General features: G+C 72.7%; 53 protein-coding genes (2 of these 53 only partly in view). 30 read left to right on the forward strand and 23 right to left on the reverse strand.

Going from position 1 to position 55,347, the window contains the following annotated elements; genetic code table 11:
- From ACH4K4_RS03225 to pssA, 4 genes are all read left to right on the forward strand, one after another.
- Positions 1–43: the 3' end of a MaoC family dehydratase gene (locus ACH4K4_RS03225; RefSeq protein WP_398164526.1), read on the forward strand. The gene continues 479 nt to the left of window position 1, outside the view; only the last 43 of its 522 coding nucleotides appear in the window; the start codon falls outside the window, past its left edge; it ends in the stop codon at positions 41–43.
- Position 44: 1 nt separating this feature from the next.
- Entirely contained in the window at positions 45–1,253 is a 1,209-nt protein-coding gene (locus ACH4K4_RS03230; protein ID WP_398164393.1) for an acyl-CoA dehydrogenase family protein, read from the forward strand.
- A gap of 169 nt (positions 1,254–1,422) precedes the next feature.
- On the forward strand, positions 1,423–2,070 hold the full coding sequence (locus ACH4K4_RS03235) for a phosphatidylserine decarboxylase (protein ID WP_385243451.1): 648 nt from the start codon (positions 1,423–1,425) through the stop codon (positions 2,068–2,070).
- Positions 2,057–2,911 (forward strand): CDP-diacylglycerol--serine O-phosphatidyltransferase, encoded by an 855-nt coding sequence (pssA, locus tag ACH4K4_RS03240; protein ID WP_398164394.1) that lies wholly within the window; start codon positions 2,057–2,059, stop codon positions 2,909–2,911. The genes ACH4K4_RS03235 and pssA overlap by 14 nt, the downstream gene beginning before the upstream one ends.
- Positions 2,912–3,036: 125 nt before the next feature.
- Here pssA and ACH4K4_RS03245 read toward each other — a convergent pair whose 3' ends face one another.
- Positions 3,037–4,212: a glycerate kinase gene (locus tag ACH4K4_RS03245; RefSeq protein ID WP_398164396.1), complete on the reverse strand. Its 1,176-nt coding sequence runs from the start codon at positions 4,210–4,212 to the stop codon at positions 3,037–3,039.
- Between the two features lie 136 nt (positions 4,213–4,348).
- Between ACH4K4_RS03245 and ACH4K4_RS03250 the strand changes: the two genes are divergently transcribed.
- From ACH4K4_RS03250 to ACH4K4_RS03260, 3 genes are read left to right on the forward strand one after another with little or no spacing between them, the layout of a single operon-like run.
- Positions 4,349–6,052, forward strand: a complete 1,704-nt coding sequence (locus ACH4K4_RS03250; protein WP_398164397.1) for a BCCT family transporter — start codon at positions 4,349–4,351, stop codon at positions 6,050–6,052.
- A gap of 33 nt (positions 6,053–6,085) precedes the next feature.
- The gene (locus ACH4K4_RS03255) at positions 6,086–7,021 is read left to right on the forward strand and encodes an LLM class flavin-dependent oxidoreductase (protein ID WP_398164398.1); all 936 of its coding nucleotides are present in this window, start codon (positions 6,086–6,088) and stop codon (positions 7,019–7,021) included.
- Between the two features lie 46 nt (positions 7,022–7,067).
- Entirely contained in the window at positions 7,068–7,940 is an 873-nt protein-coding gene (locus tag ACH4K4_RS03260) for a nucleotidyltransferase domain-containing protein (protein ID WP_398164400.1), read from the forward strand.
- 36 nt (positions 7,941–7,976) lie between these two features.
- On the opposite strand, the gene ACH4K4_RS03265 is transcribed toward ACH4K4_RS03260, so the two are convergent.
- Together ACH4K4_RS03265 and ACH4K4_RS03270 are read right to left on the reverse strand one after the other, a co-directional pair.
- Positions 7,977–8,555 (reverse strand): methylated-DNA--[protein]-cysteine S-methyltransferase, encoded by a 579-nt coding sequence (locus ACH4K4_RS03265; protein ID WP_398164401.1) that lies wholly within the window; start codon positions 8,553–8,555, stop codon positions 7,977–7,979.
- A gap of 8 nt (positions 8,556–8,563) precedes the next feature.
- On the reverse strand, positions 8,564–10,036 hold the full coding sequence (locus tag ACH4K4_RS03270) for an AlkA N-terminal domain-containing protein (RefSeq protein ID WP_398164402.1): 1,473 nt from the start codon (positions 10,034–10,036) through the stop codon (positions 8,564–8,566).
- Positions 10,037–10,335: 299 nt separating this feature from the next.
- Here ACH4K4_RS03270 and ACH4K4_RS03275 point away from each other — a divergent pair, with 299 nt between their 5' ends.
- On the forward strand, positions 10,336–11,097 hold the full coding sequence (locus ACH4K4_RS03275; protein WP_398164403.1) for a GNAT family N-acetyltransferase: 762 nt from the start codon (positions 10,336–10,338) through the stop codon (positions 11,095–11,097).
- Between the two features lie 34 nt (positions 11,098–11,131).
- On the opposite strand, the gene ACH4K4_RS03280 is transcribed toward ACH4K4_RS03275, so the two are convergent.
- Entirely contained in the window at positions 11,132–11,653 is a 522-nt protein-coding gene (locus ACH4K4_RS03280) for an O-acetyl-ADP-ribose deacetylase (RefSeq protein ID WP_398164404.1), read from the reverse strand.
- 40 nt (positions 11,654–11,693) lie between these two features.
- Positions 11,694–12,317: a TetR/AcrR family transcriptional regulator gene (locus ACH4K4_RS03285; protein ID WP_398164406.1), complete on the reverse strand. Its 624-nt coding sequence runs from the start codon at positions 12,315–12,317 to the stop codon at positions 11,694–11,696.
- 98 nt (positions 12,318–12,415) lie between these two features.
- Here ACH4K4_RS03285 and ACH4K4_RS03290 point away from each other — a divergent pair, with 98 nt between their 5' ends.
- Positions 12,416–13,045: an MSMEG_1061 family FMN-dependent PPOX-type flavoprotein gene (locus tag ACH4K4_RS03290; protein ID WP_398164407.1), complete on the forward strand. Its 630-nt coding sequence runs from the start codon at positions 12,416–12,418 to the stop codon at positions 13,043–13,045.
- A gap of 23 nt (positions 13,046–13,068) precedes the next feature.
- The gene (locus ACH4K4_RS03295) at positions 13,069–13,977 is read left to right on the forward strand and encodes a PDR/VanB family oxidoreductase (RefSeq protein ID WP_398164409.1); all 909 of its coding nucleotides are present in this window, start codon (positions 13,069–13,071) and stop codon (positions 13,975–13,977) included.
- A 9-nt stretch (positions 13,978–13,986) separates the two neighbouring features.
- Here ACH4K4_RS03295 and ACH4K4_RS03300 read toward each other — a convergent pair whose 3' ends face one another.
- The 4 genes from ACH4K4_RS03300 to ACH4K4_RS03315 all read right to left on the reverse strand — a co-directional run bounded on the left by ACH4K4_RS03300 (position 13,987) and on the right by ACH4K4_RS03315 (position 18,983).
- A complete protein-coding gene (locus ACH4K4_RS03300) occupies positions 13,987–14,622 on the reverse strand; it encodes a TOPRIM nucleotidyl transferase/hydrolase domain-containing protein (RefSeq protein ID WP_398164410.1) in 636 nt (211 codons plus the stop codon).
- Between the two features lie 56 nt (positions 14,623–14,678).
- Positions 14,679–16,088 (reverse strand): phytoene desaturase family protein, encoded by a 1,410-nt coding sequence (locus ACH4K4_RS03305; protein WP_398164412.1) that lies wholly within the window; start codon positions 16,086–16,088, stop codon positions 14,679–14,681.
- A 49-nt stretch (positions 16,089–16,137) separates the two neighbouring features.
- Positions 16,138–17,028, reverse strand: a complete 891-nt coding sequence (locus ACH4K4_RS03310) for an inositol monophosphatase family protein (RefSeq protein WP_398164413.1) — start codon at positions 17,026–17,028, stop codon at positions 16,138–16,140.
- A 107-nt stretch (positions 17,029–17,135) separates the two neighbouring features.
- On the reverse strand, positions 17,136–18,983 hold the full coding sequence (locus ACH4K4_RS03315) for a gamma-glutamyltransferase family protein (protein ID WP_398164414.1): 1,848 nt from the start codon (positions 18,981–18,983) through the stop codon (positions 17,136–17,138).
- A 153-nt stretch (positions 18,984–19,136) separates the two neighbouring features.
- Here ACH4K4_RS03315 and ACH4K4_RS03320 point away from each other — a divergent pair, with 153 nt between their 5' ends.
- The gene (locus ACH4K4_RS03320; RefSeq protein ID WP_398164415.1) at positions 19,137–19,922 is read left to right on the forward strand and encodes an SIR2 family NAD-dependent protein deacylase; all 786 of its coding nucleotides are present in this window, start codon (positions 19,137–19,139) and stop codon (positions 19,920–19,922) included.
- A 100-nt stretch (positions 19,923–20,022) separates the two neighbouring features.
- Positions 20,023–21,090 carry a biotin/lipoate A/B protein ligase family protein gene (locus ACH4K4_RS03325; RefSeq protein ID WP_398164416.1) on the forward strand — a complete coding sequence of 356 codons (1,068 nt, stop codon included), beginning with the start codon at positions 20,023–20,025 and terminating at the stop codon, positions 21,088–21,090.
- 97 nt (positions 21,091–21,187) lie between these two features.
- On the opposite strand, the gene ACH4K4_RS03330 is transcribed toward ACH4K4_RS03325, so the two are convergent.
- Entirely contained in the window at positions 21,188–22,516 is a 1,329-nt protein-coding gene (locus ACH4K4_RS03330; protein WP_398164418.1) for a Rieske 2Fe-2S domain-containing protein, read from the reverse strand.
- A gap of 611 nt (positions 22,517–23,127) precedes the next feature.
- Here ACH4K4_RS03330 and ACH4K4_RS03335 point away from each other — a divergent pair.
- The 12 genes from ACH4K4_RS03335 to ACH4K4_RS03390 all read left to right on the forward strand — a co-directional run bounded on the left by ACH4K4_RS03335 (position 23,128) and on the right by ACH4K4_RS03390 (position 35,265).
- On the forward strand, positions 23,128–23,985 hold the full coding sequence (locus tag ACH4K4_RS03335) for an XRE family transcriptional regulator (RefSeq protein ID WP_398164419.1): 858 nt from the start codon (positions 23,128–23,130) through the stop codon (positions 23,983–23,985).
- Positions 23,986–24,204: 219 nt separating this feature from the next.
- Positions 24,205–25,431 carry an ATP-grasp domain-containing protein gene (locus ACH4K4_RS03340; RefSeq protein WP_398164420.1) on the forward strand — a complete coding sequence of 409 codons (1,227 nt, stop codon included), beginning with the start codon at positions 24,205–24,207 and terminating at the stop codon, positions 25,429–25,431.
- Between the two features lie 90 nt (positions 25,432–25,521).
- Positions 25,522–26,784 (forward strand): ATP-grasp domain-containing protein, encoded by a 1,263-nt coding sequence (locus ACH4K4_RS03345; protein WP_398164421.1) that lies wholly within the window; start codon positions 25,522–25,524, stop codon positions 26,782–26,784.
- Positions 26,785–26,827: 43 nt separating this feature from the next.
- Positions 26,828–27,508, forward strand: coding sequence for a 7-cyano-7-deazaguanine synthase (locus tag ACH4K4_RS03350; protein ID WP_398164422.1), 681 nt, complete (start codon positions 26,828–26,830; stop codon positions 27,506–27,508).
- Complete coding sequence (locus ACH4K4_RS03355) at positions 27,505–27,870, forward strand: 6-pyruvoyl trahydropterin synthase family protein (RefSeq protein WP_398164423.1); 366 nt, start codon at positions 27,505–27,507, stop codon at positions 27,868–27,870. Before ACH4K4_RS03350 ends, ACH4K4_RS03355 begins: the two co-directional genes overlap by 4 nt.
- A 157-nt stretch (positions 27,871–28,027) precedes the next feature.
- The gene (locus ACH4K4_RS03360) at positions 28,028–28,657 is read left to right on the forward strand and encodes a 7-carboxy-7-deazaguanine synthase QueE (protein WP_398164424.1); all 630 of its coding nucleotides are present in this window, start codon (positions 28,028–28,030) and stop codon (positions 28,655–28,657) included.
- A gap of 3 nt (positions 28,658–28,660) precedes the next feature.
- Positions 28,661–29,260, forward strand: a complete 600-nt coding sequence (gene folE / locus ACH4K4_RS03365) for a GTP cyclohydrolase I (protein WP_398164426.1) — start codon at positions 28,661–28,663, stop codon at positions 29,258–29,260.
- Positions 29,261–29,329: 69 nt separating this feature from the next.
- Entirely contained in the window at positions 29,330–30,346 is a 1,017-nt protein-coding gene (locus ACH4K4_RS03370) for an isopenicillin N synthase family dioxygenase (RefSeq protein ID WP_398164427.1), read from the forward strand.
- 52 nt (positions 30,347–30,398) lie between these two features.
- On the forward strand, positions 30,399–31,652 hold the full coding sequence (locus ACH4K4_RS03375) for an ATP-grasp domain-containing protein (protein ID WP_398164429.1): 1,254 nt from the start codon (positions 30,399–30,401) through the stop codon (positions 31,650–31,652).
- A gap of 89 nt (positions 31,653–31,741) precedes the next feature.
- The gene (locus ACH4K4_RS03380; RefSeq protein ID WP_398164430.1) at positions 31,742–32,515 is read left to right on the forward strand and encodes an ArpA protein; all 774 of its coding nucleotides are present in this window, start codon (positions 31,742–31,744) and stop codon (positions 32,513–32,515) included.
- Positions 32,516–32,654: 139 nt separating this feature from the next.
- Positions 32,655–33,968 (forward strand): cation:proton antiporter, encoded by a 1,314-nt coding sequence (locus ACH4K4_RS03385; RefSeq protein WP_398164432.1) that lies wholly within the window; start codon positions 32,655–32,657, stop codon positions 33,966–33,968.
- 64 nt (positions 33,969–34,032) lie between these two features.
- A complete protein-coding gene (locus tag ACH4K4_RS03390) occupies positions 34,033–35,265 on the forward strand; it encodes an MFS transporter (RefSeq protein ID WP_398164433.1) in 1,233 nt (410 codons plus the stop codon).
- Between the two features lie 7 nt (positions 35,266–35,272).
- Here ACH4K4_RS03390 and ACH4K4_RS03395 read toward each other — a convergent pair whose 3' ends face one another.
- The 4 genes from ACH4K4_RS03395 to hydA form a co-directional block, all read right to left on the reverse strand.
- On the reverse strand, positions 35,273–35,977 hold the full coding sequence (locus ACH4K4_RS03395) for a hypothetical protein (RefSeq protein ID WP_398164435.1): 705 nt from the start codon (positions 35,975–35,977) through the stop codon (positions 35,273–35,275).
- Between the two features lie 157 nt (positions 35,978–36,134).
- Positions 36,135–37,241 carry an NAD(P)/FAD-dependent oxidoreductase gene (locus ACH4K4_RS03400; protein WP_398164437.1) on the reverse strand — a complete coding sequence of 369 codons (1,107 nt, stop codon included), beginning with the start codon at positions 37,239–37,241 and terminating at the stop codon, positions 36,135–36,137.
- Positions 37,242–37,267: 26 nt separating this feature from the next.
- Positions 37,268–38,269 carry a TIGR03842 family LLM class F420-dependent oxidoreductase gene (locus ACH4K4_RS03405; RefSeq protein ID WP_398164438.1) on the reverse strand — a complete coding sequence of 334 codons (1,002 nt, stop codon included), beginning with the start codon at positions 38,267–38,269 and terminating at the stop codon, positions 37,268–37,270.
- 10 nt (positions 38,270–38,279) lie between these two features.
- On the reverse strand, positions 38,280–39,686 hold the full coding sequence (gene hydA / locus ACH4K4_RS03410) for a dihydropyrimidinase (RefSeq protein ID WP_398164440.1): 1,407 nt from the start codon (positions 39,684–39,686) through the stop codon (positions 38,280–38,282).
- Positions 39,687–40,048: 362 nt separating this feature from the next.
- On the opposite strand from hydA, the gene ACH4K4_RS03415 reads away from it, so the two are divergent.
- Positions 40,049–40,627, forward strand: a complete 579-nt coding sequence (locus ACH4K4_RS03415; RefSeq protein WP_398164441.1) for a TerD family protein — start codon at positions 40,049–40,051, stop codon at positions 40,625–40,627.
- 44 nt (positions 40,628–40,671) lie between these two features.
- Here ACH4K4_RS03415 and ACH4K4_RS03420 read toward each other — a convergent pair whose 3' ends face one another.
- Complete coding sequence (locus tag ACH4K4_RS03420; protein ID WP_398164443.1) at positions 40,672–41,253, reverse strand: TerD family protein; 582 nt, start codon at positions 41,251–41,253, stop codon at positions 40,672–40,674.
- 282 nt (positions 41,254–41,535) lie between these two features.
- Complete coding sequence (locus ACH4K4_RS03425; RefSeq protein ID WP_398164444.1) at positions 41,536–42,420, reverse strand: helix-turn-helix domain-containing protein; 885 nt, start codon at positions 42,418–42,420, stop codon at positions 41,536–41,538.
- Between the two features lie 158 nt (positions 42,421–42,578).
- Between ACH4K4_RS03425 and ACH4K4_RS03430 the strand changes: the two genes are divergently transcribed.
- Together ACH4K4_RS03430 and ACH4K4_RS03435 are read left to right on the forward strand one after the other, a co-directional pair.
- Positions 42,579–43,634, forward strand: a complete 1,056-nt coding sequence (locus ACH4K4_RS03430; protein WP_398164445.1) for an NAD(P)-dependent alcohol dehydrogenase — start codon at positions 42,579–42,581, stop codon at positions 43,632–43,634.
- Positions 43,635–43,910: 276 nt separating this feature from the next.
- Positions 43,911–44,114 carry a cold-shock protein gene (locus ACH4K4_RS03435; protein ID WP_073763653.1) on the forward strand — a complete coding sequence of 68 codons (204 nt, stop codon included), beginning with the start codon at positions 43,911–43,913 and terminating at the stop codon, positions 44,112–44,114.
- A 116-nt stretch (positions 44,115–44,230) separates the two neighbouring features.
- On the opposite strand, the gene ACH4K4_RS03440 is transcribed toward ACH4K4_RS03435, so the two are convergent.
- The 3 genes from ACH4K4_RS03440 to ACH4K4_RS03450 all read right to left on the reverse strand — a co-directional run bounded on the left by ACH4K4_RS03440 (position 44,231) and on the right by ACH4K4_RS03450 (position 47,676).
- The gene (locus ACH4K4_RS03440) at positions 44,231–45,496 is read right to left on the reverse strand and encodes an aspartate aminotransferase family protein (protein ID WP_398164527.1); all 1,266 of its coding nucleotides are present in this window, start codon (positions 45,494–45,496) and stop codon (positions 44,231–44,233) included.
- A 74-nt stretch (positions 45,497–45,570) separates the two neighbouring features.
- Positions 45,571–46,425: a nitrilase-related carbon-nitrogen hydrolase gene (locus tag ACH4K4_RS03445; RefSeq protein WP_360124076.1), complete on the reverse strand. Its 855-nt coding sequence runs from the start codon at positions 46,423–46,425 to the stop codon at positions 45,571–45,573.
- Positions 46,426–46,539: 114 nt separating this feature from the next.
- Positions 46,540–47,676, reverse strand: coding sequence for a hypothetical protein (locus tag ACH4K4_RS03450; RefSeq protein ID WP_398164446.1), 1,137 nt, complete (start codon positions 47,674–47,676; stop codon positions 46,540–46,542).
- 207 nt (positions 47,677–47,883) lie between these two features.
- Here ACH4K4_RS03450 and ACH4K4_RS03455 point away from each other — a divergent pair, with 207 nt between their 5' ends.
- Together ACH4K4_RS03455 and ACH4K4_RS03460 are read left to right on the forward strand one after the other, a co-directional pair.
- Complete coding sequence (locus ACH4K4_RS03455) at positions 47,884–49,419, forward strand: FAD-dependent oxidoreductase (RefSeq protein ID WP_398164447.1); 1,536 nt, start codon at positions 47,884–47,886, stop codon at positions 49,417–49,419.
- Between the two features lie 270 nt (positions 49,420–49,689).
- A complete protein-coding gene (locus tag ACH4K4_RS03460) occupies positions 49,690–50,622 on the forward strand; it encodes an MBL fold metallo-hydrolase (protein WP_398164449.1) in 933 nt (310 codons plus the stop codon).
- On the opposite strand, the gene ACH4K4_RS03465 is transcribed toward ACH4K4_RS03460, so the two are convergent.
- On the reverse strand, positions 50,604–51,404 hold the full coding sequence (locus ACH4K4_RS03465; RefSeq protein ID WP_398164450.1) for a helix-turn-helix domain-containing protein: 801 nt from the start codon (positions 51,402–51,404) through the stop codon (positions 50,604–50,606). The genes ACH4K4_RS03460 and ACH4K4_RS03465 overlap by 19 nt on opposite strands.
- A 273-nt stretch (positions 51,405–51,677) precedes the next feature.
- Between ACH4K4_RS03465 and fabG the strand changes: the two genes are divergently transcribed.
- Positions 51,678–52,382 (forward strand): 3-oxoacyl-ACP reductase FabG, encoded by a 705-nt coding sequence (fabG, locus tag ACH4K4_RS03470; protein WP_398164451.1) that lies wholly within the window; start codon positions 51,678–51,680, stop codon positions 52,380–52,382.
- 210 nt (positions 52,383–52,592) lie between these two features.
- On the opposite strand, the gene ACH4K4_RS03475 is transcribed toward fabG, so the two are convergent.
- The 3 genes from ACH4K4_RS03475 to ggt form a co-directional block, all read right to left on the reverse strand.
- Positions 52,593–53,234 (reverse strand): TetR/AcrR family transcriptional regulator, encoded by a 642-nt coding sequence (locus tag ACH4K4_RS03475; protein ID WP_398164453.1) that lies wholly within the window; start codon positions 53,232–53,234, stop codon positions 52,593–52,595.
- Entirely contained in the window at positions 53,231–54,772 is a 1,542-nt protein-coding gene (locus ACH4K4_RS03480; RefSeq protein WP_398164454.1) for an amidase, read from the reverse strand. The genes ACH4K4_RS03475 and ACH4K4_RS03480 overlap by 4 nt, the downstream gene beginning before the upstream one ends.
- A gap of 79 nt (positions 54,773–54,851) precedes the next feature.
- On the reverse strand, positions 54,852–55,347 hold the 3' portion of the coding sequence (gene ggt, locus ACH4K4_RS03485; protein ID WP_398164455.1) for a gamma-glutamyltransferase. It continues 1,343 nt past the right edge of the window; the window shows 496 of its 1,839 coding nt (coding positions 1,344–1,839); the start codon falls outside the window, past its right edge; the stop codon is at positions 54,852–54,854.

Below are 55,347 nucleotides of genomic sequence, written 5' to 3' on the forward strand. Positions count from 1 at the left end.
GGGCCGCCCCGAGCTGCGGGAACCGGCCCGGAAGGAGAAGTGACATGAGCGGACGCCTCGCACAGACCGAGGGCCTGACGGACATCCAGCGGGAAATCCTCTCGACGGTCCGCGACTTCGTCGACAAAGAGATTCTGCCGGTCGCGACCGAGCTGGAGCACCGCGACGAGTACCCGACGCAGATAGTCGAGGGCCTCAAGGAACTCGGCGTCTTCGGCCTGATGATTCCCGAGGAGTACGGCGGCCTCGGCGAGTCGCTGCTGACGTACGCGCTGACGGTGGAGGAGATCGCCCGCGGCTGGATGAGCGTGTCGGGCATCATCAACACCCACTTCATCGTGGCGTACATGCTCAAGCAGCACGGCACGCAGGAGCAGAAGGAGTATTTCCTGCCGAAGATGGCGGCCGGCGAGATCCGCGGCGCCTTCTCGATGTCGGAGCCGGCGCTCGGCTCGGACGTCTCGGCCATCACGTCGAAGGGCGTTCGGGACGGCGCAGGTTATGTACTGACCGGTCAGAAGATGTGGCTGACCAACGGCGGTTCGTCAACTCTCATCGCGGTGCTGTGCCGTACGGACGAGGGCCACCCGGAGGGCACCGCGCCGCACAAGTCGATGACCACCTTCCTCGTGGAGAAGGAGGCGGGCTTCGGCGAGGTCCGGCCGGGGCTGACCATCCCCGGCAAGATCGACAAAATGGGCTACAAGGGCGTCGACACCACCGAACTGATCATGGACGGGCTGCGCGTCCCCGCCGACCGGGTCCTCGGCGGCGAGACCGGACGTGGCTTCTATCACATGATGGACGGTGTCGAGGTCGGCCGGGTGAACGTGGCCGCGCGGGGCTGCGGCGTCGCGCAGCGCGCCTTCGAACTGGGCGTTTCGTACGCGCAGCAGCGGCACACCTTCGGCAAGCCGATCGCCCAGCACCAGGCGATCCAGTTCAAACTTGCCGAAATGGCGACAAAGGTGGAAGCGGCCCATGCGATGATGGTCAACGCCGCACGCAAAAAGGACTCGGGGCAGCGAAACGACCTTGAGGCCGGCATGGCCAAGTACCTGGCCTCCGAGTACTGCAAGGAGGTGGTGGAGGACGCGTTCCGCATCCACGGTGGCTACGGCTTCTCCAAGGAGTACGAGATCGAGCGCCTCTACCGGGAGGCACCGATGCTCCTCATCGGTGAAGGCACCGCCGAGATCCAGAAAATGATCATCGGCCGACGGCTACTGGAGGAGTACCGAATCCAGGGGTGAACGCCCGATTTGGGGTGTTTTATTCAGGACGAAGATCACACCCCGTCATCGTTGTTCGGCCACGGATTGGCTCTGGCTCTTGGCCAGTTGCCGCTCGCAACCGATACCATCCCGGGAAAGCCGCCGTCCCCCATTGCATATGCGGCATCCTCCGCTACGAAGGTCATCCATGCCCCACAGCCAATCCTCTGCACAACGCGGTCGTGTCCGCCTCGCGCGCGGAGCGTCGCCGTGGCTTCTGCCGACCGTCGCGACGGCAGCGGTCAGCCTGGCCCGTTCCCGTCGCTCGGGACGCTGGGCCGCCGCCGCCGTGCCCGCCACCGCACTGGCGGCGGGCATGCTGTGGTTCTTCCGCGACCCCGAGCGCGAGATCGCTCAGGGCCGCGTCATCTCCCCGGCCGACGGCGTGGTGCAGAGCATCATGCCGTGGAAGGACGGGCGCACCCGCGTCGCGATCTTCATGAGCCCGCTGAACGTCCACGTCAACCGCGCGCCGCTGGCCGGCACGGTGACGTCCGTGGAGCACATCCCCGGCGGGTTCGTCCCGGCGTTCAACAAGGAGAGCGAGAACAACGAGCGGGTGGTCTGGCACTTCGACACCGAACTCGGTGACATCGAGATGGTGCAGATCGCCGGCGCGGTGGCCCGCCGCATCGTCCCCTACGTGCCCCAGGGCTCGAAGGTGGAGCAGGGCGAGCGCATCGGCCTGATCCGTTTCGGGTCGCGTGTCGACGTCTACCTCCCGGCGGGTGTCGAGGCCGCGGTCGAGGTCGGCCAGGCCACCACCGCGGGGGTGACTCGTCTTGACCGTGATTGATCCCGACACACAGCCCGGCTGGGTAGCGGAGGTCGACGAGGAGGACGCGGCCGGCGACATGCCGCTGTCGACGCGGTTGTCGATAGCGGACACGCTCACTCTCGGCAACGCGATCTGCGGCTTCATGGCCGTGTACTTCACCACCACCGGCGTCCTGATCCCGCACCTGGCGGGCAACGAGGACGGCGGGATGGCGCGGCACAGCGCCGCCATGGCGGTGATCCTGATGCTGCTGGCCTCCATCTTCGACCTGTTCGACGGGCTCGTCGCACGCAAGCTGCGGGCCTCGGCGATGGGGGCCGAGCTCGACAACCTCTCCGACCTGATCAGCTTCGGGCTGGCGCCGGCGTACTTCGTCGTCACCTGGGGCATGGTCGCCCCGGACTCGCACCAGCGGGTCTCGGTGGTCGCGGCGGTGGTGGTGCTGCTGGCGGTGATCCTGCGCCTGGCCCGGTTCTCCTGCGTGACGCTGCGTGACGGCATCTTCCAGGGGATGCCGAGCCCGTTCGGCGCGCTGACCGTCGTCGCGATCGTCCTGCTGGAGCTGCCGTTCGTGCCGACGCTGCTCGCGATCATCGGGGTGGCCTGGCTGATGGTGAGCCGGGTCGAGTACCCCAAGCCGCGGGGGCGGCTCGCGGTGGCGATGCTCAGCTGGATCGTGCTGAGCATGGGCATGCTGGCGGCCTGGGCGCTGGACGCCCCCGGCGGCCAGACCCTGCTGCAGACCGGCTGCTCCCTCCAGATCGTCCTGGGCGCGATGATCCCCGTCTTCGCGACGGCCCGCCGGGTCAACGCCTTCCGCGACAACCGCCGTGAGGCGCGCAGCGCGCAGATCCAGTAGCGGATCCAGGTCCTCGGACCACGAAGGCCCCCGCCGAGCGCATCAGCGCGGCGGGGGCCTTTTGCCGTATCCGGGAGTGCGCGGGCCGGGGTCCGTGCGCCCCCGGGCCCGCGCTCCTCAGCGCCTCACAGCAGGAAGTCCCGGGCCAGGGCTTCCGCGGCGCGCTCCAGGAGGGGGCCCGCCTCGGCCATGCAGCGGTCCGGGTCCGGCTCCAGCTCGGTCAGGGCGTAGGCGCGGCGGATGCCGGCCCGCCCCAGGGCCTCCGGCGGCAGGGCCAGGCGGCCGCAGACCGCCGCGACGTCCAGACCCGCCGCCCTGGCCGCGGCCGCGACGCCGGCCGGCGCCTTGCCGTGCAGGGTCTGCTCGTCCAGCGAGCCCTCGCCGGTGACGACGAAGGTGGCACGGGCGAGGGCCGGGGCGAAGCCCAGCACCTCCAGCATGACGTCGATGCCCGGCCGGAAGACTGCGCCCAGGCCGACGAGGGCGCCGTAGCCGATGCCGCCCGCCGCGCCCGCGCCGGGCGCGAGGGCGTGCTCGGCGGCGCGCGGCCCCACGGCGCCCTCCAGGACCTTGGCGTAGTGGGCGAGCGCCGCGTCCAGGGCCGCCACGTCCTGCTCGCTCGCGCCCTTCTGCGGCCCGTAGACGGCGGGGGCGCCCTTGGGCCCGGTGAGCGGGTTGTCCACGTCGCTGGCGAGGACGACCTCCGTACGGGCGAGCCGCGGGTCCAGGCCCGAGAGGTCGGCGGTGGCCAGGTCGCGCAGCGGCCCGCCGCCCGGTTCCGGCGGCGCGCCCGCGGCGTCCAGGAAGCGGGCGCCGAGGGCGGTGAGCATGCCCGCACCGCCGTCGGTCGTGGCGCTGCCGCCGACGCCGAAGACGATCCGGGCGGCGCCCGCGTCCAAGGCCGCGCGCAGCAGTTCACCGGTGCCGTACGTGGTGGCCGTGAGCGGCGCGAAGCGGCCTTCCGGAAGGTGCTGGAGGCCGGACGCCTCGGCCATCTCCACCACGGCCGTGCCGTCCTCGTGGAGGGCGAAGGTGGCCGTCACCGGGTCGCCGACCGGGCCGGTGACCCGGGCCTCGTGCCGGGCGAAGCCCGCCGCCAGTGCGGCCGCGACCGTGCCGTCGCCGCCGTCCGCGACCGGGACGGACTCCACGGCCAGGCCGGGGACGGCCCGGCGCAGCCCGGCCGTGACGTGCCCGGCGACCTCGACGGCCGTCAGCGAGCCCTTGAATTTGTCCGCGGCGATCAGTACCCGGGGGGCCCGGTCCTGGTCCGCCGCCGGTGTCCTTGCTGCGTCCGCCACTGTTTCCCCTTGCTTTCGAACTGGCAGTCGCGCCGCTGCGACCTTATCCGGCGCGGGGCGCGGCGAACAGGGACCGGGGACGCCGCACGGCGCGCCCATCCGGCATAGCGCCCCTTTCAGGTCATAGTGGGACGCCATGAGCGCGCAGACGTCCGAGGAACCGACGCCGGAACCCGTGCCGGGAGGCGCGGCGCACGACCCGCCGCCCGACCTCGTCCTGGTCGGTGTCGGCGCCGCCGCGGTCGTCGCGGTGGTGGCCTGGGCGGCCCTGGGCAAGAAGAATTTCGAATCGGTCAGCGGTACCGCGCTGAACTGGGTGCTGGGGAATTTCGGCTGGCTTTTCGTGGTGGCCGCCGACGCCTTTCTCGTCATGTGCGTTCTCATCGCATTCAGCCGTTTCGGCAGAATCCGGCTCGGCAAGGACGACGCGGAGCCGGAATTCGGAAATCTCGCGTGGATCGCGATGATGTTCAGCGCCGGCATGGGAATCGGCTTGATGTTCTACGGCGTGGGCGAACCCCTCCAGCACTACGTCTCCCCGCCACCCGCGAGCGGTGTCGCCCCGCAGAGCGGCGCCGCGGCCCGTACCGCGCTGGGGTACTCGTTCTTCCACTGGACGCTGACGCCGTGGGCCATCTACGGCATCGCGGGCCTCGCACTGGCCTACGCGGGTTTCCGCAAGGGACGCAGCAACCGGCTCAGTTCCGCGTTCGTACCGCTGATCGGCGAGCGGCGGGCCGGCGGGCGGCTGGGTCACCTGATCGACCTGCTGGCCGTCTTCGCGACGGTCTTCGGCACGGCCACCAGCCTGGGCCTCGGCGCCCTCCAGGTCGCCAAGGGCCTCAACATCACCACCGGCGCGGCGGACGGCACGGCCGTGCAGCTGGTCATCATCGCCGCGCTGTCCGCCGCGTTCGTGGCGTCGGCCTTCTCCGGGCTGCACAAGGGCGTCAAGTGGCTGTCCACCCTCAACATCGTGCTGGCCGCGCTGCTGATGCTGTTCGTCTTCGTGCTCGGCCCGACGGTGTACGTCCTGGACAGCATCCCGGCGAGCGTCGGCGGCTACCTCGACGACCTGCTGCCGATGGCCTCGCGGACGGGCGCGTTCACCGACGCGGGCTGGCTCGGCGCCTGGACGATCTTCTACTGGGCGTGGTGGCTGTCCTGGGCCCCGTTCGTCGGCACGTTCATCGCCCGCATCTCCCACGGCCGCACCATCCGCGAGTTCCTGTTCGGCGTACTGCTGGTGCCCAGCGCCGCGACGATGGTCTGGTTCTGCGTCATGGGCGGCAGCGCGATCCGGCTGGACGCCAGTGGCCGCGCCGACCTGGCCGGGAACGCCAAGGACGCGGAGGCGTCGCTGTTCGGGATGCTGGACGCGCTGCCGGCCGGCACCGTCACCTCCTGGGTGGCGATGATCCTGGTGATGACGTACTTCATCACCAGCGCCGACTCCGCCTCCCTGGTCATGGGGTCGCTGACCAGCCGGGGCGCGCTGCACCCGCGGACCTGGCTGGTGGTCACCTGGGGCATCCTGATGGCCGCGGTCGCCGCGGTGCTGCTGGTGGCCGGCGGGCTGGACTCGCTCCAGACGGCGACGATCCTGGTCGCGCTGCCGTTCGTGTTCGTGATGCTGGCGCTGTGCTGGGCGCTGCTGAAGGAGCTGCGCGAGGACCCCGGCGCCGGGCCCGCGCGCCACCAGGCGCTGCACGGGCTGCGGGACGCGGTGCGCACCATCGTCGGCGAGACGATCACCGAGCAGGGGCGGGGCCGGCACCCGCGGCTGCGGCGGGCCGCGGACGCCAAGCGGGCGGGGGACGACACGGGAACGTCCCCTTGACCTCAAGTCCCCTTGAAGTTGCATCGTCGTCGTATGACGTTTCTCCCGGACTCCGCGGTCCCGCCGGGCCGCCTGGCGGTGGGCGTGGTGCTGCCGTCGCCCGCCGTGCAACGCGCGCAGAAGCTCGGCCTCGCGGACGCGGCCCGGCACGCGGAACAGGCCGGGCTCGACCTCGTCTCGCACGGGGACCGTCCGGCGGGCGGCGCGGCGTCGCCGGACGCCGCGGTGGCGCTGGCGACGGCGGCCGGCGCGACCGGGCGCGTCACCGTCGTCGGCGGGGTGGGCGTACCGGCGCTGCGGCCGCTGGCCCTGGCCGCCCGGCGGATCGCGAGCCTCCAGCACGTCGCGGACGGGCGGCTGGTGCTGGGCGTGGAGCCGGGCGGCGGGCGCGAGCAGTGGGCGGCGGCCGGCGTGCCGTACGAGGAACGGGGCCGCCGGACGGACTCGGCGCTGCGGCTGCTGCCCCGGCTGCTCGCGGGCGAGCCGGTGCCGCTGCCGTACGAGGCCTCAGGCGCGGAGGCCGGTCCGGTGCCCGCCGTGCCGGTGCCGCCGGTCTGGATCGGGGGCAACTCCCCCACCGCGATACGGCGCGCCGCGCGGCTGGGCGACGGCTGGTTCCCTTCCCTGGCGCCGTCCGCCGAGGTGGCCGAGGGCGCGGTGCGGCTGGCCGAACTCGCCGTCGTACACGGCCGTAAGCTCCCGGTTGTCGCCGTCGGCACCACCGGCGTACTCGGTACGGAACCGGGCCTGCCCGGCCGGGCGGACATCGCGGCACGCCTCGCCGCCGCCCACGGCTCCCCGGCCGGACGCTTCGTGGACGTACCCGTGACCGGCGGGCTCCAGGAGGCCGCGGAACGCCTGCACAGCTATTGCGGCGCGGGCGTCAGCCGCATCCTGATGAGGTTCGCGGGCGGTGACTGGCGCCACCAGGTGGACCTGCTGGCGGACGTGCGCACCCTGCTGCGCTGAGAAACGGCCGTGCGGCGGTGGGTGGCGGCGTCCTAGGCTGGCCGGCATGAAGGAGAGCACGGACCGCTCCGGGCGGGCGCACGAGTCGCGTGAGGACTACTGGGCGGAGAGCGGGGCGGCCGCCCTGGCGAAGGTGCCCGGCGTCATCGGTGTGACGCTGGGAGGGAGCCGGGCCAGGGGCACCCACCGCCCGGACTCCGACTGGGACTTGGGCGTCTACTACCGCGGCGAACCCGACTTGCCGGCCCTCGCGGACCTGGCGGCGGAGGTCACCGGCTCCCCCGTGGAGATACACGCGCCGGGCGCGTGGGGGGACTGGGTCAACGGCGGCGCCTGGCTGGTGATGCCGGACGGCAGCCGTGTCGACTGGCTTCTGCGGGATGCCGACCGGGTGTCACGGGTGTGGCAGGAGTGCCGGGCGGGCCGGTTCGAGATCGGTGCCCAGGTGGGCCATCCGCTGGGGTTCTGGTCCCCGGCGTACGCGGGCGAACTGGCCCTGGCACGCCTGCTGGCCGACCCCACCGGCGAACTGGGCCGGCTGCGAGAGGAGACGCGCGAGTACCCGGAGCCACTGCGGGCCGCGCTGACGGGCACGGCGGTCTGGGACGCCGGGTTCTCCGTGGCCATCGCGGGCAAGTCGGCCGCGTCCGCGGACACCTTGCACGCCGCGCTGTGCCTGGCCCGGGCGGTGGGCGACCTGACACAGGCGCTGCACGCCCACCACCGGACCTGGTGCGTCAACGAGAAGGGCGCGCTCGCGGCAGCGGCGTCCCTGCCCGGCACGCCGCCCGGCTTCGCGGAGCGGGCGGGCGCGCTGCTGGGCGGACTCGGCCGTACCGGGGCCGAGTTGACGCGTTCACTGGAAGCCGCCGAGCAACTGGTGGCGGAGGTACGTGCGGTGGTGGACGGCTCCGAGTGACCGGCTCGGGCCGGTGGCCCGGGGCGACCGTACTCCTCACTCCTCCCCGATCACCAGCTGCCGCCCGCCGGGGCCTGACCCGCCCGGCGCCCCCTGCGCTCCGCCCCGTTCGAAGTCCAGCAACAGGCGCTTGCGGTCGAGTCCGCCGCCGTAGCCGGTGAGGCTTCCGCTCGCGCCGATGACGCGGTGGCAGGGGATGATGATGCCGATCGGGTTCTTGCCGTTGGCGAGGCCGACCGCGCGAGCCGCCGAGGGCTTGCCGATGCGCTCGGCGAGCTGCCCGTACGAGAGCGTCGCGCCGTACGGGATCTCGCGCAGGGCGTCCCAGACGACCCGCTGGAAGGGCGTTCCGCGCGGGGCGAGCGGCAGGTCGAAGCCGGTCAGGGTGCCGTCGAAGTAGGCGCGGAGCTGCCGGACGGTCTCGGCGAAGGGCGGGGCCAGTGGGTCCTCCGGCGGGCCGAAGGACTCCTGGGGCGGGCGGTGGCGCTGATCGGTCATGTAGAGGCCGACGAGGGTGTCCCCCTCGGCCACGAGGGTCAGCGGGCCGTACGGGGTGTCGGGCAGGACGGCGTGGCAGCGCTCGCCGCCGGTGGCTTCGGGAACGGGAACGGACATGGTGCGCCTCAGTCGGTGGGGAGGTGGTTGATGGGGTGGTCGTCGGTGGCCCAGAGGTACTGGACGGCGTACGCGCGCCACGGGCGCCAGCGCGCCGAGTGCCGGACGAGCGCCGCCGGGGTGGCGGGCAGCCCGAGGTGGGCGGCGGCACGGCGCAGGCCGAGGTCGGTCGGCGTGAAGGCGTCCGGGTCGCCGAGGGCCCGCATGGCGATGCACTCGACGGTCCACGGGCCCACGCCGGGCAGCGCGGCGAGCTGGGCGCGGGCCCGCTCGCGGTCGGTGCCGACGCCGAGCTGGACGTCGCCGCCGGCCAGGGCGCCGATCAGCCCGGTGAGCGTGGCGCGCCGGGTGCGCGGCATGGCCAGCGCTTCGGGGTCGAGGCCGGCGAGGGCCGCGGCCGGCGGGAAGAGGCGGGTGAGGCCGCCCGCCGGATCGTCGATCCGCTCCCCGTGCGCGGCGACCAGCCGGCCGGCGTGCGTACGGGCGGCGGCGGTGGACACCTGCTGGCCCAGTACGGCACGGACCGCGAACTCGTCCGCGTCCACCGTGCGCGGCACCCGCCGCCCCGGCGCCTTGCCGACGAGCGGGGCCAGCACGGGGTCCTCGCCCAGCAGCCCGTCGACCGCCTCCGGGTCGGCGTCCAGGTCGAGCAACCGGCGGCAGCGCGCGATGGCTCCGGCGAGGTCGCGCAGGTCGGTGAGGGAGAGCCGGCAGTCGATGTGGCCGGGGCGCGGGCTGAGGGCGACGATGCCGTGCCCGTACGGAAGGCCGAGCGTGCGCCGGTACGCGCCGTCCCGCCACTCCTCCACGCCCGGTACGGCGGTCGCGGCCAGGTGCCCGAAGAGGTTGTCGGGGCACAGCGGCTGCCGGAAGGGCAGCCGCAGGGCGAGCATGCCGGGCAGGGCGGCGCCGGCACCGGGCCTGGCGCGCCGCCGCAGCTCGCTCGGCGCGAGCGCGAACACCTCCCGCACGGTCTCGTTGAAGGTGCGGATGCTGGCGAACCCGGCGGCGAACGCCACGTCCGCCATGGGGAGTTCGCTGGTCTCGATGAGCAGCCGGGCGGTCTGGGCGCGCTGCGCGCGGGCCAGCGCGAGCGGGCCTGCGCCGAGCTCGGCCAGCAGCTGCCGCTCGACCTGGCGGGTGCTGTAGCCGAGCCGGGCGGCGAGCCCGGGGACGCCCTCGCGGTCCACGATGCCGTCGGCGATCAGCCGCATGGCCCGCGCCACGAGGTCGGCGCGCTCGTCCCACTGCGGCGAACCGGGGCTGGCGTCCGGGCGGCACCGCTTGCAGGCGCGGTATCCGGCCTGCTGAGCGGCGGCGGCGCTCGGGTAGAAGGTCATGTTCTCGGGTTTGGGAGGCACCACCGGGCAACTGGGGCGGCAGTAGATGCGCGTGGTGCGCACCGCCGTGTAGAACCAGCCGTCGAACCTGGCGTCCTTGGACTGTACGGCGCGCAGACAGCGCTCGAAGTCGGTGTGCATGTCTCCAGCATCCGGCAGCCACGAGCGCCGGGCTGGCGGTTTTCCGACATCAGCGTGCGGTGACCAGCGGGGGCGCCGCGGACTGTCGCGATCCGGGCGCGCCGCCCCGGGGTGGCATACGGCACCCGCCGCGAATTTGCTTCGGGCCGGGGCCCGTATGCGAGAGTGGGCCGACCCGGTCGGCCGGGCGCGCCGCGTGCGCTGCCGCTGCCGGGACCCCCTACTTCAGACGGACGGTTCCGGCCGCGCCCTCGCGTGTCCGGAGTCGTTCCCCTCCCTACGTCCTTTTCCAGAGAGTGATGCAGGCAACGACTCTTCTTCCCCGGACCGCGGACCTGTTCACGCAGGGCCTGGAGCTCCAGGAGGGTGCCGCCCTCCTGCGATTCGGCGCCGCGCGGCAGCGGCCCGCCGACCGGATCGGCTGGTCCGGCGCCGGTGCCGCCGCCTGGCTCGACGAGGCCCGCGGGCACGTGTGGAGCGTCGGCGAACCCGGCGCCGCCGCCGGCCTCGTCGTGCGGGCCGCGCAGGGCCTGCCCGACCGCGTACGGGAGTTCACCGGGCCGCGCGGCACCGAGACGCTGGCCGGCCGGCACCTGGCGGTGACCGACGTCGTCGAGTGGATCTTCCGCTGGACGCTGGAGGAACCGGCCGTCCACCCCGCGGAGGACCGGGTGGTCACACTCGACGAGAGCCACCACGACGAGCTGCTCGCTTTCCTCAACGAGCACAGCCCGGCCCACTCGACCGGTCCCGGCTCCGCGGACGTCAGCCTCTGGGCCGGCATCCGCGGCGCGGACGGGCGGCTGGTGGCTTGCGGCGCCATGAGCAGCCTGCGGGACAGCGGCGCCCCGCTGATGGCGTCGGTCGCGACCGACGCCGCCCAGCGCGGGCAGGGGCTCGGCGCGGCGCTGACGTCGTGGCTGACCCGGCACACCGTGCGCCGGCACGGGTTCTGCACGCTGTGGCAGCTGGCCGACAACGCGCCCGCCGAGCGGCTCTACGACCGCCTCGGCTACCGCAACGAAGATCCGTGCGTGTCGGCGCGGATCGCGTCCGGCTGAGCGGGAGCACCGTACGGTCGCGGCCCGCGGCCGGTCAGCCCACCCGGGCGGCGAACGCCTCGTACGCCCGCTCGCCGAAGAGGACGAAGCGCACCTCGGCCACGGCCGTCCTGGCGGCCCGCACCGTCTCGACGGCGATGCGGGCCGCGTCGTCCAGGGGCCACCGGTAGACCCCGGTGGAGACGGCGGGGAAGGCGACGGTACGGGCGCCCAGCTCGTCGGCGACCCGCAGCGACTCGCGGTAGCAGGAGGCGAGCAGGTCCGAGCGGTCCTCGGACCCGGTCCAGACGGGGCCGACGGTGTGGATCACCCAGCGGGCCGGCAGCCGGCCGGCCGTGGTCGCCACGGCCTGGCCGGTGCCCAGCCCCCGTCCGTAGTGCGAGGCGCGCAGCGCGCGGCACTCCGCGAGGATCTCGGGCCCGCCGCGCCGGTGGATGGCGCCGTCCACGCCCCCGCCGCCCAGGAGCGAGGAGTTGGCGGCGTTCACGACGGCGTCCACCTGCTGTTCGGTGATGTCGCCCGCGACGAGGGCGAGGGCGGGGGTGTGTGCGGTCATACGGCCATCATGGCCCGGCCGCCGGGCGGCGGCGGGGACGTCACCGGGCCGTTGTGAGGTAGCCGGTGAGCATGGCGACGAGTTCGTTCTCAAAGCGGGTGACGTCGACGGGGTCCGGTGCGGCGAGGAGCTGGTGGACGACGAGTTCGATCGTGGCCACGACGAGCCGGGCGGCGACCTGCGTGTCCTCGACTTCGACCTCGGGGTGTCCGGCGATCAGGTCGTGCACGTAGGCGGTGCGCGCCTGCTTGTGCCGGTAGATCTTGTCGAGCAGTTCGGGGGCCCTGGGCGCCTGCTCGGCCATGACGCGCAGCAGTTGGGGATCGTCGAGGTGGTTGCCTATCGAGGTGCGCACGAAGAGGCGGATGGTCTCTTCCAGGGATTCGGGCAGCTGCCCGTCCCGGTGGCTGTCGGCGGCGGCGATCCCGGCGTCGAGGTGCCGGGTCACCAGCTCCATCAGGATCGCGTCCTTGTTCGGGTAGTACTGGTACAGCGAGCCGATCGAGACGCGTGCCCGCTCGGCGATGCGGTTGGTGGTTCCCGCGGCGTAGCCGTACTCGGCGAAAACGTGAGCAGCCGCGGTGAGGATGCGCTGCCTGGTGGCTTCGGCGCGGGCCTGGCGTGGCTGTTTACGTGGCTGGAGTCCGCGGCGGTCCGCTGTCATGGCACCTCCCGGGCGGCCCCTCGAAAGCGAGTGGCGAGGACCTGAGCAATTACTCACAATAGTGCCATGAGCTGCGACGGAGCACTTAAGGAGTCCTCATGACCCCTACCGGGACCAGGCCCAGGCGGCTGTCCCCCGACGAGGTACGCGCCCGGCTCGGCACGCCCCACGCCATGGTCAAGGACAAGATCCACGACCACATCGACGATCTCTCCCGCCGCTTCATCGCGCTGTCGCCCTTCGTGTCGCTGGCCACGGCGGACGCGGCGGGACGCGCCGACTGCTCACCGCGCGGCGACTACCCGGGGTTCGTGAAGGTCCTCGACCCGTACACGCTCGCGCTGCCCGACCGGCCGGGCAACAAGATCGCCGACTCCTTCCGCAACATCGCGGAGAACGACGGGGTCGGCCTGCTCTTCCTGGTCCCCGGGGTGCGGGAGACGCTGCGGGTCAACGGCAGCGCCTACCCCACCGACGAGCCCGACGTGCTCACCCGGATGCGCACCGAGGCCAAGGAACCGGACCTGGCGATCGTCGTCGAGGTGGCCGAGGCGTACTTCCACTGCGGCCGTGCGCTCATACGGTCCCGGCTGTGGGACCCGGCGAGCCAGGCCCTCGCCGACGAGATGCCGCCGGCCGGCGAGATCGCCGCCACGCAGCTCGGGCCCGACGTCGACCCGAAGCAGTTCGAAGCCGTCCTCGAAGAGTCCTACCGCAAGCTCTACTGACCGCGCAGGAAAGGGAATCACCGATGCAGCGGACCGTCATCGACCGCATCGACCGGGTCACCGAAGACGTCGTCTCCCTCGTTCTGCGCGGCGCCGACGGGCCGCTGGCGCCCTGGGAGCCGGGCGCCCACGTCGACGTGGCCCTGCCGAACTGGCTGACCCGGCAGTACTCACTGTGCGGCGACCCGGCGGCCCTGGAGACCTACCGCCTCGCCGTGCGGTACGAGCCGCTCAGCCGGGGCGGCTCCGAATACATCCACCGTTTCCTGCGCCTGGGCCGCCCGCTCGGCGTGTCGCTGCCCCGCAACCACTTCCCCCTCGTCCCCGCGCCGCGCTACCTCTTCCTCGCCGGGGGCATCGGCATCACCGCCGTCCTGCCGATGCTGCGTGCGACGGCCGGGGCGGGGCTGCCCGCCTCACTCGTGTACGTGGGGCCGTCGGCCGACACCATGCCCTTCGCGGACGAACTGCGCTCCACCTACGGCGACGCCGTACGCGTCGTCGCCACGCGGCAGCACGGCAGGCCGGACCTCCGGGCGCTGGCGGCGGAGCTGGAACCCGGCACGCTGGTCTACTGCTGCGGCCCGGCCTCCATGCTCGCGGCGGCGGAGGCCGCCTTCCCGGCGGAACAGCTGCGCATGGAACGGTTCCAGCCGACGCCCAAGGTATTCGCCCCTGACACGGCTTTCGAGGTCGCGTGCGCCCGGTCGGGGCGGACGGTCCACGTGGATGCCGACGAGTCGCTGCTGAACGCCCTGGACCATGCCGGGCTCCCCGTGTCGTCCGGGTGCCGTGAAGGCGTCTGCGGCAGTTGCGAGATCACCGTTCTCGACGGGGAGGTCGAGCACCGGGACGACGTCGGCGCCCCCGAGGGCCGGATGTACGCCTGCGTCTCCCGCGCGCTGGGCCCGCGGCTGGTGCTGGACCTCTGAGCGCATCGCTCAGAGGCTCGCGAGGAGGTCGTCGAGCGGGTCCGGCACCTGTCCGGGGGCGAGGGCCTCGACGAGGAGGCGGCCGTAGCGGATCTTGCGGCCCTTCTTCGTACCGAGGAAGCGCCGCAACTGCCGCTGCCGGGACCGGCCGTGCTGTGCGGGCTGGTGCAGAAAGGTCTGCCAGGAGCGCAGGTCGCCCTCCGCCGCGACGATCTCCTCGGCCCTCGCCGTGCCCAGCGCGCGGACGAGTTCGTCCTCCAGGTCCGCCACACACACGAAGAAGCCCCGGCGCGGTGCCCGTGCGCGCTCCAAAGCACGGTCGTAAAAGCGCTGTTCGTTCTCGTCGCACAGCCCCGCCAGGCGCAGTCCGAGGCCGGGCGGCCCGAGGAGGGCGGCGTAGCGGCCGACGCTCATCGCCCCGCCCATCGGCACGACGCACACCCCCTCGGCGGTCAGGTCGCGGCCACGCCGTACGGCCAGCGCCTCGACGGCCGCGAGGTCACTCGGCCCTTCCAGCAGCACCGCCGTGCGCACCCCCAGCCGTACGGCCAGGTCGCCCGCCGGGCCGCCGGGGCCGCCGGCCGCCCAGCAGCCGACCGCGTCCCGGAACGCACCCATGTCCGCCGACGCCCGCATGTCCGCCATGGAGCGAGTCTGCCCCTCCGGCGACGCCGCGGCACGCGATATCCGGCGGCCCCGGGTCAGCCGGTGGGGCGCAGGCGGCGCCAGACCGTCCTGGCGGCGTGGTGGCCCGGCATGCCGTGGACGCCGGGGCCCGGCGGGGTGGACTGGGAGCACAGGAAGACCGCCGGGTGGGCGGTGGTGTACGGGACGCGGGACAGCTTGGGCCGGACGACCAGGCCGAGGCCCGCCGCCGAGCCCGCGCCGATGTCCCCGCCCACGTAGTTGGCGTTGCGGGCGGCCAGCCGGGGCGGCCCGGCGACGGCGCGGGCCAGCACCAGGTCGCGGAACCCGGGTGCGAACCGCTCCAGTTGGCGTTCCACCGCCTCCGTCGCGTCGCCCTCCCAGCCGTGCGGGACGTGGCCGTACACCCAGAAGGTGTGCTTGCCCTCGGGGGCGCGGGTGGGGTCGACCAGGCTCGGCTGCGAGGTGATCAGGAAGGGGACGGACGGCGCACGGCCGTCGGCGGCGGCGCGCAGGGCGGTGCCGATCTCGCCGCTGGTGGGGCCGAGGTGCACGGTGCCGGCCCGCCGGGCGGCGTGCGACGTCCACGGCACCGGGCCGGACAGCGCGTAGTCGATCTTGAAGACGCCGGGGCCGTACCGTACTCCGCGGTAGGCGTTGCCGAGCCCCGCGATCCGGGCCAGGGCGGTCGGCGAGGTGTCGAAGACGTACGCGCGGGCCGGGGGCAGGTCGTCCAACCGTTTGACCTCGTACCCCGTGTGCACCACGCCGCCGTGCAGGCGCAGCAGCGCGGCCAGGGCGTCGGGGATGGCCTGGGAGCCGCCGCGCGGGACCGGCCAGCCGCCCGCGTGCGCGGCCAGGGCGAACATGAGGGCGGCGCCGCCCGTGCCGGGGCTGCTGAGCGGCGCGATGACATGGGCGGCGAGGCCGGCGAACAGGCCGCGCGCCTTCTGGTCCCGGAAGCGGCGGTTGAGGAGCGCGGCCGGCTGGGCCGCGGCCAGGCCGAACCGGGCGTACGTCACCGGGTCGCGCGGCAGGCCGAGCCACTGGGTGCGCAGGAAGTCCGCGGCGAGGGTGTCCCACTTGCCGACGAAGGGCGCGAGCAGCCTGCGGTACGTCCCGGCGTCGTGCGCGCCGAGGGACATCGCCGTCTCGCCGACGGAACGGGCGAGCACCGCCGCCGTACCGTCGGGAAAGGGGTGCGCCAGTGGCAGCTCCGGGTGCAGCCACCGCAAGCCGTACCGCTCCAGCCCCAGGGCGGCGAACGCGGGCGAGCCCACGGCGAGCGGGTGCACCGCCGAGCAGGGGTCGTGCCGGAAGCCCGGGAGGGTCAGCTCCTCGGTACGGGCGCCGCCCCCGATGGTGTCGTGGGCCTCGAAGACCTCGACGGCCAGGCCGCGGCGGGCCAGTTCGACGGCCGCCGTCAGCCCGTTGGGGCCCGCCCCGATCACCACGGCATCGAGCATCGTCGGCACCTGCGCCACTCCCCTCGTGTGCGACCCTCGCCCTTGAGGATCAGTCGGCGGCCGCCAGCAGTCCGAGGATACGCCGGGCCGTCGCCGCGTCCCGTGCCGCGGTGAAGGGCAGCGCGTTGCCGCCGGCTATCCGGAACGGCTCGCCAGCGACCGTACCGCTGGCGCCGCCCGCCTCGTGGACGAGCAGCAGCCCGGCCGCGTGGTCCCACGCGTTCTCCCAGCTGAAGGCCACCGCGTCGATCCGGCCCTGCGCGATGTGCAGGTACTCCAGGCCCGCCGAGCCGCAGGGGCGCGGGGCGATGCCGGCGGTCTCCAGGGCGGCCAGCACCCGCTTCTGCTCGTCGGTGGTGAAGTCGTAGTGCGATATCGCCACGTCCAGCACCGCACCGGCCGCCGGGGACCCCGGGCGCAGCGGCGTCCCGTTCAGCTCGGCGCCGGCGCCGCGGCGGGCGGTGGCCATCAGGTCGAGGGCGGGCGCGTACGTCCAGGAGGCCAGCAGTTCGCCGCGGAGCGCCAGGGTGACGAGCGTGGCGAAGCCCGGGTCGCCGTGCACGAACTGGCGGGTGCCGTCGACCGGGTCGACGATCCATACCGGCGCGTCGCCGCCCAGCGCTCCGAGCACGGCAGGGTCGGCGTGCACCGCCTCCTCGCCGACCACCAGCGAGCCGGGCAGCAGGGTCGTCAGGGCGGCGGTCAGGTGCTCCTCGGCCAGCCGGTCGGCGACCGTGACGAGGTCGTGCGGGCCGTTCTTCTCCACCACCTCGTGGGCGGCGAGCTGCCGGAACCTCGGCATGATCTCGGCCGCCGCCGCCTTGCGGACGGCGTCCTCCACCGCTGCCGTGTCGAGCGCTCGCAGCACCTCCTCGGCGGTGCGCGTCGCTTGCGTCGAGTCCGTCGTGTCTCCCGTATCCGTGTGAATCGCTTCGATCATGACTCCATCGAACCACGACCCACTGACACAGGGCCTGGACAGGAGGTGAACTCCGGATGCCGGAGCCGGGCCCGGCGGGGGCCGCCCCTGCCTCCACCGCCGCTCCCCTACCGCCCCACCGCGTACCCCTGCATCCCCCGCGGGTTCGCCGCCGCCGACAGCACCCCGGTCTCCGGGTCCCGCGCCACCGCGGACAGCCGCCCCTCCGACCACGGGTCGCCCACGGTCACCGCGTGCCCGCGGCGCCGCAGCCCCCCGATCACCTCCGCGCCGATCCGGGACTCGACGGTGACGGCGCCCGGCCGCATGGCGCGCGGGAAGAAGGAGCCGGGGAAGGAGTCGTTGTGCCAGTTCGGGGCGTCGATGGCGCCTTGGAGATCGAAGCCCCCGCGCACCGGCGCGCGCAGGGTCGCGGCGAGCAGGAAGTGCAGCTGCCACTGGTCCTGCTGGTCGCCGCCCGGGGTGCCGAAAGCCATCACCGGCACGCCGTCGCGCAGCGCCAGCGACGGCGTGAGGGTGGTGCGCGGCCGGCGGCCGGGCGTCAGCGAGTTCGGCAGCCCCTCCTCCAGCCACGCCATCTGCAGGCGCGTGCCGAGCGGGAAGCCGAGCGCGGGGACCACCGGGTTGGACTGGAGCCAGCCGCCGGAGGGCGTCGCGGAGACCATGTTGCCCCAGCGGTCCACGATGTCGATGTGGCAGGTGTCGCCGCGGGTGGCACCGCTCCGGTCGACCTCGGGCGCGATGACGGGCGCGGCACCGGGCGTGCCGGGCCCGGCCACGGTGGGCTCGCCCGCGCCGCTGCCGGCGCCCGGCGCTCCGGCGGCGTCCTCGCCCGCCGCGACCGCCAGGGCGTGCTTGCCCAGCCGGGGCGCGCGGCCGTCCGGGCTGCCGGGCCGCAGCCCGTACGAGGCGCGCTCGCCGATCAGGGCCCGCCGCGCCGCGTTGTAGTCCTCGCTCAGCAGCGTCCCGAGCGGCACCTCGGCCGCGTCGCCGTACCACGCCTCGCGGTCGGCCATGGCCAGCTTGCAGCCCTCGATGAGCAGGTGCACGTACTCGGCGCTCCCGTACTCGGGCAGCTCAGGCGGCAGCAGGGCGAGCTGCTGGAGCAGCACCGGCCCCTGCGACCAGCCCCCGGCCTTCGCCACCGTCCACCCGTTCCAGTCGTACGTCACCGGGTCCTCGTACGTCGCGGAGAAGGCCGCGAGGTCGTCGCCCGTGAGCGTGCCGGCGTGCCGCTCGCCGGAGGTGTCCATGGCAGGCCGGGCGGCGAAGGCGGCCAGCGCCTCGCCGACGAAGCCCTCGCGCCAGATCCGCCGCGCGGCGTCGATCCGCGCCTCCCGGCCGGCCTCGGCGGCCTCGGCCTCACGGGTCAGACGGCGCCAGGTGGCCGCCAGCGGCCGGTTCCTGAGCAGCCCGCCGGGCGCGACCGGCCGCCCCTGCGGAAGGTAGATCTCGGCGGACGATATCCACTCCGTCTCGAACAGTTCCCGTACCGTCGCGACCGTCTCGCCGACCCGCTCGACGGCCGGGTGCCCGTGCTCCGCGTACCCGACGGCGTACTTGAGCACCTCGCCGAGGGACTTGGTGCCGTGATCGCGCAACAGCAGCATCCACGCGTCGAACGCGCCGGGCACGGCGGCGGCGAGCGGCCCGGTGCCGGGCACCAGCCCGAGCCCGAGCGAGGTGTAGTGCGCCACGCTCGCCCCCGCGGGGGCCGGGCCCTGGCCGCACAGCACCCGCACCGGCCCGCCCGCCGGCGCGAACACGATCGGCACCTCCCCCGCCGGACCGTTCAGGTGCGGCTCGACGACATGCAGCACGAACCCGGCGGCCACCGCCGCGTCGAAGGCGTTGCCACCGTCCTCCAGCACGGCCATCGCGGACTGCGAGGCCAGCCAGTGCGTGGTCGCGGCCATGCCGAAGGTTCCCTGGAGGGTGGGACGGGTGGTGAACACGTGGCTCCTCGCTTCGATGAACGAACTCTCTCCCGCCCTCTCCCCCGCCCCGGGCCCGACGATGCCACCGGGCGCCCCGAAGGCACCGGGCCACCCACGAGGACGCCGGCAAATCCGCTCGCCGTCCCCGCAGCCGCTGCATACGCTCGCGGCATGACCGGTACGGATCCCGCCAGCGCCCCGACCTCCCACGACTCCGCCCGGCGCCCCCTGGTGGCGATTCTCAGCGGCGCCGGCATCTCCACCGACTCCGGCATCCCGGACTACCGCGGGCCGAACGGGCTGTGGCGGCGGGACCCCGAGGCGGAGAAGCTGGTGACGTACGAGTACTACATGAGCGACCCGGACATCCGGCGCCGTTCCTGGCGGATGCGGCAGGACAGCCCGGCCCTGCGCGCCCGGCCGAACGCGGCCCACGAGGCGATCGCCCGGCTGGAGCGGTCCGGCGTACCGGTCCGTGTCATCACGCAGAACGTCGACGGGCTGCACCAGCTCGCGGGCGTACCGGACCGCAAGGTCCTGGAACTGCACGGCACGGCCCGCACCGCCGCCTGCACCCGCTGCCACGCCCGGTCGCCGATGTCCGAGGCCCTCGCCCGGGTGGCCGCGGGCGACCCCGATCCGGCGTGCGCCGTCTGCGGGGGCATCCTGAAGTCGGCGACGGTGATGTTCGGCGAGCGGCTCGACCCCCAGGTGCTCGGTACGGCGACGAGCGTGGCCAAGGCGGCCGACGTCTTCATCGCGGTGGGCACGAGCCTCCAGGTCCAGCCCGCCGCCTCGCTCGCGGGGGTGGCCGCCGAAAACGGCGCCCGGCTGGTCATCGTGAACGCCGAGCCCACCCCGTACGACGACCTGGCCGCGGAAACGATTCGCACCCCCATCGGGACCGCCCTCCCCGCCCTGCTCGCCACCCTCGCCGCCGAGGGCACCGGTTCCTGAACCGCCCCCTTTGCCGGGAATGCCGTCGCCGGCGCTACGGTTGTCCCGGCTGCCGGCCGTCCGGGTCGTGCGCCGGAACAGGACAGCGGGAGGATGCGCCGTGCAGGGCAAGCACCACGGTGAGTACAAGGTGCCGGGCGGCAAGCTGGTGGTCGTCGATCTCGACGTGACGGGCGGGGCGCTGCGTGACGTGCGGGTCGCCGGGGACTTCTTCCTGGAGCCGGACGAGGCGCTGGGCGCCATCAACGGGGCGTTGGAGGGGGCGCCGGCCGACACCGACGCGCGGGGGCTGGCGGCGCGGATCGACGCGGCGCTGCCGCCCGGCGCCGTGCTGTTCGGCTTCACGCCGGAGGCCGTCGGCATCGCGGTGCGCCGCGCGGTCGCCCAGGCCACCGACTGGACCGACTACGACTGGCAGATCGTCCACGAGGAGCCCCAACCGCCCGCCCTGCACATGGCGCTGGACGAGGTGCTGACCGCCGAGGTGGCCGCCGGGCGGCGGCCGCCGACGCTGCGGGTGTGGGAGTGGGACCGCCCGGCGGTGATCATCGGCAGCTTCCAGTCGCTGGCCAACGAGGTGGACCCGGAGGGCGCCGCGCGGCACGGGGTGACGGTGGTGCGGCGGATCAGCGGTGGTGGCGCGATGTTCGTGGAGCCGGGCAACACCATCACCTACTCCCTGTGCGTGCCCGCCTCGCTCGTGCAGGGGCTGACCTTCGCGGAGAGCTACGCCTATCTCGACGACTGGGTGCTGGCCGCCCTCGGCGACATGGGGATCAACGCCTGGTACAAGCCGCTCAACGACATCGCGACGGACGCCGGAAAGATCGCCGGAGCTGCCCAGAAGCGCATGGTCGCGGGTGACGGCGCGGTGCTGCACCACGTGACCATGTCGTACGACATCGACGCGGACAAGATGGTCGAGGTGCTGCGGATCGGCAAGGAGAAGCTGTCGGACAAGGGCACCCGGAGCGCGAAGAAGCGGGTGGACCCGCTGCGCCGGCAGACCGGGCTGCCGCGCGCCGAGGTCATCGAGCGGATGATCGGCTCCTTCCGGGCGCGGTACGGAGGCAGCGCGGGCACGGTCTCCCAGGAGGAGATGACGCGGGCCCAGGAGTTGGCGGGCGGGAAGTTCAGTTCGCCGGAGTGGACCGCGCGGGTGCCGTAGTAACGGGTGCCGTAGTAGCGGTTCGGATCGGCGCGGCTGACGTGCGCGGCGTGCCCGGGTTTGCCGGTGGCGCCGCGCCCGGTCGGCGTGCCCGGCGTCACACGGCGTCCTCCGCCGGCGTCTGCGTGACGCCGGCGATCTCGTCGTACGCCTTCTGCAGGTGGTCCGGGCGTCCCGCCTGGACCGTCAGGAAGCCGCCGATGCCGAACAGGCCGCTCTTCTTGCGGGCGGCGAGCTTCTCCTCGAAGACGTCGCGCGGCATGCCCCGGGTGTAGAGGGACTTGCCCATCAGCGGAAGCTGGATCTTCACGTTGGCCGCGGGGTCGCGCACCGTGCCCGGCGGGTCCTCGCCCTTCTCGACCTGCTGCATCGCCTCGAAGAACCGGCGCCGCAGCAGGGTGATGCCCTTGTCGCTGCGCCCCAGGCTCTCCGTGGTGCGGTCGGCGACGGCGCCCTGGCCGACCCATGCGGAGAAGTCCTGGTTCCCGGTGTGCGAGGTGAGGATCTCGCCGGTCTCCGGGTCGGTGAGCGGCCCGTACCAGTACGGGATCTTGTCCTGCTCCTGCTTCCCGGCGGGCACGTCGTCCGGCAGCACCGAGTACTGCCACGTGATGTTGAGGGTGCGCCGGTCGTCCACCGGGACGCGGAACTCGATCGTGTTGCCGGAGGCGAGCGTGTACGGCCAGAGGCAGAGGATGCCGCCCTCGCTCACGTCGTTCGTCCCCGCGTACGTTCCCTTGGGCGGGACGGCGGGGGTCTCCACGACCCTGCCGTTGACGAAGCCGTACTCGAACTCCAGGAAGTCGATGGACAGGTGCCGCGGCACGTACTCGGGGTCGTCCGGGTTGGTCCGTACGGCGTTCCCGTTCAGGTGCAGCCACTCGAAGTGCACGGGGTCCATGCCGTTCTCGTGGCACTGGAACCAGTTGCACGGCAGCTCGGTCATGATGATCTCGACGAACCCGTGCTCCCAGCTGAAGAGCTCGAAGTCGGGCAGCAGCGGTGCCGGGTCCGGGCCCAGGTAGGCCCAGACGAGTCCGCCGAGCGTGGCGGTGGGGTAGGCGGTGACACCGGCCTTGTCGCGGAACCCTCCGGAGGGGCCCGCCTCTTCGAACGGCTGGCTCGCGCAGCGGCCTTCGGCGTCGAAGCCCCAGCCGTGGTAGGGGCAGCGCATGAGGGCGCCGTCGACCCACCCGGTACTGAGATCGGTGCCCCGGTGCGGGCAGTGCCGGGTGATCAGGCCGTGGCTTCCGTCGGGCTTGCGGAACAGTACGAGGTCCTCGCCGAGCAGCTTGACGGGCTTGACGCTCCGCTCGCCCAGTTCCAGGACCGGGGCGATCGGGTGCCAGTACCGGCGGAGCAGTTCGCCCATCGGCGTACCGGGTCCCACTTCCGACAGGATCCGGTTCTTCTCGGCTGAGAGCATGATTGGTCCCTTCACCTTGCAGGTGTGCGGTCGTGCGAGAGCTCCGCGGACGGCCCGCTCCCGGCGAACCGACGCCCAGGCAGAAAGTGTCGCGTCGTCACCGTCGCGCCCGGGGCGCGGTGTCCGGGCCGCTCCGGGCCCTCGTCCCGGATCCCGGCCACGCCTGTCCGCCCAGGCCCAGCCATCATGCGGGGGCCCGCGCCGCGTTATCCACCGGCAGGTTTTACACCGAATAACCACTCGGCGAATTGATCTTGCGCGACGGAGACGGGTGCGCTACAGGAGGCCGAAGACGGAGCGCGGCAGTGGGAACGCGAACCGCATCAGACGCATCTACCGTCACAAGAAGCTCAAATGTCACTCGGGTAGTGACACTTTGTGCCGCTGGAGCACATGATGTCGGCTAACGGCACAACCGGGCCGGAGCCTCAGGCAACGGAGGTGGTGCACGCATGGACATCCGCAACGGCACAGGACACGCGTGCCCGGCACTGCCCACCGGCCGCGAGGTGACAAGACAACCGCACGACGCCGTCCCACGTCCGGAGCGGGCGCCACAAGCGTCGCACGCGCCGGAATTACGGGCAGGCCGTACCACAGGGGGACTCACGATGAACGCGGAAGCACTGCGGGCGTTGTTGACGGAACGGCGGGCATCGGTAGCCCCGGAAACCCACGGGCTCAGCCGCCCCAGCGGCAAGGGCCGGCGCGCCGCCGGCCTCGCCCAGCACCAGATGGATCTCCTGCTCAACCGCGGCCTGGGCACCTACCAACGCCTGGAGTCGGGCAAGTACCGGCATCCTCCTGTCGACCTCTTGCACGACATCGCCCGGCTCCTGCGGCTCTCCGAGCTGGAATGGACCGCACTGTGCCGGTACGCCGGCATCGGCGATCCGCCCTGCCCGCTCAGCCCGCAGTCCGGGGAGAAGGTGCCCAACCTCTGGAAGGACGCCGTCAAGGGCATCTCCCACGCGGCCTGCGTCATGAGCGCTTCATGGAACGTCCTGGCGCACAACCAGTCCTTCGAGGACATCTTCGCTCCCGGCACCTGCCCCTCCAACACGCTGGAGTGGCTGCTCTTCGACGGCCGGCACCTCCTGCCCAACTGGGCCGACTCATGGGCCCGGCACCTGCTGCCCATGCTGCGCGCCGACCTGGCCGGGCGGCCCGAGGACGAGGTGCTGCGCCGGCTCGAGGCCTCCGTGCTCGCGGACCCGGACACCGGCCCGCTCTACGGTTCGGCCACCGCCGTCGACCACCCCTACGAGGTGGAACGCCCCCTGATGCACGCCCGGCTCGGCCCCGGCTGGATCAACATGTGCCTCGCGCAGCCCCTTTCGTCACCGGGCGCGCGGCTGTGCATCCTCATCTTCCGCCCCATGAAGGCGAGCCCCGCCACCATCCTCCCGCCCCGGAACCAGGGTTGCTCCGTTCCGGCGATGGAGCGGGTCCAGCTGCTCAGGTCCTGACGGGACGGCCGGCAACAATAAGCCGACTGCTTTTTGGGTGTAAAAGACAGCAGTAGATAACACGGCGCCGACCGGCTGATGATGAATGGGCCGAGCGCGCCGCACAGTGGCGACACGACGCCACCTCCATCCCATGGCCCTGCGGCCATCTCCCGCTCCGCCGACCCCGGCGCAGCCTGCATTTCACGCCGTCGGCGTTTCCTTACGGAGGGCTTACTGATGCGAACTTCCGCTGTCCAGAGCGTACTTTTTGTCGGTGGAAAGCGGACCGAAGCGCTGGAAGCCGCTCGCAACGCAGGGCTACAGGTCATCTACTTGGGCCAGACGGCCGATATGAGCGACCGGCATCGTCAGCTGGCGGACGCCGCGTTCCTGTTCCCCGAATTCTCGCCCGAACTCGCGCTGCGCGCCGCCGTCGCGCTCCGTGAATTTCTTCCGTTCGACCTTGCGTACACCGCCGGTGACGCGTACCTTCAAACCGCCGCACAGATCAACGACCGGCTCGGGCTCCCGTCGAACCCGCTGCACACGGTCCGCGCGGTCAACGACAAGGCCCTCATGCGCGAAGTACTGCGCGGAAAACCGGTGGGCCAGGTCGCTTCCGCGGAAGTCCGCAACCGGTCCGACCTCGAAAACTTCGCCAAGGCGAACGGCTTCCCCCTCATCCTCAAACCGAGCCGGGGCAGCGCGAGCAAGGACATCCACATCATATCCGACGCCCTTTCCCTTTCCGACGCGGCCGGTTCGTCGTTCACCGATGACGAAGCGACCGGGGACACGGCGCCCTGGGTGGTCGAAGAGTTCCTGGACGGCCGGGAATTCAGCATCGAGACGCACAGCGCCGCCGGTGAGCACCGGATCCTCGCCGTCACCGAGAAATTCAAGAACGAGCACTGCGTCGAGATCGGCCATGTGGTGCCGGCCCGCATCACCGACGCGGAGCACACCCTGCTCGCCGACGAGACGAAATCCGTACTGACCGCCCTCGGCGTGGAGGAAGGACCGGGCCACACCGAACTGATCCTCACCGCCCGCGGCCCCCGCCTCGTCGAGACGCACACCCGCCCCGGCGGAGACGCGATCGTGGAACTGATCAAGATCGCGGCGGGCCACGACATCCACGAGCTGACCTTCTCCTGGCTGTCCGGCAAGCCCGCCGGCACGGCGCGCAAGCCGTCCGCCAACGCCGCGGCCATCTGGTTCCGCACCGCGGAGCCGGGGCGTGTGACGGCCGCCGGGGGCGAGGCGGCGGCCGAGGCCGGCGAAGGGGTGCTGTTCGCCTCGCTCTCGGCGTCCGTGGGCGACGTGGTCCGCGAAGCCCGCAGCTCCGACGACCGCAGCGGCGAAGCGCTCGCCGTCGGCGACGACGCGGACAGCGCGCTGCGCCGCGCGCAGGAAGCCATCGGCCGCCTCGTCGTCGAGACCGAGCCGCTCGGCCACGGCTGACCTCCACCTGCCCGGCGCGGCCCCGGCCGCGAGAAGGCCCCACCCTCCTGACGTCCCGCCCTCCGACGACCCACGCAAGGAACGTGCACCATGACGACGAACACCACCCCCTCCGGAGAGCCGGAGTCCGGCAAGCCGCTCCTGCTCCTGGTCGGCAGCGGCGGCCAGGCATGGCGCGAGTACGTGCTGCGTGCCATCGTGACCAGGTACCGGCTGCACCTGCTGTGTCCCGCGCCGCCCTCCTGGGAGAAGCCGTACATCGACGGCTACACCGTGGTCGACACGCTGGACGCCCCGGCGATGGCCGGCATCGCGCGGGCCTCGGGGCAGACCTTCGCCGGCGTGCTGACGTACGAGGAGACCCGGGTCGAGTCCGCCGCCGAGCTGGCCACCGAGCTGGGGCTGCGCACCAGTCCGCGTGCCGCGGTGCACGCCTGCCGGGACAAGTATCTCGGCCGCCGGGCGCTCAAGGAGGCGGGGGTGCCGCAGGCCGAGTCCGTGGCCGTCGCCGACCTGGCGCAGGCCAAGGCCGCCGCCGAGCGGATCGGCTACCCCGTGGTGGTCAAGCCCCGCGCGCTGTCCGCGAGTTGCGGGGTGACCTTCGTGGCGGGACCGCAGCAGCTGGAGGACGCCTACAAGGAGGCCGGCCGGATCTGGTTCGACGAGGTGCCGCGTTCGGAGGCGCCCATCCTCGTCGAGGAGTTCCTGGACGGCCCGGAGATCAGCGTGGAGGCGCTCTGCCGCGACGGGCGGCTCACCGCGCTGTTCGTGGCGCGCAAGGAGCTCGGCTACGCCCCCGGCTTCGAGGAGGTCGGCCACACCGTCCGTGCGGACGACCCGCTGCTGCACGACGAGGACCTGCTCAAGGTCCTGCAGGACGCCCACACCGCGGTCGGCCTCACGGACACCGTGACCCACACCGAGCTGCGGCTGACCGCGGGCGGGCCGAAGGTCGTGGAGATCAACGCCCGGATCGGTGGTGACCGCATCCCCTACCTGGGTCAACTCGTCACCGGCATGGAGATCGGCCTGGTGGCCGCCGACCTGGCCGCCGGCGTGGTACCGCAGATCCCGCAGCCCGCGGGCCCGGCGGCGGCCGCCGTCCGCTTCCTCTACCCCGAGCGGGACCTGAAGCTGGAAGCCATCGAGATCGACGAGGCCGCGCTGCCCGCCTCGATCCACGAAGTACTGCCGCTGGCGGAGCCGGGCAAGGAGCTCTGGCTGCCGCCCGTGGACAACGCCCGCTCCCGCTACGCCCTGGTCATCGCCGTGGGCGAGAGCGAGAAGGACTGCGCGGCCGCGCTCGACGAGGCCGCCGCCGCGGTGACGGCCAAGGGCACCGCGCTGTCCTGACCACGCCTGGCAGTGCCCATCATCGCACCCTGGGGGAACACCCGTGTCGAAAGTCATCGCCATCGTCTCCGGTGGCATGGATTCCGTAACCATGGCACACCAGCTCAAGGAGCAGGGCAACGAGGTACACCTGCTCTCGGTCGACTACGGCCAACGCCACCGCAAGGAGCACGACTTCGCCGCCCTGGCGGCGGCTCGGCTCGGTGCGGAACACCAGGTGGCGGACCTGAGCGCCGTGGGCGCCATGTTCCGCGGCTCCTCGCTCACCGACCCCACGGTCGACGTGCCGGAGCAGACCTGGGAGGGGTACGGGGAGAGCCCGAACATCGTTCCCAACCGCAACGCGCTGCTGCTCGCCGTCGCCTTCGCCATCGCCGTCGTGGAAAAGGCCGAGTCGGTGGCGATCGGCATCATGGCGGGCGACGCCACGTCGGTCCCCGACAGCACGCCGGCCTTCCTCGAATCCTTCATCGCCATGGAGCGCCTGGCGACCAGGGGCTACGCACATCCCGACCTCGATCTGCTCGCCCCGCTCGCGGGGCTGCAGAAGAGCGACGTCGTCCTGCTCGGCGAACGGCTCCGCGTCCCGTGGACGCAGACCTGGACCTGTCTGCGCGGCGGAGCGGCCCACTGCGGCCGCTGCGCGGCCTGCTGGGAGCGCCAAGAGGCCTTCACCGAGGCCGGCGTGGACGACCCGACCACCTACGAAGGGACCAGAGGATGACTCTGCGCATCACCAAGCAGTTCGCCTTCTCGGCCAGCCACCAGCTGGACGGCCTGCCCGACGGACACCAGTGCGGCCGCCTGCACGGCCACAACTACCTGGTGGAGGTGGAACTCAGCGCCCAGCGCGACCAGCTGACCGCACCGGGATTCGTCCGTGACTACGGAGACCTGTCCGGGATCAAGGGCTGGATCGACGAGTGGCTGGACCACCGGCACCTCAACGACGTGGTGAAGGAGGGCAACCCGTCGGCCGAGAACCTCGCGATCTGGATCTACGAGCAGTGGTGCACGGTCTACCCGGAGCTCACGGCGGTACGTGTCTCCGAGACGCCGAAGACCTGGGCCGAGTACCGCCCCTGATCCTTTCGTTCGATACCGAAAGCCCCAACGACCACGTGAGACAACCTCTAAAGGGGGTGATGCCTTGTGGAACCGGAGCTGGTAGTCAACGAAATCTTCGGCCCCACCTAGCGCCTTCCAGGGCGAAGGACGCTCGATCGGCCGTCGCTGCGCATTCGTGCGGCTGGGCGGCTGCAACCTCTCCTGCCGGTGGTGCGACACCCCGTACACCTGGGACTGGACCGGCAGCAGCGATACGGGGGTCAAGTTCGACCCCAAGAAAGAACTGCACCGGATGCCGGTCGGCAAGGTGGCGGAACGACTGCTCGACTATCACGTCGAACTGGTCGTGATTTCCGGTGGAGAGCCTCTCAACCAGCAGAAACGGCTGGTGCCGCTCGTCGGCGAACTGATGCGGCACGGTGTCGAGATAGAGATCGAGACCAATGGCACGCGGGTTCCCGACCAGCGTCTAGTGGCGGCCGGTGTACGTTTCAACGTCTCGCCGAAGCTGTCACACGCGGGAGACCCCGTCGAGATGCGCATCGTGCCGGAGGCCTTACGGGCCCTGGCCGCACTGCCGTCGAGCACTTTCAAATTCGTCTGCCGAGAGGTCGCCGACCTGGACGAGGTCGGCGAATTCACGGACAAGTTCGACATCACTTCTGTCTACATCATGCCCGAGGGGCAGAGCAGAGAAGAAGTGGACGACCACATGCAAACGCTGGTGTCCGCGGTCATCGACCGTGGCTGGAGCATCACGACCAGGCTCCACACCCTGGTCTGGGGACAGAAGAGGGGTGTCTGAGAGATGCTCAACAAGAAGATCGAGGATCAGTACCTGGCCGTCGATCCCGGCGCCGCCGGCGCGGAGGCGCCGGACCCGCTGGAGGGCCTCGCCAGGCGGCTCCTGACGGAGATCGGCGAGGACCCGGACCGCGAGGGCCTCAAGGACACGCCGGCCCGCTACGCGCGGTGGTGGCGCGAGTTCACCAACTACGACCCCGGCACCATCGACACGCTCTTCGAGACGACGTCCTCGGGGCAGATGGTCGTGGTCTCGGACATCAAGGTGTGGTCGCTGTGCGAGCACCACCTGCTGCCCTTCAACTGCTCGCTGACCATTGCCTACCGGTCCGCCAAGCACCTGCTGGGGCTGTCGAAGTTCGCCCGCATCGCCCACCAGCACGCCCACCGGCTGCAGGTCCAGGAGCGCCTGGTGTCGGGCATCGCGGAAGACATCATGAGCATCACCGAAGCGCCGGACGTCGCCGTCATCGGCCAGGGCGAGCACCTGTGCATGACCATGCGGGGGATCAGGACCGTCGGCCTGATGACCTCCACCTCGTTCCACGGTGTCTTCTCCGAGGACGGCTCCGCCCGGTCCGAGCTGCTCTCCCTCGTGCGCTGAGCCCCGGGCTCGCCGGCAGCCGGCCTGCGCCACGTCAGTTCGTCGTCGCGTCAAGAGAGTGGTACACCCATGTCTGAAACGTTTCCTGTCATCGATATCCGGGATGCCGAGCGGGGCCCCGAGGCCCGGGCCGAGTTCCTGGACCGGCTGCGGCCGGCCGTCCACGACATCGGTTTCTTCCAGCTGGTGGGGCACGGCGTGACCGGCGCGGCCGAGCTGATGGAACTGTCCCGTGAGTTCTTCGCGCTGCCGGACGAGGAGCGCCGCGCGCTGGACATCCTCAATTCCCCGCACTTCCGCGGCTACTCGGAGCTGGGCAGGGAGCGGACACGCGGGGTGCCCGACCAGCGGCAGCAGCTCGACATCGGCCCCGAGCGGGAAGGCGGCCGCCCGGGCCCCGGCGAACCGGCCTACCGCTGGCTGGCCGGCCCCAACCAGTGGCCGGCCGGCCTGCCGGGCCTGCGGCCCGCCGTCCTGGACTGGATGGACCAGCTGACGCGCCTGTCCCACCGGCTGCTCCGGCTGATACTCGAATCGCTCGAAACACCGGCGGACTTCCTGGACACGGTGGTGGACCCCGATCCGCAGGTGCACTTCAAGCTGCTGCACTACCCCGGCCCCGCCGGCGCGGCGGACGTCGACCCGGCGGACCAGGGAGCGGGCATCCACAAGGACCTGGGGCTGCTCACCCTGCTCGTCCAGGACAGTGTGGGCGGACTCCAGGTGGCCGTGGACGGCGAGCACTTCGTGGACGTGCCGGTGGTACCGGACGCGTTCGTGGTGAACCTGGGCGAACTGCTCGAAGTCGCCACCCGCGGCTACCTGCGGGCCACGGTGCACCGGGTCGTCCGGCCCGCGCCGGGCGTCGACCGGTACTCCATGCCGTTCTTCTACAGCCCCCGGCTGGAGGGGTCGATGCGGCCGCTCCCCACCCGTTACGTCAGCGAGGCCGGCGGCGTGGTCGTCGATCCGGACAACCCGCTGTTCGCCTGCTACGGCGACAACGTGATGAAGGGGCTGACCCGCGGGTTCCCCGAGCTGATCGCCCGCCACCACCCCGGTCTGCTGGCCGCGGCGGACCGGTGAGCCCGGACGGGACCCGCTCCGGCAGCACCCCCTCCCCTAAGGAGCCAAGCAGTTGAGCAACCGCAAGCCAGCCGTCCTCCTGGTCGATCCCGTGTCGGTCGGAGCGGGCTACAAGCAGGCGGTCCGGGACATGGACCTGGGCATCGTGTCCCTCTTCACCAACGAGCCGGCGGACCTCAAGGTGACCTGGCCCCACCACGCCAAGGGCGACGACGTCTCCTTGTACGCCACCGAGGCCGCCGAGGTCCTGGCCCGTCTCCCGGACCTCGATTACGAGATCAAGGCGGTCGTGCCGGGCTCGGAGTCCGGCGTGCACCTCGCGGGCGTCATCGCCCACGAACTCGGCCTGCCCTGCAACGACGTGGAGCTGGCGCGGGCCAGGCACGACAAGTCCCTGATGCGCGACCACGCGGCCGCGGCGGGGCTGCGCATCCCGGCCTACCGCCTGGTCCACGACCCCTCCGAGGTCCGGGCGGCCGCCGACGCCATCGGCTACCCGGTCATCGTCAAGCAGACCGAGGGCGCCGGCTCCATCGGTGCCACGCTGGTCCCCGATGCCGCGAGCGCGGCGGACTTCCAGGTCGTCGACAAGACCAACTTCTTCGGCTGGACGGTCGAGGCGTGGCTGGTCGAGGAGTACATCCGGGGCCGCGAGTTCGCGGTCAACGCCTTCAGCTGCGACGGCGACCACCGGGTGATCGACATGTGGGAGTACCGCAGGCCGGACGACCGGGATTACGACTTCCCGCTCTGGGACAACGTCCAGGCCGTACCGGACGACCCCGACTGGGCGCGGATCGAGGAGTACGTGATCCGGGTGCTCACCGCCTTCGGCGTGCGCCGCGGCCCGAGCCACACCGAGGTGAAGGTCAACGCGGACGGCGTCTTCCTGATGGAGGTGGCGGCCCGGCTGCCCGGCGGCCCGGCCACCGACCAGTGGTCGGAGTTCACGGACATCCGCCCGTTCCACGAGACCGTGGAGTGCTATCTCGGGCAGCGCCCCGCCGTCATGGACAAGCCCGTCAACAGCCGCGCCATGTTCGGCGCCATCGCCATCCACAACGAGACCGGCCCCGGCACCCTCGTGGCCGTCCACGGCCTCGAAGAGGTCCGGAAACACCCGGGTGTCGACAAGGTCCTGGTCTCCTACGAGCCGGGCGACCACGTGCCGCTCACCCGGGACATCCTGTCCATCCCGGTGGGCGCCTGGGTCTCCGGACCGGACCAGGAATCGGTCGTACGCGTGCTCGCGGAGGTCAGATCCATGATCAACCTGGAGATCACGCCGGACCAGCCGGCCGGCTGACGGTCTCCCTCCCTCGCCCGGGGCGGCCTTCCGGCTCCCGCCCCACCTCTATGCGGTTCCCCTCATCAGCACAGGAAGAAGAACTCGGCATGGACGTTCGCAAGATCGACGAGACAATCGGCAAGTTCCTCGCGGAGAACTACACCCAGGAGCGCATCGAGCAGCTGGCGGACCGGTTCTTCCACAAGGGCGTGGTGAAGTTCGACGAGAACGCCCGCCTCGTCCCCCAGGAGATCATGACCGCCGTCCAGGCGGAGGCCGACCGGCTGGTCGACGAGCACAAGGAACGGCGCGACCTGCTGCTGCGCACCACCGGCAACACCCCGCGCAAGATGAGCGTCGTCAAGAGCGAGGACATCGAGCGGAGCGAGCTCATCCGCACGATCGCCACCTCGGAGTCGTTCCTCGGCTTCCTCGGCCGCATCGCCCGTGAGCCCATCATCCCGCAGGTCTCCACGGACGAGCGCTACCTGATCACCCACCAGGAGTTCAAGGCGGACACCCACGGGTGGCACTGGGGCGACTACAGCTTCGCCCTCATCTGGGCCCTGCGGATGCCGCCCGTCTCCTGCGGCGGCATGCTCCAGGCCGTGCCGCACACGCACTGGGACAAGAGCAACCCCCGCATCAACGAGACCCTGTGCGAGCGCCAGATCGACACGCACGGACTCGTCACCGGCGACCTCTACCTCCAGCGCACCGACACCACGCTGCACCGGACCGTGCCGCTCACCGAGGACGGCGCGGCCCGCACCATCCTCAACATGACCTGGGCGGGCGAGCGCGACCTCGACAAGCCGCTCGTCGGCAACGACCGCTGGTGGGAGAACCCGGAGGCGAAGGCCGCGCAGGCGGTGAAGTAGGCCCGCGGGCCGGCTGCCGGCCCGCGACCCGCAGTACGGACGAGGCGCCGCGACGCGGCGCCGCCCCCAAGGGCCGGGCACGCGTACCGGACGCGTGCCCGGCCCCCCGTGGCCGGACCCCGGACGGAACCCGAGTGACGTGACCAGTAGTCAGATCACCGCCCTCTTCCTCGACATCGCACTGATCGCCGCCCTGGCCTGGGCCGGCGGCACCGTGGCCCGGCGGTGCGGCCAGCCCGCCGTCATCGGCGAGATCGTGGCCGGCATCCTCCTCGGCCCCACCCTGCTGCACGGGTCGTTCACGGAGACGGTCTTCCCGCCGGAGATACGCGGCCACCTCGGCGCCCTCGCCGACATCGGCATCGTCCTGTTCATGTTCGCGCTGGGCATGGAGTTCGACTGGTCCGCCAAACGCTCGATGCGGCGCACCTCGCTCACCATCGCGGCCTGTGCGATGGTGTTCCCGTTCGCGGTGGGCGCCGGCCTCGGACTGTGGTGGGGGCCCGGCGAGACGTCGGCGGGCCGGCTCCCCTACCTCCTGTTCATGGGCATCGCGCTGTCGGTCACCGCGTTCCCCGTGCTGGCGCGGATCATCGAGGACCGGGGCATATCCCGTACCCCGCTCGGTCAGTTGGCGCTGTCCAGTGCCGCGCTGTGCGACATCTTCGCGTGGGTCCTGCTCGGTGTGGTGATGCTGCTCTGCGGCAGCGGCACGCCCTGGCGGCTGGTCTGGTTCGTCCCGTACGCCGTCGTGTTGATCACCGTCGTACGGCCGCTGCTCCGCGTGGTGATGCGCAAGGCGGGCCGCGAACTCGACCTGGTCGTGACCTTCGCGGGCCTGCTCGCGTCCAGCGCCGCCACCGAGTGGATGGGGCTGCACTTCATCTTCGGCGCCTTCGTCTTCGGCATCGTGCGCACGAACGCCAGGCGCGGGCTGCCCGAGACGGTGGACACCCGGCTCCGGCAGGGCCTCGGCTCGCTGGGCAGCCGGCTCTTCATGCCGATCTACTTCGTCGTGGCCGGCTGGCAGGTGGACCTCTCCAGCCTGGGGCCGTCCCACCTGCTGGACCTGTCGGTGCTCCTGGTCGCCGCCGTGGCCGCCAAGTTCCTCGCCGCGGCGGGGGCCGCCCGGCTCTCCGGCATGACCGGGCGTGACGCGGCCGCCATCGGAGCCCTGATGAACACGCGCGGGCTCACCGAGCTGATCGTGCTGACCGCCGGGCGCGAGATGGGGCTCCTCGACGGCACCCAGTACACCCTGCTCGTGGCCATGGCCGTGCTCACCACGATGTCCACCGGACCGGTACTGAAACGGCTGCTGCCGCCCGCCGACCGCTCCGGAGGGGGTGCGGGCGCCGCGGCTCCCGAGGAAGCCGGGCCTACCGGGCAGCCGCTCCCGGCCGGTGCGCCGGCGCGTGACGCGCTGCCCGGCCCTGCCCCGCGCGAGGCGTAGAGCGGTAACTCCCGTAATCTCTCCGTTCGTTGCCATACGCACCGCAGAGCAAGGAGTCCAGCCGATGTCCGCCGAGCCCCAAGTGGTGCCGGAAGTAGTACCGGAGACCGCGCCACGCGGTCCGCTGCACAGCTACCGGGAACTGAGGAAGGTGCCCGGGTTCTGGCGGATCGTGACGGTCGGCATGGCGTCGAAGCTGCCGTCCAGCATGGTCGAGCTGAGCCTGCTGCTCCTGGTGAGCCGGACGTACTCGTACGGGACGGCGGGCCTGGCCGTGGCCTTCCTCGCGATCGGCCAGTGTGTGACCGCGCCGCTGCGCGGCCGGCTGATCGACCGGCACTCGCCCCGCCTGGTGCTGCTCGGCTGCCTCGCGGGCTATACGGCGGCGACCGTATTAGTGCTCGTGGCGGCGTCCGGACCGGGGTCCGCCGCCACGGTCCTGGTGATGTCGGCGGTCCTGGGGGCCACCTCGCCGCCGGTCGCCGTCCTGATGCGGACCGTCTGGCACAACGCCGCCGAGCACGGCATGTTCACCACCGCGATGGCCCTCGACTCGGCCATGATGGGCACGGCGCTGGTCACCGGCCCGGTGCTGGCCAGCTGGCTCAGCCTGTCGTTCTCCGCGGTCGTCCCCCTGATCGTCATCACGGTGCTGACCGCCTTCGTGGTGTGCCTGCTGCTCGGCACCGAGGTCCCACCGCGGCCGGCCGGGAAACGGCACTGGCTCGGACCGCTGACCTCCGCGCCCCTGCGGCGCCTGCTGATCGCGGACGGGCTGTTCGTCCTGGCGGTGACCGCCACCGACGTGTTGCTGCCGATCTACGCGAAGGAGCACGACGCGGCGGTGTTCACCGGCGCCTATCTGAGCGCCCTGTCCATCGGCAGCGTGCTGGGCAGCCTCGCCCTGGGCACCATGCCCCGCTTCCTGGCCCGCGGCCCCAAGCTCTCCATCCTGCTCTGCGTCTTCGCGGCGGGAGGCGGCGCACTCGCCCTCGCCGCCCAGGTCTCCCCGGTGGCGGTCCTGGTGCTCAGCCCGGTGGCCGGGCTGGTCCTCGGCTCCGTCTTCGGCACGCTGCGGACGGTGGGCAGCGACCTCGCGAAGGAAGGCGAGGTCACCGAGACGATGTCCTGGCTCACCAGCCTCGACATGGCGGGCGGCGCGGTGGGCGCGGCGGTCTTCTCGCACCTCGCCGTCTCCGAGGGGAGCGGGACGGCGCTGGCGCTGGTCCCGGTGGTGGTCGTGCTGAGCGCGGTGGCGGGCTGGACGGCGCGGACGCCGTCGGCCAGGCAGGGCTGACGGCGCGCTACGCCGCCGTGCCCAGGCGGAAGCGGGCCGCGACCTCGTCCGCGAGGTCGCCGACCGGGCGGCCGCCGTCCATGGTGATGACCGTGCTGCCATAGGCGGCCGCCTGGCGGCGTACCTCCGCGTCCCACAGTTCGTCCCGGGCGAGCCGCTCGGACAGGGTGGTCCCGGGGGCCCGGCTTCCCCAGCCGACCGGGGCACGCACCGGGTCACTGCGGCGGGCGCGGAGCGCGGCCAGCCGGAATTCCGGTGTGGGGAGGAGGAACACCGCCTGGTCGGGGCGGGTGAGCAGGGGGGCGACGTGGCACGGCAGGTTGCCGAACCAGTCCACCAGCACGGGCCGGTCGGCGGGGAGCGCGAGCAGGTCCTCGATCTCGAACGCGAACGTCTCGGCGACCACGCTCTGCGTGAACCCGCACGCCTCGTCCGGGCTCCGGCCGTCCCACAGGGAGCCGGGCGGTTCGTCGCGGGCCGCGTGGAAGTGCGGGTGCTGCCGCGGGGTGCAGCGTGGCAGCCAGGTGTGCTGGGCCAGGTCGCCGCGGTAGACGACGGCGCCGTGGCGCCGGGCCAGGATTATCGCCAGGGTGCTCTTGCCCGCCCCGGTGCCGCCGGCGATCCACCGGACGTGGGACAGCCGGCCGGCCGCTGCCGCCGGCGTCGTACGGGCAACTGAACGAAAGAGTGACTCCGTTGGGGGGCGCCTCATACGGTCCATGGTCCTCGCACCTGCCGCGAAGCTCCAAGACCGCACCGGGCGGGGAGCATCAGGAGTGGGCAAAGAGTCCAGGGAGGCGGGTGGGTCGATGCGCGCCCCCGCGCGCTGCCGCGCGTCTTGTGCGCCCCCGCAGGATCCGTGCGCCGGGTCAGCGCTCCGGGTCGTACGGCCGCAGGTCCAGCCCCGGGTCCCCGCCGGTGGCCAGCACGGCCGCGACCCGGCCCGCCCACGGCCCCATCGTCAGCCCGGTCGGGCCGAGGCCGCCGGCGACGACCAGCCCGCCGAGCCGGGGCACCCGGCCCAGGAGCGGGCGGACGTCCGGCCCTGCGGGACGGAAGCCGACGCGGGTCTCCAGGTGGGTGGCGCCGGCCAGGCCGGGCGCGACGGCCAGGGCCTCGGTCAGCACCTCGGCCAGGCCCGCGGCCGTCACACGGTGGTCGAATCCGGTACCGGACTCCCGGGTGGCGCCCGCCACGACCCGCGAGCCGCCGAAGGCGACGAGGTAGTGCCCGGTGGCGCGGGGCATGACGACGGGCCAGTGCCCGGTGTCCGCGCCGGGCAGGGACAGGTGCACGATCTGGCCGCGCTGCGGTGCGATCCGTACGGTGACCCCGGCGGGCGCCAGCAGGCCGGGCGCCCAGGCGCCGGCCGCGACGACGACCGCGTCCGCGGTGAGGTGCTCGCCGTCCACCTCGATGCCGGTGACGCGGTCCGCCGTGCGGGTCAGCGCCGCGTGACCGGGACGCACTTCGGCACCGCGCCGCCGGGCCTGGCGCAGCAGCGCGTCGCGCAGCCGGCCGCCGTCGACGCGCGCGCCGGCGGCTATCCGCACGGCCCGCAGACCGTCCGCGAGGGGCGGGAACAGGGAGCGCACCGCCGCCTCGTCGAGGTCGTCCACGTCGCCGGTGTCGGTGGGGCCGCGCCGCCGTTCCAGCACCCGCCGGCGGATGCGCCGGAGGTCCGCGTCGTCGGCGGCGAGGGCGAGCGCGCCGACGGTCCGGTACCCGAAGTCGTGTTCGCCGGCTTCGGCGAGTTCGGCGACCAGTGGCGGGTAGTACCGGGCCCCTTCGGCGGCGGCGCGGAACCAGTCGGGGTCGTCGTGCTCGGAGGCCCAGGGGCAGACGATGCCCGCGCCGGCGGCGGTCGCCTCGCCGGGTGCCGGGCGGCCGGCCAGGACGACGTCCGCGCCCAGCCCGGCCGCGTGATAGGCGGTGCTCGCGCCCACGATGCCCGAACCGACCACGGCGACGCGCATGCCGGCCCCCTTTCCCTTCTCGGCGGTCAGCCCGCGAGCTCCGGAATGATCTGCTCGCCGTACGCGTCGATCGTGGCGTCCCTGGCGTCGTGCATGGCGTACAGCGCGAACTGGTCGACGCCCAGTTCCCGCAGGCGGTGCAGCTTTTCGAGCTGGGCCCCGGGCGGCCCGAGCAGGCAGAAGCGGTCCACGATCTCGTCCGGCACGAAGGCCGTGTCGGGGTTGCCCGAGCGGCCGTGGTGGGCGTAGTCGTACCCTTCGCGCGCCTTGATGTACGAGGTCAGCGCCTCGGGCACGATGCCGGAGTGCTCGCCGTACCGGCTGACGAGGTCGGCCACGTGGTTGCCGACCATGCCGCCGAACCACCGGCACTGCTCCCGCGCGTGCGCGAGGTCGTCGCCGACGTAGGCGGGGGCCGCGACGCAGATCGTGACGTCGGACGGGTCGCGGCCGGCCGCCGCCGCGGCGTCGCGTACCGCCTTGACCATCCACTCGGTCAGGAACGGGTCGGCCAGCTGGAGGATGAACCCGTCCGCCAGCTCCCCGGTCATCCTCAGGGCCTTGGGCCCGTATGCGGCCATCCACACCGGCAGCCGCCCGTCGCGCACCCACGGGATGCGCAGCGCGTGGCCGCCCACGTCGGCCTCCCGGCCCTCCGCGAGGTCGCGGATGACGCGGATCGACTCGCCGAGGCGGGCCAGCGTGTTGGGGGCGCGGCCCGCCACCCGCATCGCCGAGTCGCCGCGTCCGATGCCGCAGACCGTGCGGTTGCCGTACATGTCGTTGAGGGTGGCGAAGGTGGAGGCGGTGACCTCCGGGGTGCGGGTGGAGGGGTTGGTGACCATCGGGCCGACGACCAGGCGTTCGGTGTGCTCCAGGATGCGGCTGTAGATGACGAACGGCTCCTGCCACAGCACGGAGGAGTCGAAGGTCCAGCCGTAGCGGAAGCCCCGTTCCTCGGCGCGGCGCATCGTGGCGACGACGTGCGAGGCGGGCGGGTCGGTCTGCAGGACGACTCCGAAGTCCATCACGGCCTCCTCAGTTCAGGTACTGGCAGGTGCCGCGCGGGGTGTACTGGCCGTGCCCCGCGCGGCCGGTGTAGCGGCGCTCGTCGATGACGGTCTCGCCGCGCGAGAGGACGGTCTCCACGCGCCCGGTGACGGTGCGCCCCTCGTACGCCGAGTAGTCGACGTTCATGTGGTGGGTGTCGGCCGAGATGACCTGCTCGGCGGACGGGTCGTAGATGACGAGGTCGGCGTCGGAGCCCGGGGCGATGGTGCCCTTCTTGGGGTAGAGGCCGAACATCCGGGCCGGTGTGGCGCAGGCGATCTCGATCCAGCGGCGGCGGCTGAGGTGCCCGTCCACGACGCCCTGGTGGAGCAGGTCCATGCGGTGTTCGACGCCCGGCATGCCGTTGGGGATCTTGGAGAAGTCGCCGCGGCCCAGCTCCTTCTGCCCCTTGAAGCAGAACGGGCAGTGGTCGGTGGAGACGACCTGGAGGTCGTTGGTGCGCAGCCCGCGCCACAGTGCGGCCTGGTGCTCGCGGGGCCGCAGCGGCGTACTGCACACGTACTTGGCGCCCTCGAAGTCCGGCTCGGCCAGGTTGTCGGTGGACAGGAACAGATACTGCGGGCAGGTCTCGCCGAAGACGTTCAGGCCCTTGTCGCGGGCCTGCGCCAGTTCGGCGACGGCCTCCTCGGCCGAGACGTGCACGACGTACAGCGGGGCGCCGGCGACCCGGGCGAGCTGGATCGTGCGGTGGGTGGCCTCGGCCTCCAGCAGTTCGCGGCGCACCTCGCCGTGGTAGCGGGGGTCGGTCCTGCCCTCGGCCAGCGCCTGTTCGACCAGGACGTCGATCGCGATGCCGTTCTCGGCGTGCATCATGACGAGCCCGCCGTTCGCGGAGGCCTGCTGCATGGCGCGCAGGATCTGCCCGTCGTCGCTGTAGAACACGCCGGGGTAGGCGGTGAACAGCTTGAAGGAGGTGACGCCCTGTTCGACCAGCCGGTCCATCTCCTTGAGCGTGTGCGGGTTCACGTCGGAGAGGATCATGTGGAAGGCGTAGTCGACGGCGCACTGGGCGTCGGCCTTGGCGTGCCAGGTGTCCAGGCCCTCGCGCAGGGCCTGGCCGCGCGTCTGGACGGCGAAGTCCACGACGGTGGTCGTGCCGCCCCAGGCGGCGGCCCGGGTGCCGGTCTCGAAGGTGTCGGAGGAGAACGTTCCGCCGAACGGGAAGTCCATGTGGGTGTGGGCGTCCACACCGCCCGGGATCACGTACTTCCCGGTGGCGTCGAAGGTGCGGTCCGCGCCCGCTGCCCAGCTCTCGGCGGTGGTCGTGCCGTGTGCGGCGAGGGCGGCGATCCTGCCGTCCTCGACCAGGACATCGGCGTGGATCTCGTCGGCGGCGGTGACGACCAGGCCGCCGCGTACGACTGTTCGGCTCATGCTTCCGGCTCTCCCTTCCACGCACACCAGTGGTGCTCGGCGGCGCCGGGAGGGACACGGCCCGGCGTGTCGGCCGGCCGGGCGGCGCGCCCCAGGTGACGCCGCGTCACGGCCGGTCTACACCCGTAGAGCGCGGCCGTGCAGCAGACCGTAGAAGCATGTCACCCACCGTGGCAACACCATGACCGTTAATCAGCGTGATCGGATGCGCCGCCGGCCGGACGGCGCACGGGGCACGCCGTGCCCCGCTCGCGTCATTTCATCTTTTGCGCAACCCGGGAACCATGCCGTGCACCGTCGCGTTGCCCCGTGGGGGACATCGCGAAAACACCGGACCGCTACACAACAGGAGACTCAGCACCATGGGCGTCAGCCTCACCAAGGGCCAGAACGTCGTTCTCAACCAGGACGGCACTCCACTGGCGGACGTGACCGTCGGCCTGGGCTGGGACGCCCTGCCCACCGCCGGCACGGATTTCGACCTCGACGCCTCGGCGATCGTCTGCGGGCCCGGCCAGCGCGTGCTGTCCGACGCGCACTTCGTCTTCTACAACAACCTGGCCAGCCCGGACGGCGCGGTCCGGCACACCGGCGACAACCTGACCGGCGAGGGCGAAGGGGACGACGAGCGGATCCTGATCGACCTGGACCGGCTCGGCGAGGACACCGCGCAGGTCGTCTTCACCGTCTCCATCCACGACGCGGAGCGGCGCGGCCAGAACTTCGGGCAGGTCAGCGACGCGTTCATCCGGGTCGTCGACAACCTGACGGGCCGCGAGATGTGCCGCTACGAGCTGTCGTACGACGCCGCGGGCGAGACGGCGATGGTCTTCGGCGCCCTCTACCGGCGCGGCGGCGAGTGGAAGTTCCGCGCCATCGGCCAGGGGTACGCGAAGGGGCTGGCCGGCATCGCCGCCGACTACGGCGTCAACGTCGGCTGACCCGCGGGGCCGGAGGGGCGGCGCCCCTCCGGCCCGCACGGCGCCTACAGGTGCGAGGCGATGACCGGAATCAGGTCCTGGAAGGTGCGGCCCATCGCGGGCTCGCCGATGGCGGCCATCTCCCAGCCGCCGCCGGACCGGCGCACCTTCGCCATGATCTGCGCGGTGTACGCGCCGCCCCCGGTCAGGGTGTAGCGGGCCAGCTCCTGGCCGTTGCTCTCGTCGACCAGGCGGCAGAACGCGTTCTGCACCTCCTCGAAGGTCTGCCCGGTGAAGGAGTTCACGGTGAAGACGATCTGGTCGACGCGGGCGGGCACCCGCTGGAGGTCGACGAGGATCGCCTCGTCGTCGCCACCCTGGCCCGCGCCGCCCACCAGGTTGTCACCGGTGTGGCGCACCGAGCCGTCGTCGCTGATCAGGTGCTGGAAGAAGACGACGTCGACGGGTTCCTTGCCGGCGAAGAGCACGGCCGAGGCGTCCAGGTCGACCTCGCGGGCCATCAGCTTGGCGAGGAAGCCCTTGCGCGCGGCGGCCTGCCAGCCCAGCCCCATCCGCACGACGCTGAGCTCGCCCCCGCCGGACTTGCTCAGGCTGATCTTCTGACCCTTGTCCAGATTCACGGTCATGTGCGCTCACTCCTGCGTCGGGATGGCCTGCCTCGGGGCAGGGCGGCGGCGCCGCCACCGGCCGGGAGGCAGAAATCTACAACACTGTAGAGGTAATGGAGAAGTAAAGACACGGGCGCTGGACGGGCGGGACGAAGACGCGTGCCGGGGCACACGGACGCCGGGCGGGCGGCGGCCGCACCGGGCGGACGGCGCTTGGCGGGCCCCGCCGGGACACTCACGGCGGGACCCAGTCGTACGGTACCCAGCCGGGCGTCCGCACAACAGACCGCGTCGCCGCTTTCACGGCGCCGCGGACGCCCGTTCCGCCCGCCGCCGCGGGGAGCACACCGGCTCCGCCGCCCGCCGCGCCAGTTCCCGCAGCGCCAGCGCCGAGGCCGACCCGGGCTCGGCGTGGTAGGTGACCAGTTGCTGGTCGGGGTCGGCCGGCAGGGTGAGCGTCTCGTAGGCGAGCGACAGCGGCCCCACCACCGGGTGCCGCATCCGCTTCCCGCCGAAGTTCTTGTCCCGGACGTCGTGGTCGGCCCAGATCCGGCGGAAGTCGGCGCTCTTGGCGGACAGCTCGCCGATCAGCGCGCACAGCCGGGGATCACCGGGGTACCGGCCGACGTCCCGCCGCAGGAAGGCCACGACGGCGCTGGCCTTGTCCTCCCAGTCGGCGTACAGCTCGCGGGTGGCCGGGTCGAGGAAGACCAGCCAGGCCGTGTTGCGCTCGTCGGCGGGCATCGCCGCGAAGTCGCCGAGGAGGGCGCGGGCGAGCCGGTTCCAGCCGAGGATGTCCAGCCGCCGGCCCACGACGTACGCCGGGACCCCCTCCATCGTGTCCATCAGCGCCTGGACGGCGGGACGCACCTGCTGCGTGCGGGGCGCGGTACGCAGCCGGCGGGAGGCCGGCCGCGCCAGGTGGGCGAGGTGGGAGCGCTCGGCCGGGGTCAGCCGCAGCACGTCCGAGATCGCGTCCAGCACCGCGGCCGAGACGTTCAGCCCCCGCCCTTGTTCGAGCCTGATGTAGTACGCCACGCTGACTCCCGCCAGCTGCGCCAGTTCCTCTCGCCGCAGCCCCGGCACCCGCCGGCGCCCGCCGTGGTGGGCCAGGCCCACGTCCTCGGGCTGGAGCCGGGCGCGGCGGGAACGGAGGAACTCGCTCAGTTCGGTGCGCTGGTCCATCCCGCAATTATGGCGGGCGCCGCGCGGCCCCCGGCGGGCGAGGGCCGCCGGGCGCCCGCGCCGTACACGCCAGGGTGGTCCCGGCAGTAGTAGGAACGCCGAGCGTAGGTTCGAGAGGGCACTGGTTGCCCCGGGCATATGGACCCACCCTGGACACCATGAAGCACACCTCTGTCCCCGCATACGCAGCACCCGCCCCCAAGGCTCCGCTGGAGCGCATTTCCATCGAGCGCCGGGAACCGGGCGCGCACGACATCCTCATCGACATCAAGTACGCGGGCATCTGCCACTCCGACATCCACACCGTGCGGGCGGAGTGGGGCGACGGCGGCCGGTTCCCCATCGTCCCCGGGCACGAGATCGCCGGCGTGGTCAGCGAGGTCGGCCCCGAGGTCACCCGGTACGCGGTCGGCGACCGGGTCGGCGTCGGCTGCTTCGTCGACTCCTGCCGCGAGTGCGAGAACTGCCTGGCCGGGCTGCAGCAGTACTGCACCGGCGAGCTGGGCCAGGTCGGCACGTACAACGCCGTCGGCCGTGACGGCCTGACCACCCAGGGCGGCTACTCCACCCACCTCGTCGTCGACGAGAACTACGCCCTGCGCATCCCGGACAGCCTCCCGCTGGACGCCGCCGCGCCGCTGCTGTGCGCCGGCATCACCCTCTACTCGCCGCTGGCGCGCTGGAAGGCCGGTCCCGGCAAGAAGGTCGCCGTGGTGGGCCTCGGCGGCCTCGGCCACATGGGCGTCAAGATCGCGCACGCGATGGGCGCGGAGGTCACCGTACTGAGCCAGTCGCTGCGCAAGCAGGAGGACGGCCTGCGGCTCGGCGCCGACCACTACCACGCCACCTCCGACCCGGAGACCTTCGAGAAGCTGGCGGACAGCTTCGACCTGATCGTCAACACGGTCTCCGCCAACCTCGACCTCAACGCCTACCTGGGCCTGCTGCGCACGGACGGCACCCTGGTCCAGCTCGGCGCGCCGGAGCACCCGCTGCCGATCGAGCCGTTCGCCCTGATCGGCAACCGCCGGTCCTTCGCCGGCTCGCTGATCGGCGGCCTCCAGGAGACGCAGGAGATGCTGGACTTCTGCGGCGAGCACGGGCTCGGCGCCGACATCGAGGTGATCAGCGCCGACCGCGTCAACGAGGCGTACGAGCGGGTACTCGCCAGCGACGTCCGCTACCGCTTCGTGATCGACGCCGCGACCATCTGACGGCGGCACGGCAGGGGCACACGGCCCCTGCCGCCCCGGGTGCCGCCACGTGGGCGACACCCGGGGAATCACCGTGGGTACTGTTCCGGCGACGCGTTCCGTGCTACCTTGAATTCAGTTGCAGTTTTGGTACCCATAAACGTTATGTGCGCCTGACGGTATGTGACCGTCGGGCGTATTTTGTTTCTGCCGGTCATATCCGGATGGGCTCAATTGCGGCGACCTGGAAACCGCGAAGTGCGGATTCCTCAACTGCCACGATCGAAGGATAAAGACATGGCAACCGGCACCGTGAAGTGGTTCAACTCCGAAAAGGGCTTCGGCTTCATCGAGCAGGACGGCGGCGGCGCCGACGTCTTCGCCCACTACTCGAACATCCAGGCCCAGGGCTTCCGCGAGCTGCAGGAAGGCCAGAAGGTCAGCTTCGACGTCACGCAGGGCCAGAAGGGCCCGCAGGCGGAGAACATCGTTCTCGCCTGATCGCCGACGCGATAGCGCACCGCATTACGGCGCGAGCCGGAACCGCCACCCGAAAGGGTGAGGTTCCGGCTCGCGTCGTTCTGTGCACGCTTCGTCCGCCGGACTTTCCCGGGCACTCAGGCGGACGTCAGCTGCCGCTCGGCCGCCCGCAGGGCCTCCGCGAGGAGCCCGGCGCCCGTCTCCGCCTCCTCGGCGGTCAGGGACAGCGGGGGCGCGACGCGCAGCGCGGCGCCCGACAGGCCGCCCTTGCCGACCAGCAGACCGCGCTCGCGGGCGGCCTCCACGACGAGGTTCGCCGCCTCCGGCGACGGCCGGTCGGTGCCCGGCCCGACCAGTTCGACGCCGATCATCAGGCCGCGCCCGCGCACCTCCCGCACGATCCCCAGCCCCGCGGCGACCGCCCGCAGCCGCTCGATGAGCAGGCCGCCGACGCGCCGGGCGTTGCCCTGGAGGTCGTGTTCGAGGAGGTACGTGAGGTTGGCCAGGCCGGCCGCCATGGTGACCGGGCTGCCGCCGAAGGTGGAGATGGAGTTGGCCGTGAGGCAGTTCATCACCTCGGCGCGGGCGACGACGCCGCCGACGGACATGCCGTTGCCGATCCCCTTGGCGAAGGTGAGCAGGTCGGGCGGGCCGTTGCCGGCGTGCGCCTGCCAGCCCCAGAAGTGGTCGCCGGTCCGGCCCCAGCCGGTCTGCACCTCGTCCGAGATCCACAGGATGCCGTGCCGGTCGAGCACCTCCCGGAAGGCCGCGTACAGGCCGTCGGGCGGTGCCGTGAAGCCGCCGACCCCCTGCACCGGCTCGGCGATCAGCGCCGCGACGCCCGCCGTCTGCCCGAGCATGTCCTCCAGGTCGGCGACGCAGGCGTCGATGTACGCGGCGTCGGACAGCCCGGCGTACGGGCCGCGGCTGCGCACGCCCCCGTGCACGTACAGGGTCTGGAGCGGCGACAGGCCGGTCGGCGACCAGCCGGCGTTGCCGGTGACGCCGACGGTGGAGAAGGACCGGCCGTGGTAGCTGTTGCGCATCGCCAGGACCTGGTTCGAGCGCCGGTACGCCGTGGCCAGCAGGAGCGCGGTGTCGTTCGCCTCCGTACCCGAGGTGGTGAAGAAGACCCGGGCGTCGGGGATGCCGGAGAGCCCGGCGATGCGCTCCGCCAGGTCGACCATGGGGCGGGAGAGGTAGAGCGTCGAGGTGTGCAGGATACGGCCCGCCTGCTCGGCGACGGCCTTGGTCACCTCGGGCAGCGCGTGGGCGGTCATGGTGGTCAGGATGCCGCCGAAGAAGTCCAGGTAGCGGTTGCCGTCCGCGTCCCAGACGTGGCGCCCCTCGCCGTGCGTCAGCTCGATGGGCCGTTCGTACAGCGGCGTGAGCCAGTCGGGCATGACGGCGCGGTGCCGGGCGCGCAGGCCCGCGGCCCCGGCGGCCGGCGCCGCAGGCGCGGGCCCGTTGCCCGCGGTCACGGCCGGACCAGCCCGTCGTACGCGTCGGGGCGGCGGTCCCGGTAGAAGGCCCACTGCTGCCGCACCTCGTCGATGAGGCCGAAGTCCAGGTCCCGTACGACCAGTTCCTCCTTGGTGTCGCTGGCGGTGCCGCCGACGAACTGCCCGCGCGGGTCGACGAAGTAGCTCGTCCCGTAGAAGTCGTTGTCGCCGTACTCCTCCACGCCGACCCGGTTGATCGCGGCGACGAAGTACTCGTTCGCCACCGCGGCGGCGGGCTGCTCCAGCTGCCACAGGTAGGCGGACAGGCCGCGGGAGGTGGCGGAGGGATTGTAGACCAGCTGGGCGCCGTTGAGGCCCAACTGCCGCCAGCCCTCGGGGAAGTGCCGGTCGTAACAGATGTAGACGCCGATCCGGCCGACGGCGGTGTCGAAGACCGGCCAGCCGAGGTTGCCCGGCTTGAAGTAGTACTTCTCCCAGAAGCCCTTGACCTGCGGGATGTGGTGCTTGCGGTAGGTGCCGAGCACGGTGCCGTCGGCGTCGATGACGGCGGCGGTGTTGTAGTAGAAGCCGGACTGCTCGACCTCGAACACCGGCACCACGATCACCATGCCGGTCTCGCGGGCGAGTTCCTGCATCCGGCGCGTGGTCGGCCCGTCGGGCACCGGCTCGGCCCAGCGGTAGTGCTCCGGCTCCTGGACCTGGCAGAAGTACGGGGCGTTGAAGACCTCTTGGAAGCCGATCACCTGCGCGCCCTGCGCGGCCGCCGCCCTGGCGTGTTCCTCGTGCTTCGCGATCATCGATTCGGTGTCGCCGGTCCAGGTGGCCTGGACCAGTGCGGCGCGTACGACGTTACGGACAACATCGGGCATGAGCTGCTCCTTCGTCGAGCCGTCGGCCAGCGGGCCAGGCGGATCTACGCGTGTGGAGGCGACCGTAGGCCCCGTGCGGCGGCGAGGCAAGACCATCTCCCCCGGCGGCGCGGGTCAGGTCCTGCTCCTGCCCGCGCGGGCGAAGCCGCCCGTACGCAGGGCGCGGGTGATGTCGCGGTGGCAGTGCGGCGAGACGCCGGCGGCCGCGTCGAGGAGCAGCGGAGCCAGTTCGTCCGGCGCGCTCGTGGTCACGGCCGCCGCCTCCTCGGGCGTACGGGCCCTGACCAGCGCGGCGAACAGTTCGCGGGCCTCGCCGGCGCGGCCGGCGCCGAGCAGCGCCAGCGCCGTCCGCGCCACTTCCCCGACGGGCCGGGCCACACCCTGGCGCAGCAGCCGCACGTTCTCGGCGGCGCGGCCGGCGGCGGCCAGCGCGTCGGCGGCCGCGGCGAGCCGGTCGGGCGGCAGGCACGCCACCTCCCACAGCAGCGTCGGCACCTCGGCCGCCAGGCCGGCCTGCTCCAACTCGGCTATCAGCACGGGCAGCTCGGCAGGCCGGCCGTGCGCGGCCGCGCACAACAGGGCGTGCGCCTCGCCGCCGCGCCCGGCCGCCCGCAGGCGGGCGAGGCGGCGGGGGCGCTCCGGCGTCCGCACCGCCCCCGCGTTCTCCGGCACCGCCGTGTCCACGCCGGGCCCGGCGGCCTCCGGGAACCGGTGGCGCACCTGCCTGCCCGCCAGCGCGTCGATACGGTCACGGAGTTCACGCGCCCGTGCCGCGGACCGCGCGTGGTCGTCGCGGGCCCAGGCCAGCTCGTCGGCCAGCCGCGCCGCCTCCGGGCCGCCGGCCGCGGCTCCGTCCCCGGCCGGCGCCCCCAGGGCGGCCCGCAGCTCCCGCTCGCGCAGCGCCGCGTACTGCCGTTCGCGCAGCATCGCGTCCAGTCGTTCCCCGAGGAGGGCCGGCGCGGCCGGACGGGCGTCGTACGCCGCGACCGCCGCCTCGTGGAGCCGGCGCGCCCGCGGCCCCGCGGTGCGTACGGCGTGTTCGCCGCGCAGGCCCGCGAGGTCGTGCAGCAGCGACTCCACCACGTCCCACGGAGGTACGTCGTCCCCGTCCAGGCAGGCCCGCAGCCCCTCGGGGTCACGGGCCGTGAAGACCCCGAACCAGCCCGCCGTCGCGTCGAGCATCCGCGTCAGCCCGCGCAGGAACCGCGCGAACTCCTCCACCGGCGTGCCCGGCCTTTCCGCTGTCGCCATGGTCCTCTCCCCTCCCCCGGCCCCCGTGCGTCCGCCCACCCCCACCTCACGCCCGGCGCGCATCCGGCACCAGCCGTGTTTCGGTCTCGATTACGGCCGCGCCACGGGCGCGTTCCGGGGGCCTGCGTACGAGACCGCCGCAGGCCCGTACGGGGGGCCGGGGCGCGGTCGCGCATCGCCCCGCGCCCGCGGGGCACCCGCTGTCGTATGACCGACAACGAAGGACCGCCCGCCCTGGACGAGTCGTACTGGATCGCCACCACACCAGGCACGTCCTACCCCCCGCTCACCGAGGACACCGACACCGACGTGACGGTGATCGGTGGCGGGATCGCCGGGCTGAGCACGGCCTGGGAGCTGGCCGGGACCGGCCGCCGGGTCACCCTGCTGGAGGCGGACCGGATCGCCGCCGGCGTCACCGGCTACACCACCGCCAAGCTCTCCGCGCTCCACACGCTGGTCTACGACCGGCTGCGCCGCACCCGCGGGCCCGAGGGCGCCCGCCACTACGCCCGGTCCCAGCAGGGGGCCGTCGAGCACGTCGCCGAGACCGCCGGCCGCCTCGGGATCGGCTGCGACCTGGAACGGGGCCCCGCCTTCACCTACGTACGCGACCCGGACGGCGCGGGGCAGCTGCGCGCGGAGGCGGAAGCCGCCCGCGCAGCCGGGCTGGCGGCCTCCTTCGTCACCGAGACCGGGCTGCCGTTCCCGGTGGCCGGCGCGGTACGGGTCGAGGACCAGGCCCAGTTCCACCCCCGCAAGTACCTGCTGGCGCTGGCGGAGGACTTCCGGTCCCGCGGTGGCGTGATCCACGAGCGCACCCGCGCCACCGGGCTGCACGAGGGCAGCCCCTGCCGGGTGACGGCCGAGTCGGGCGCCACCGTGACCTCTCGGGACGTCGTGGTCGCCACGCACTATCCGGTCTTCGACCGCGCCCTGCTGTTCACCCGTCTGTCGCCCCGCCGGGAGGTGGTGGTGGCCGCCCCGGTCGACGCCGGCCGCGACCCCGGCGGGATGTTCATCACGCAGGAGGAAGGCAAGCGGTCCGTGCGCACCGCGCCCTACGGCGACGGGCGCCGGCTGCTCATCGTCACGGGCGAGACGTTCACCCCGGGCACGGCCGACGCCGGCGAGAAGTTCGCACGGCTGACCGACTGGACACACCGGCACTTCCCGGGGACCGAGGTGGCGTACCGGTGGGCGGCCCAGGACAACGACGCCACCGACACCGTCCCCCTGATCGGCCCCTTCCACCCGGCCGCCCGCCACACCTATGTCGCGACCGGGTTCGGCGGCTGGGGCCTGAGCGGCGGCGTAGTGGCCGGAAGCCTGCTGACCGGGCTGATCGCCGGGGACCCGCCGCCGTGGGCCGGCCTCTACGACCCCCGCAGGCTGTGGAGCGCCGTACGCGAAGCCCCCGCCTTCCTCAAGCACCAGGCGCAAGTCGGCCGGCACTTCGTCGGCGACCGGCTGCGTACGACGCACGTCGACTCCGTGGCGGACATCGCGCCGGGAACCGGCGCCGTCGTACGGGTGAACGGGCGGCACCGCGCCGTCCACCGGGACGAGGACGGGACCACCCGGGCCGTGTCGGCGCGCTGCACCCACCTGGGCTGCCTGGTCGCCTTCAACGCGACGGAGAAGGCGTGGGAGTGCCCCTGCCACGGCTCCCGCTTCGCGCCGGACGGCTCGGTGCTCCAGGGCCCGGCCACCGAGGCGCTGGCACCGCGGGACCTCCCGTAGCCGGACCGGCCGACGAATTTCGGCCCTGATCGCGGCCGTCGCCGCGGCGCCGCGCCGCCGTTGCCGCCCGCCCGGGCCTGCCCGGGCCGTGGCCCGCGCGCCCTGGGGCGGCGCGGACAATCAGCCACCTCGCACTCGGAGCCGCTCGCGGGCGGCCAGTACATTGGCCCACTGCGGAGCAGGCGTGGCCGTTTTCGTTAGGGTTCACCGTCATGTCCGTATGCCGCGCCATCCGGCGGTTGCGGCGCTTCACTACAGAATGGACCCGTTTTGACCCCGCCCTGCCTCGTCCCGCTGTCCCCCGCCACCTGGGCGTGGACGCACGACAGCACCGCCTGGGGATACAGCAACTGCGGCCTCGTCGCCTCCGACGGCGAGGCGCTCCTGATGGACACCCAGTTCACCCTGGAGGGCACCCGCGAGCTGCTGGACGCGATCGCCGGCGCCGTGCCGGACGCGACGATCACCACCGTGGTCAACAGCCATCAGAACGGCGACCACACCTGGGGCAACGAACTGGTCGAGGGCGCGGAGATCATCACGTCCGCCGCGTCCGCCGCCCACCTGTGCCACGAGATGACCCCGGAGACGCTGTCGGCCCTGAGCCGCACCGAGCCCACGTCCGCGGTCACCGCCTACGCCGTCGAGCACTTCGGCGGTTTCGACTTCGGCGGCATCACCGTCACCGGGCCGACGCGCACCTTCACCGGCACCACGGAAATCACCGTCGGCCGCCGGACGGTGGAGCTTCTCGACCTCGGTGCCGCGCACAGCGCGGGCGACGTCGCCGCGCACGTGCCCGAGGACGGCGTGGTGTTCACCGGTGACGTCCTGTTCACCGGCGGCCACATGATCGTCTGGTCGGGTTCGCTGACGTCCTGCGTCGCGGCGTGCGACACGCTGCTGGCCACCGGGGCCACGACCTTCGTCCCCGGGCACGGAAAGGTCACCGACCGGGCGGGGGTGACCCGGTTCCGCGACGGTCTGTCCCGGGTCTTCGACGCGGCCACCGCGTACGCCCTGAGCGGCACCGAACTGGCCGACGCGGCCCGGCTGGTCAAGGCGGCCCACGCGGGCGGCCTGGCGCACCCGGAGCGGCTGTTCACCGCGGTCGCCGCCGCCTACCAGGAGGCGGGCGTGCGGGACGTGCCCTCCGGCACGTTGGAACTGGTCGAGGGGATGGCTCAGCTGGCCGCCGGATAGTCGGACGGCACCACCAGCATGAGCCGCTGCGTACGGTCGCCGAGCGGCGCGAAGCAGCGGAAAGTGACCTCGAACTCCTCGTCCCCGTGGCCCGGCAGGTACAGCCAGCGCCGGTCGCCGTCGGGGTGGGTGACCGTCGTCAGGTCGTCGTCGAGCAGCCGGGCCGCGCACCGGTCGCGTTCCCTGATCTCGGCGACGACCTCCGCCAGCCGGCGGTTCTCCGGCTGCTCGGCGGCGGCGAGCCGGAGCTGGGACGCCATCGGCTTGGCCCAGTCCTCTTCCCAGTTGATCAGCTGTAGGCGCGCTTCGGGGTAGGTCAGCGCCCAGATCATGACGTTGACGCCGTGCTTCATCCACGGCCAGTCCTTCTCGCACGCCGCGTTGTACAGGAGCACGTCCCAGGCCGAGTCGGAGAGGTACGCAGGCCAGGGCTGCACCTGGATGAGGGCCGTCGTCGACGGGTCCACGGTGCCGGACGGGCGGTACAGCGGCGGCGGCGCCTGCCCCCGCGCGTAGACGAACAGCGTGTGCCGCTGGGCCTCGTCGAGGTCGAGGATGCGCACGATGCGCTCCAGCCACTCCGTCTTCGGCTTCTCGATACGGCCGGATTCCAGCCTGCGGTACCAGCCTTCGGTGACGCCGGTGAGCGCCGCCATCTCGGCCTGGGTGATGCCGGTCCGGTCCCGGTGGCCGAAGGTGGCGGTGAAGCCCGGCACCTGGTGGGGGTCCCTCGGGCCGCGCCAGTCCCGCAGGAAGTCGCCGATCCGGCGCTTACTGGACATGTGCTCCCATACTCCCCTCGGTTCGGTAAAAGGATCGGAAAGATACTGGCGACTTTAGCGCCACTCCGCTACGCACCCGCACGCCGCCCTCGCCTCCCGTCTTGCCCGCAATTTCCATGAACACGGACAAACCCTCCGTCTTCCCCCCGCGAACCGACACACCGCCTACCGGAACTCCGAGTGCCGGTCACCCGGTGTCACCGCCGGCAGACGAGAACGATCAGTCGGCTTGTGCCACAGTGACTCACCCCGCCGAGCAACCGAGAGGCACCCATGAACCGCAGCGTCTTCGTCACCGGTGGCAACCGGGGCATCGGCCTGGCGATCGCCCGCGCCATGGCTGCCGACGGGGACAAGGTCGCCGTCACCTACCGCTCGGGCGAACCGCCCGCCGGGCTCCTCGCCGTACCGTGCGACATCACCGACCCGGAGCAGGTCGAGGACGCGTACCGGCGGATCGAGGAAGCGCACGGCCCGGTCGAGGTGCTGGTGGCCAATGCCGGCATCACCCGGGACGGCCTGCTGATGCGGATGTCCGAGGACGACTTCGGCGACGTCGTGAACACGAACCTGACCGCCGCCTACCGGCTGGCCAAGCGGGCCAGCCGCGGCATGCTGCGGGCCCGCAAGGGCCGCATGATCTTCATCGGCTCGACCGTCGGGCTGCGCGGCGAGGCGGGCCAGGCGAACTACGCCGCCGCCAAGGCCGGCCTGGTCGGTCTCGCCCGCTCCATCGCCCGCGAGCTGGGCTCGCGCAACATCACCGCCAATGTCGTCACGCCCGGCCTGACCAGGACCGACATGACCACGACACTCCCTGAGGAGCGCCTGGACGCCATGCTGGAGCAGATCCCGCTGGGCAAGGCGGCCGAGCCCGAGGACATCGCCGCCGCGGTGCGCTGGCTGGCGAGCGACGCGGCGTCGTACATCACCGGTGCCGTCATCCCGGTCGACGGCGGCGCGGGGATGGGCCACTAGACGCCGCGAAAACGGCCGCACCGCGCCTGGTTCCACGGGCGCGGACGCGCCCGCCGCCCCCATGACAGGGCAGTGCTGTGAACGCTTGGACGGGGGTCAGGCGCTCACGCACCCGGGGGCAGGAGGGGAGCCTGTGAGGCGCCGGTTCACCGGTGCCTCACAGGCGTATGGAGTGCGGGGAGGCCGCGTTCGCGGTCAGGGGCCGGCGCCTCACGGGGCACTTCGATGCGGTGCGGTCACGGCGGGACCGGCCAGGAGCAGCAGCGCGTCGACCAGGCCCTCGGCGGGCGACCCGGTGGCCAGGCGGCGTAGCTGCTGGCCCAGGACGAGGGCGACCACCGTACCGGCCAGCCGTTCGGCGTCCGCGACGCCCAGGGCCGTCAGGATGCGGGCCGCCAACCGGTCGTAGGCGGCGAACGCCTCGGCCGCCGCGGCCCGCAGCCGCTCGTCGCGCCCGGCCTGCACGTACAGTTCGAACGGCGCGATGTGCTCGCTGTCGAACGCGGTGCCGCCGGCGACCCGGCCGACCAGCGCCGCGGCCTCGCCCAGGCCGATCCGGTCGACCCGGCTGTCCTCGGCCAGCTCGGTGAAGCGCCGGGTCTCCTCGGCGACGAACCGCAGCAGGCTCTCGCGCAGCAGGTCGTGCTGGGTCGCGAAGTGGTACGTCACCGAGCCCGGCGAGACCCCGGCCTCCTTGGCGATGCGCCGGTTGGTGACGGCGGCGACGCCGTCCCGGCCGATGATGCGCAGTACGGCGCCGATGATGCAGCGGCGCGTGTCACCGGCGTGGCCCGGCGGGTGCGCGGCGCCGGGCTCCGGAGCCGGTCCCGGGTCCGCGCCGCCCGCCGTCACCGGCCCACCGCGTCCGGCCGTGCGTGGCCCGCGGCAGCGGCGGGGTCCGCCGGGACCGCCGGGCCGGGTCCGTTCGCCGACGAGGTCACCCGGGCCGCCGCGTCCGCCACGCCTTCCGGCCCCGACAGTCCTTCCGGCCACCGCTCGTGCCACCGCAGTTCCCCCTCCAGCTGGGCCGCCAGCGAGATCAGCAGCGGCTCCGAGTGGGCGGGGCCGAGGAGTTGCGCGCCCAGGGGCAGCCCTCCCCGGGTGAATCCGGCGGGCACGCTGACGCCAGGCCAGCCGAGGACGTTCCACGGCCAGGCGTACGGGCACGCGGCGATCATCGTCCGATCCGTCTGCCAGCCGTTCATCTTCGCGAGCGTGCCGACGCGCGGCGGCGGGGTGGCCGTCGTCGGCGTCAGCACCAGGTCGTACGCGTCGAACAGGGCTCCCACCCGCCGGCGCTGGCGGTGCTCGGTCGCCCGCGCCCCGCGCAGTACGCGCCCGCCGAGCAGCCGCCCCAGCCGCGCCGCCTCAAGGGTGCGCCGGTCCAGCAGGGCGCGGTCGGGCGCCCGCGCCACCCATTCGCGTACGCCCGTCGTCGCCCGCGGCACGAACGCGAGGCCGATCAGCCCGTAGTCCGGCTCGGCCTCCTCGACGTGGTGGCCGAGGCCCGCGAGCGTGCGGGCGAGGGCGGTGACGGCGGACCGCACCTCCGGGTGGAGCGGCTTGGGCGTGAAGGTGAAGGCGGGTTTCCAGGAGAGCGCGATACGCAGCCGCCCCGGGTCCCGGTCGGCCGCCTCGCGCGCCGCGACGGGAGGGGGCCGGTGCAGGTCGCCGTCGTGGTTGCCGGCGGCGGCGTCGAGCAGCAGCGCCGCGTCGCGGACCGTACGGGCCAACGGGCCCAGCACCGTGATGCCTTGGAAGGACTCCGGGTCGGGCCAGGTCGAGAGGCGGCCGCGCTGGGGCTTGATGCCGACGAGGTGGGTCCAGGCGGCGGGGATGCGGACCGATCCCGCGCCGTCCGTGCCGAGGGCGGCCGGTACGAGTCCGGCGGCGACGGCCGCGGCCGAGCCGCCCGACGAGCCGCCGGGTGTGTGGCCGGGGTTCCAGGGGTTGCGGGTGTCGCCGAACGCGGGGCCTTCGGTGAACGGCCACTGCCCCAGCTCGCAGGCGTTGGTCTTGCCGACGACGACCGCACCGGCCGCGCGCAGCCGCCGTACGACCTCGGCGTCCGCCGCCTTGGGCGGGAACTCCCCCGCGCACCCGAACGCGGTGGGCTCGCCCGCCACGTCGGTGTCGTCCTTGACCGCGACCGGCACGCCGAGCAGCGGCCGCCGCTCCCCCGCGGCCAGCCGCCGGTCGGCCGCGGCGGCCTCGGCGAGCGCGGCCTCGGCACGGACCCGCCGGAAGGCGTTGACCGTGCCCTGGGTGGCGTCGACGCGCTCCAGCGACCGCCGTACCAGCTCGGCCGAGGACACCTGTCCCGCCGCGAGGGCCGCGGCCTGCTCGGCCAGCCCTTCGTACTCCCTGGTGCCGTTGTCCCGTATGCCCATGGCTCCCCCTTGCCGGCACTGTTCGTTCGAACGGACAGTTCCGACGGTAACCGGGGAGGGCGCCCGCTTCAACGACGCGTCAGTGCCCGGGGCGTACGACCATCGCCGAGCCGCCACCGCGCCGCACCTTCTCCGCCGCCGCCAGCCAGCGGCCGCCGGGCAGGCGTTGCACGCCGGTCGCGGCGCCGATCTCCGGGTTGCGGGTGAACCGGTGGCCGATGGCTTCGAGTTGCGCGCGGACCGGGCTGTCCCACAGGCCGGGTTCCAGCTCGGTGGCGGCCGCGTTGCGCTGGCTGGCGCGCGGCGCCGCGATGGCGTCGACCAGCGGCATGCCGCGGTCCAGGTGGTTCAGCAGGCTCTGCAGCACCGTCGTGATGATCGTCGCGCCGCCGGGCGAGCCCAGCGCCACCACGGGGCGGCCGCCTTGCAGCACCACGGTCGGCGACATCGATGACCGCGGGCGCTTGCCGGGGCCCGGCAGGTTCGGGTCGTGCACGGCCGGGTTCGCCGGGGCGAAGGAGAAGTCCGTCAGCTCGTTGTTGAGCAGGAAGCCGCGGCCCGGTACGACGATGCCG

Source organism: Streptomyces sp. NPDC017529 (genome assembly GCF_044329785.1).
Lineage (GTDB): Bacteria > Actinomycetota > Actinomycetes > Streptomycetales > Streptomycetaceae > Streptomyces.

Excerpts from the sequence above, each read along its gene's own strand:
- ACH4K4_RS03270 (WP_398164402.1), bottom strand. The coding sequence starts at position 10,036 with ATGCACACCGACTTCGAGCGCTGTCTGCGCGCCGTACAGTCCAAGGAC.
- ACH4K4_RS03370 (WP_398164427.1), top strand. The coding sequence starts at position 29,330 with ATGTCTGAAACGTTTCCTGTCATCGATATCCGGGATGCCGAGCGGGGC.
- ACH4K4_RS03430 (WP_398164445.1), top strand. The coding sequence starts at position 42,579 with ATGAAGCACACCTCTGTCCCCGCATACGCAGCACCCGCCCCCAAGGCT.
- ACH4K4_RS03455 (WP_398164447.1), top strand. The coding sequence starts at position 47,884 with ATGACCGACAACGAAGGACCGCCCGCCCTGGACGAGTCGTACTGGATC.
- folE (WP_398164426.1), top strand. The coding sequence starts at position 28,661 with ATGCTCAACAAGAAGATCGAGGATCAGTACCTGGCCGTCGATCCCGGC.
- ACH4K4_RS03435 (WP_073763653.1), top strand. The coding sequence starts at position 43,911 with ATGGCAACCGGCACCGTGAAGTGGTTCAACTCCGAAAAGGGCTTCGGC.
- ACH4K4_RS03300 (WP_398164410.1), bottom strand. The coding sequence starts at position 14,622 with ATGGCGGACATGCGGGCGTCGGCGGACATGGGTGCGTTCCGGGACGCG.
- ACH4K4_RS03265 (WP_398164401.1), bottom strand. The coding sequence starts at position 8,555 with ATGTCCGTTCCCGTTCCCGAAGCCACCGGCGGCGAGCGCTGCCACGCC.
- ACH4K4_RS03425 (WP_398164444.1), bottom strand. The coding sequence starts at position 42,420 with ATGGACCAGCGCACCGAACTGAGCGAGTTCCTCCGTTCCCGCCGCGCC.
- ACH4K4_RS03450 (WP_398164446.1), bottom strand. The coding sequence starts at position 47,676 with ATGGCGACAGCGGAAAGGCCGGGCACGCCGGTGGAGGAGTTCGCGCGG.
- ACH4K4_RS03310 (WP_398164413.1), bottom strand. The coding sequence starts at position 17,028 with ATGATCGAAGCGATTCACACGGATACGGGAGACACGACGGACTCGACG.
- ACH4K4_RS03335 (WP_398164419.1), top strand. The coding sequence starts at position 23,128 with ATGAACGCGGAAGCACTGCGGGCGTTGTTGACGGAACGGCGGGCATCG.
- ACH4K4_RS03445 (WP_360124076.1), bottom strand. The coding sequence starts at position 46,425 with ATGCCCGATGTTGTCCGTAACGTCGTACGCGCCGCACTGGTCCAGGCC.
- ACH4K4_RS03465 (WP_398164450.1), bottom strand. The coding sequence starts at position 51,404 with ATGTCCAGTAAGCGCCGGATCGGCGACTTCCTGCGGGACTGGCGCGGC.
- ACH4K4_RS03290 (WP_398164407.1), top strand. The coding sequence starts at position 12,416 with ATGACCCCTACCGGGACCAGGCCCAGGCGGCTGTCCCCCGACGAGGTA.
- ACH4K4_RS03390 (WP_398164433.1), top strand. The coding sequence starts at position 34,033 with ATGTCCGCCGAGCCCCAAGTGGTGCCGGAAGTAGTACCGGAGACCGCG.
- ACH4K4_RS03250 (WP_398164397.1), top strand. The coding sequence starts at position 4,349 with ATGAGCGCGCAGACGTCCGAGGAACCGACGCCGGAACCCGTGCCGGGA.
- hydA (WP_398164440.1), bottom strand. The coding sequence starts at position 39,686 with ATGAGCCGAACAGTCGTACGCGGCGGCCTGGTCGTCACCGCCGCCGAC.
- ACH4K4_RS03400 (WP_398164437.1), bottom strand. The coding sequence starts at position 37,241 with ATGCGCGTCGCCGTGGTCGGTTCGGGCATCGTGGGCGCGAGCACCGCC.
- ACH4K4_RS03305 (WP_398164412.1), bottom strand. The coding sequence starts at position 16,088 with ATGCTCGATGCCGTGGTGATCGGGGCGGGCCCCAACGGGCTGACGGCG.
- ACH4K4_RS03340 (WP_398164420.1), top strand. The coding sequence starts at position 24,205 with ATGCGAACTTCCGCTGTCCAGAGCGTACTTTTTGTCGGTGGAAAGCGG.
- ACH4K4_RS03255 (WP_398164398.1), top strand. The coding sequence starts at position 6,086 with ATGACGTTTCTCCCGGACTCCGCGGTCCCGCCGGGCCGCCTGGCGGTG.
- ACH4K4_RS03420 (WP_398164443.1), bottom strand. The coding sequence starts at position 41,253 with ATGACCGTGAATCTGGACAAGGGTCAGAAGATCAGCCTGAGCAAGTCC.
- ACH4K4_RS03280 (WP_398164404.1), bottom strand. The coding sequence starts at position 11,653 with ATGACCGCACACACCCCCGCCCTCGCCCTCGTCGCGGGCGACATCACC.
- ACH4K4_RS03260 (WP_398164400.1), top strand. The coding sequence starts at position 7,068 with ATGAAGGAGAGCACGGACCGCTCCGGGCGGGCGCACGAGTCGCGTGAG.
- ACH4K4_RS03415 (WP_398164441.1), top strand. The coding sequence starts at position 40,049 with ATGGGCGTCAGCCTCACCAAGGGCCAGAACGTCGTTCTCAACCAGGAC.
- fabG (WP_398164451.1), top strand. The coding sequence starts at position 51,678 with ATGAACCGCAGCGTCTTCGTCACCGGTGGCAACCGGGGCATCGGCCTG.
- ACH4K4_RS03355 (WP_398164423.1), top strand. The coding sequence starts at position 27,505 with ATGACTCTGCGCATCACCAAGCAGTTCGCCTTCTCGGCCAGCCACCAG.
- ACH4K4_RS03480 (WP_398164454.1), bottom strand. The coding sequence starts at position 54,772 with ATGGGCATACGGGACAACGGCACCAGGGAGTACGAAGGGCTGGCCGAG.
- ACH4K4_RS03235 (WP_385243451.1), top strand. The coding sequence starts at position 1,423 with ATGCCCCACAGCCAATCCTCTGCACAACGCGGTCGTGTCCGCCTCGCG.
- ACH4K4_RS03345 (WP_398164421.1), top strand. The coding sequence starts at position 25,522 with ATGACGACGAACACCACCCCCTCCGGAGAGCCGGAGTCCGGCAAGCCG.
- ACH4K4_RS03380 (WP_398164430.1), top strand. The coding sequence starts at position 31,742 with ATGGACGTTCGCAAGATCGACGAGACAATCGGCAAGTTCCTCGCGGAG.
- ACH4K4_RS03320 (WP_398164415.1), top strand. The coding sequence starts at position 19,137 with ATGACCGGTACGGATCCCGCCAGCGCCCCGACCTCCCACGACTCCGCC.
- ACH4K4_RS03405 (WP_398164438.1), bottom strand. The coding sequence starts at position 38,269 with ATGGACTTCGGAGTCGTCCTGCAGACCGACCCGCCCGCCTCGCACGTC.
- ACH4K4_RS03330 (WP_398164418.1), bottom strand. The coding sequence starts at position 22,516 with ATGCTCTCAGCCGAGAAGAACCGGATCCTGTCGGAAGTGGGACCCGGT.
- ACH4K4_RS03395 (WP_398164435.1), bottom strand. The coding sequence starts at position 35,977 with ATGAGGCGCCCCCCAACGGAGTCACTCTTTCGTTCAGTTGCCCGTACG.
- ACH4K4_RS03285 (WP_398164406.1), bottom strand. The coding sequence starts at position 12,317 with ATGACAGCGGACCGCCGCGGACTCCAGCCACGTAAACAGCCACGCCAG.
- ACH4K4_RS03440 (WP_398164527.1), bottom strand. The coding sequence starts at position 45,496 with ATGCCCGACTGGCTCACGCCGCTGTACGAACGGCCCATCGAGCTGACG.
- ACH4K4_RS03295 (WP_398164409.1), top strand. The coding sequence starts at position 13,069 with ATGCAGCGGACCGTCATCGACCGCATCGACCGGGTCACCGAAGACGTC.
- ACH4K4_RS03275 (WP_398164403.1), top strand. The coding sequence starts at position 10,336 with ATGCAGGCAACGACTCTTCTTCCCCGGACCGCGGACCTGTTCACGCAG.
- ACH4K4_RS03230 (WP_398164393.1), top strand. The coding sequence starts at position 45 with ATGAGCGGACGCCTCGCACAGACCGAGGGCCTGACGGACATCCAGCGG.